We start from the raw sequence: 41,133 nt of genomic DNA on the forward strand, positions 1-41,133 counted from the left end.
GCTGCMACCCGTGGCCGTGGCGTCGCCGAMGTCCTTGGGGCGGTGCTGCGTGGACCCGCCGGAGGAGTTGGACCGGCTGTCGTTCTTGTAGAAGCCGCTGCCCTTGAACACCACGCCCACCGAACCGAACACTTTACGAAGTCGTCCGGCGCAGGCCGGGCACTCCGTCAGTGATACGTCGCTGAAGCTCTGTACGGCCTCAAGGTMACGCCCGCAGTCGGTGCAGCGGTACTGGTAGGTAGGCACGTGCTCCTCCCGGAGTTGGCACTCTGACGTGGAGACTGCCAACTTTAGCTTGTAGAGGGCCCGAGATGTTCCCCGGTGCCATCGGTTGGTTCGCACCGTAGCGTACGACTCGGCGTGATGATGATCTTCACGTTGTGATCGTGGGACTCCATGGGGATCTCATCCAGAACCTCTTGGTCGTGCAGGACGGCGATCACCGGAACGTCGGCGCCCACCCGGGCCAGCACCCGGTCATAGGAGCCCCCACCGCGCCCCAGACGCCGGCCCGTCCGGTCGACCGCGAGCGCCGGGATGATCACCACGTCGGCCTCGGCGAGAACCCCACGGGGTGCCGCCGCCGGTGGTTCGCGGGTACCCAGCGCGCCGGGCACCAGTGTTCCGACGTGCTCCCGGAAGTCCAGATCGAGATCGGCGCGTAGGGCGGGCAACAGCACCCRCACTCCGCGAGCCAGCAGTCGATCGAGCAGTTCGGCGGTGTCCGGCTCGCCGGGCAGCCCCACATACGCCGCCACGCACCGCGCGGCCTCCACCTCGGGCAGCCGCTGGATGCGGTTGGCCAGTCGGGACGCATCCGACCTGGACAGCGAGCCCCGACGCAGGGCCACGGATGCGCGGCGCTGTACCAGTAGCCGGGCCCGCAGGCGAGCCTTGGCCTCGCCTGCCTCGCTCGTCTCACCCAGCGCCGACGCGCCGCCGACTAGGGCGGGTGCGATCTGCCCGGAGCCGCCGCCGGCCTCGGGGCCGGTGCCGGGGGTTCGGTCGACACCGTCGTGGCGGGGGCGGGCACGCCCCGGGTCCGCTGGCCGACTCCCGCGTCCGGACACCGGTCCGGGATGCGGACGGATCGTCAGCTCGACGGTGAGCTCTTCGTCGAGATCACCCGGAGGCCGGTCATTCCACTGCACACCGACAGCCTCCCGCAGGTTGGCCGCCAGCGGGGGGTTGCCGCGGCATACGGCACGCGAACGTGGGCGTGATGTCGGGCGGAGGGAGCGCAGGTTACCAATTGTGGCACCCATAGTTACTGATGGTGATTTGTCGATTGTTGGTGGAGGTGTTGTCAGTTACCGGTAGGGGTGTTGTCGGTGGTGGACCGGGTGGCACGGAGTGCCGCGGGCTCGTTCTCGGACCCGCGGCGCATGTCCGGGCGGGCGGCGGGCGGGACCGGCGGCCGCCGTGAGCTGTGCATTGCCTGTGCTGGGGCCGTGGACGGTGCCCGTGTCCACGGACCCGACTAAGGTTTCGGCTATGCCAGTAACGAAGGCGGTCATTCCAGCCGCGGGTCTGGGGACCCGCTTCCTGCCGGCGACGAAGGCCGTCCCCAAGGAGATGCTGCCGGTCGTCGACAGGCCGGCTATCGAATACGTCGTCGAGGAGGCGTCCCGCGCCGGCCTGCGCGATGTCCTGCTTGTCACAAGCCGCACGAAAAAGGCGATCGAGGATCATTTCGATCGTGAGGCGGACATCGAGGCGGCCCTCGAACGGAAGGGTGACGATCTTCGTCTCCGTCGGGTCCGGGTGTCGGCGGAACTGGCCGAGGTCCACTCGGTCCGCCAGCAGTCGCCGCGTGGGCTCGGTCATGCCGTGCTCTGCGCGGCGGCGCACGTGGGAAACGAGCCGTTCGCTGTCCTCCTCGGTGACGATCTCATCGACGAGCGGGACCTGCTGCTCGAGGAGATGCTTGCCGTGCAGCGCCGCTTCGGGGGCAGCGTCATCGCCCTGATGGAGGTGCCCGAGGACCAGGTCTCCCTCTACGGCGTCGCCACGGTGGAGTCCGTCGGCACCAGTGCCGGCACCGGCAGTGCCGACGACCGGTACGGGATCGTGCGGATCCGTGACCTGGTCGAGAAGCCACCGGTCGCGCAGGCCCCGAGCAATCTGGCGATCATCGGGCGGTACATCCTCTCGCCGACGATCTTCGACGTCCTGCGGCGGACCGAGCCGGGACGGGGCGGGGAGATCCAGCTCACCGACGCCCTGCGGATCCTGGCGCTACGGGCGGTCGAACCGGCCGGTGCCGCGGGGGACGCCGGCACCGACACTGCCGCCGAGCCCGTGCACGGGGTGATCTTCACGGGTCGGCGGTACGACACCGGTGACCGGGTGGACTACCTGAAGGCCGTCATCCGGCTCGCGTGCGAGCGCGCCGACCTTGGCCCCGAGCTGTACCCGTGGATCGAGGAGTATGTCGCGTCCGGTGGTCCGAAGGCAGCATTGTCCTGATTTATCCATATTGCTTAAATTTATCCGCTTCATCGCCTGAGGGTGCCGGGATGTGCCGGCTTCTCTTCGGGTAGGCCTTGACGGCTCCGGTGACGACTCCGGTGACGACTCCGGCAAGGACCGGAACGCTCCCGGAACCGGCCAGCGCCCGGCGGTCGCGGCATGCCGTTCGGACTGGGAGGCCCGGAGCGGGAGGCCCGGAGCGGACGCCCCCCGCCCCGACCGCTGGAGCTACCTGAAGGTAACTGCGGGTAATACCTGAAGGTAACTGCGGGTAATACCTGAAGGTAACTGCGGGTAAGAGATGTCCGGGCTTCGACGGCCGTAGCCTGGGTGATGCCGGACCCGGCGTGCGACGAGTGGTGCATCGAAGGGCAGAGAATTGGACGGGCGCCCATGACTTCGGTGGATGAACACCTCGAGCGGATCCTGGCTACGGTGCGGCCGACCCGCGCTCGGCAGGCCAGGCTGGACGAGGCGCACGGATGCGTGCTCGCCGCGGACGTCCGGGCGACGGTCGCGCTTCCCGGGTTCGACAACTCGGCCATGGACGGGTACGCCGTCCGGGCCGCCGACGTGGCCGAGGCGTCGGCGGCCACTCCCGTCTCCCTACCGGTCATCGGCGACGTCCCCGCGGGTCCGGGTTCGCCGGCCGCGCTGCTCCCCGGCGCCGCGGTACGCATCATGACCGGGGCCCCGCTGCCCCCGGGAGCGGATACGGTCGTCCAGCTCGAGTGGACCGACGGTGGCCGCCGGACCGTTGCGGTCCAGYGGGCGCCGCGCCGTGGCCTGCACATCCGCCGGACGGGGGAGGACGTCGCCCCGGGCGCCCTGGTGCTCCCCGCCGGGACGATCATCGGCTCCGCGCAGATCAGCCTGCTCGCCGCGGTCAACGTGGCCTGCCCGCCGGTGCATCCCCGGCCGCGGGTGGCGGTGCTGTCCACCGGGACCGAGCTTGTCGAGGTCGGTACACCGCTGGGCGCCGGGCAGATCGTCGACTCGAACAGCCATGGCATCGCCGCCGCGGCACGGGAGGCCGGCGCGGTGGTACGCCGCCTGGCCGGGGTGCYCGACGAGCCGGACGCCTTCGCAGCAGCCCTGCACGGGGTGCTTCCCGACGTGGATGCTGTGGTGACGACCGGTGGCGTCAGCGTCGGGGCATATGACGTCGTCAAGGAGGTGCTCGCGCGGACCGGGACTGTCCGGTTCGATCGGGTCGCGATGCAGCCGGGCAAGCCGCAGGGTTTCGGCCTGGTCGACGGTGTGCCCGTCTTCACGTTGCCGGGGAACCCGGTCAGCGCCCTCATCTCGTTCGAGCTGTTCGTCCGCCCGGCCCTGCAACGTATGCGCGGTCTCGCCGGCACCGGGCTCCCGCGGATTGTCGTGACCGTCGGATCCGACCTGCGTTCCCCCCTCGGGAAGAGGTCCTTCCCGAGGGTGGGGCTGGAGCGGAGCGGGGACGGTAGGCGCCTGGAACCCGCCACCGTCGCCCATCTGGCCGGCGGGCAGGGGTCACATCAGCTCACCTCGCTGGCGGGAGCGCAGGCGCTGCTGATCATCCCCGAGGGGGTTACCGAGGTGCCGGCGGGCAGCCGGCTGCCGGCGTTGTTGCTCCCGGACGCATCGGGGGCCATTCTCTCCGGCATGGCCTGGGTGGTTGCGGACACTGCGGACGTCGATGCCCCGGATCCGGCTTCCCCGGCCGGCTTCGGCCCGCGGGCCGAAGCCGGCCGGGGGAACGCGGCCGTGCCCCGGGCCGCCGGATCGGCGGCCCGGTGACCGCCGCCCGGCTCACCCACGTCGACGATCGCGGCGCGGCCCGCATGGTCGACGTGTCGGCGAAGGACGTCACCGTCCGTACCGCGACCGCCACCGGGATGCTGCGGGTCGTTCCCGAGGTTGTGGCGCTGCTGCGCGGGCAGGGGCTACCGAAGGGCGACGCCCTCGCAGTCGCCCGGGTCGCAGGGATCATGGGGGCCAAGCGCACGCCCGATCTCGTTCCGCTCTGCCATCCCATCGCGATCTCCGGCGTCACGGTCGAGCTGGACGTACGGGACGACGGTGTGGTGATCATGGCCACCGTCCGGACGGCGGACCGGAMCGGCGTCGAGATGGAGGCGCTGACCGCCGTCGCCGTCGCCGGGCTTACGCTGCACGACATGGTCAAGGCGGTGGATCCCGCCGCGGAGCTGACCGGGGTGCGAGTGATCGCGAAGACCGGGGGGCGCTCCGGAGACTGGCATGCCGACCCCCCGCCGGACGCGGGGTCCGCGGAATGAGTGGCAGGCGCCACCTTCCCGCGGGTGCCCGGGCCCGGGTCATCACCGTCTCCGACCGGGCGTACCGAGGGATCTATGCCGACCGGTCGGGCCCGTTGCTCGTCGCCGGGCTCGTCGAGCTCGGTTTCGAGGTGGGCGCGGCGACGATCGTCCCGGACGGGCGGGATGAGATCGTCGCGGCGCTGCGGTCCGCCGTCGCCGACGGAGTGGACCTGGTGGTGAGCACCGGTGGCACCGGCCTCGGTCCCCGCGACGTCACCCCCGAGGCGACGCGCGAGGTGATTGAGCGGGCCGTGCCCGGACTCGCTGAGGCGCTGCGCGCGGCGGGTCGGGAGACCGTGCCGGCGGCGATGCTCTCCCGTGGGCTCGTCGGAACCGTCGCCGCCACCCTGGTGGTGAATCTGCCCGGCTCGACCGGTGGGGTACGCGACGGGCTGGGCGTGCTGGCCGGGGTGGTGGGTCATGCCGTCGCCCAGCTGCGCGGAGCCGACGACCACGGGCACCCGGCCGCGGGGTCCGCGGGCCCTGCCGCTGCCGTCGATGCCGCTGCCGTCGATGCCGCTGCCGTCGATGCCGCTGCCGTCGATGCCGTTGACGCCGGATAGGGCGCGACGGTGGGAGCTCCGGGTTGGCCGGCAGTCCTGACTGACGGACGGGTCCAGGTGCGGCCGCTTCGTCTGCGTGACGCCTCCACGTGGGTCGAGGTGCGGCTGCGCAACGCCGACTGGCTGGCGCCGTGGGAGGCGACCCCACCCGGAGTGATGATGGTCCGCGAGACCTGGGCGCAGCGCCAGACCCTCTCGATCTACCGTCAGATGTGGCACCGCCTGCGCCAGCAGGCCCGGCTCGGCGCCACGTTGCCGTTCGCGATCACCTTCGAGGGGCGGCTCGTCGGTCAGGTGACCGTGTCCACAATCGTGCGCGGGGCGTTCAACAGCGCTCAGGTCGGCTATTGGATCGACAGCGAGTACGCCGGTCGAGGCATCACGCCGACCGCGCTCGCGCTCGTCGTCGACCACTGTTTCGGGCCGGTCGGGCTGCACCGGGTGGAAGCGAATGTGCGCCCGGAGAACGCCGCGAGCCGGCGGGTGCTCGCGAAGCTCGGTTTCCGCGAGGAGGGGCTGCACCGGCACTTCCTTGCCATCGACGGCCGCTACCACGACCACATCGGATTCGCGCTGACGACCGAGGACGTCCCCGAGGGCCTGGTGCACCGCTGGCGGGAGACCCGGTACAGCCGGCCCTGAGCGGCCGCCGCGCCGCCCGACGGTGCCGTGCCCGGACGGTGCCGTGCCCGGACGGTGCCGTGCCCGACGGTGCCGCCGCGCCTGAGAACGATGCCTGGATCCATGGCTTGCGTGACACGTTCCACTCCGCCACCGGGACGGTGTCGGTTACCGGATGTAGTCCCTTCTAGTCACCGCCCGTCGTTCCGGATCTCAATCCGGTGACAAAGTGAAGGTCCTGACCGGATGCCGATGCTCTCTACGAGGGCTTCCATAGGCCATGCGCGGTTCTGGTGGGGTGCCACGGTGCGTTTTGACGACCACACATCCACCATCGCCCATCCGGTTGCGGATGCGACACGCGGGCTCCGGGTCGGTGACCACGTGGATTTCGCTCACTAGCGTCGACTACGAAATCGCAATCGTTGGTGTCGAGAAGAGGCTCCTCATGGTCAGAGCGCCCGCACCCGCCGCGCTCGCCGCGGATGGTGCGCATCCAGTGGGTGGTGGGTGGGACGCGTTTCCCGCGGCGTTCCCTCCCCACGATAACGGCGAACACCACGGAGACCACAGATCCCGCGAGATTGACAACGTAACCACAGGAGCGGGTGGGAGTATGGGGGCGGGCGGGATCATGGTGGTCGATGATGGGAGCGACCAGGGTCGTGCAGGTGTGATCCGATGAGCGCGTTGATCTGGGTGGCGATCGTCGCGGTCTGGGGGTTCGTGCTGATCCCGATGTGGCTGCGCCGTCACGACACGACGGCGCAGCAGCGGTCCACCGAGCGTTTCACGGTTGCGATGCGGGTGCTCTCCCGACGGCCGCCCGGCCGGGGCGGTGCCGTCGTCGATCGTTTCGGCGGCGATCATGGCGGCGTCTTCACCGTGGGAGGAACGGGAATGTCGCACGCGGAATTCTTCGATGGACCGGTCGACCTCGCGGAGCTCGGGGATTCGGTGTCCGCCGAGCCGTCCCGGGAGGCCGGAGCCCCCGGCGGGCAGCCGGTCGTCCCCGGGATGCCCATCGCGGCCGGCACGCCGATCGTCGAGGACGCTTCGACCGGTGGCGCGTTGCTATCCGGTGGCGGGTCTGCTGGCGAGGATCCGGAGGGCGGGGGCTCGGAGGACGGGTGCCCCGGCCGCCCACGGTGGTCGGGTGCGCACCCCGACGATCCGCGGGTGGATGTTCCTGCGCGCGGTCCCGAGCGTCGGGCGGACGCCGAGCGTGCCGCCCTGATGCGGGTGCGTCGGCAGCGCCTGCTCGTCCTGCTCGTCCTGCTTGCGGTGAGCATCGTGCTGGCCGCCGTCCTCGGCGGGCTGTGGATCGCCGGGCAGTTCCTCGTTGATGCCGTACTCGGCGCGTACCTCGTTCATCTTCGCCGGTCGGCGCAGACTGAGCGGCGGCTGGCCACCGCGCGTGCGGCGATGGACCGGCGGATCGAGGCCGAGCGGGCCGCCCGGCGCCGACGGCCCCCGATCGGGTCCTCCTTCGCCTACCGGCAGCGTCAGCCGGGACCGGACTCCCTGGAGGAGCGGGTTGGCCAGCAGCCGGTGGAGGAGCTCACCGACGAGGAGCTCGCGATCGCCTGCGCCGAGACGATCGACCTCGGCGCTCTGGCGGCTGGTCAGCCAGGCCTGGACGAGGGCGCGGAGGAGGACGATCTCGCCCGGTTCRCCGAGTACCCCGAGACGGGCTACGGCGAGACCGGTGTGGACGGTGTGGACGGTGTGGACGGTGTTGTCGGTGTGGACGGTGTTGTCGGTGTGGACGGTGTCGTCGGTGTGGACGTGGCCTCGGCCCGGCCGGCCATCCGGTCCGCGCCCCGCGTGGGCACGCGCTCGACCACCTCACGTCCCGGCCGGGTACAGGTGAACCCCCCGGGGACGCACGGTGGGCTGGTGGCTCCCACCGGGATCATGCCCTCGGGTACGGCGACGCCGGCCGGGCCGACGGCCGATGCGTCACCGGCGGGCGGGAACGTCGTGGGGGACACGTCCGGCGAACTCGACCCGCTGCTGCGACGGCACGCGGTGGGGAGCTGATCCGCGGGGCCGACGCTTGCGACTGCCCGGACCGGGGCACCGTCGGCTCCGGCGAGCGGAATCGGGAACAGGACGATGTGGATGGGCCGTCCGTTCGCCCGGGCGGTGAGAAGTCGATCGAGACTGGTCAGGTTCTCTACGATGACGGCACCGGCCCCACCCAGAATCCGGTGGGCCGCGAGACTGACATCCTGGCCCGGTCCGGGTGTTCGATCAACGCTGAGCGCATCGATACCGACCGTCCGGACACCCGCGTTGACGAGGGCCCGCGCGGTGTCCGGCGCGAGATAGGGATGTCGTAGGTACCCGTCGTGGCCCCAGTGGACGGACCATCCTGTGACGATGAGGACGACGACATCGTGAGGAAACGGGCGGGTAAAGGGGCCTGATAGCACCTCCGGGCCGATCGCCGCCTGTGGACCGTAGCCCCGCGCGTCCAGCAGAACCGCGGGTCCGGTGAAACGTTGAAGCGGAACCTCGTCAAGCCTGGGCAGCGAGTCGTCGATGTGGAAGGGGGCGTCGACATGCGTGCCCGTCTGTGATCCCAGGTGCAGGCGCTGCACGTTGACGCCGGACTCGGCCGTGGTCAGTGCCGGTGACACGTCGACCTCGGGATCCCCCGGGTAGACGGGCATGCCGGTCACGATGGGTACCGACAGATCGATCAGCTCGGTGCTCACGAGACGATGATCTCCATCCGGTGTCCGCCCCCGGAGCCCGGGGCGGCCGAAGGCGGGCCGAGGGGGCCAGGCATGCCCAGGATCCCAGGAGGCAACACTCCCCGAGGACGTCACTCCCCGACCCCATCCGATGCCGCCATTACGGGGTCATGGGAGAGTCTGGGAGAAATAATCAGTGCGTCTGTGTATGGGCGCTGTCAGAGCTAGGGGGAGTCGTGGCCAAAGGTGACAACGCCGGGTGGACCCACGGCTCGGTGGTGCCGGACTGGGCGCCGCCGAACGTCGACCTGAAGAGCGACGTTCCGCACTCGGCGCGGGTCTACGACTACATACTCGGCGGCAAGGAAAACTTCCCGGCGGACCGGGCTGYGGCCGCGGAGTTCACCAGGAGTATGCCCAACCTACCCACGTCCATGCGGGCCAACCGGAACTTCATGGTCAGGATGGCCCGCGTCCTGGCGGCGGAGCACGGCATCCGGCAGTTCCTGGATATCGGTACCGGGCTGCCGACCGCGCCGAACCTACATGAGGTCGCGCCGGAATCGCGGATTCTCTATGTCGACAACGATCCGTCCATCCTATGGACGCACATGCGAGTAAGGCCCCGCGACTGTCGGACCCTCAGCGCCGCGCGCTGACCTTCGCCCACGCGAGTGTTCTGTACTACCGGGCCGACAGCTTCGGTCACGGCTACTACGGAGAGCGGGATAGCGGCCCTGTCCGTGTCGCTGGGAACACGTTCGAGGCGATCGAGCATCGCGGCTGGGTGGTMCGGGAGCCGGCGGGAGACCTGAGCCTGCACGGCGGCACCGTGACCATCTTGGCATACGTCCTGACCGACGCGGGCCGGACGGTGCYCGGTGCCGAGCCTGGCGAGGCCCCCGACCGGGCGACGGCCCCAGATGAMGATGGGCCGGTCACGGTTGATGTTGCCGACGTCCGGGTCGGGATGGCTACGCCGCTGGGCTGGGTGGACTACATCTCCCGTCTGGATGAGGGCGGGGCCATCGTCTACTACAGGCCGTTTGATCGGTCTGCGCTCACGTGCCGGGCGTGGCCGCCCGGACAGCGGCTGACGCTCGTTCCCTGCCCCCACCTGCCCACCATCTTCGATCAGTCCCGCTGCGCGAAGTGCGGTCAGGAACTGGGGAGCGTGGCCGCGTGATACCCAATGTCACGCTCTGGTCGGACACTCAGGACGCCGCGTACGGTTCTGGAGTGGTTCGCATGTTGCGCACGATCGGGTATCGGCGGATCTCCGATGACCGCGAAGGGCTGGAAGCCGGGGTCACCCGCCAGGATGAGGACATCCGCGATCATGCCGCYCGGCGGGACGACATCGACCTGATCGACGTGCTGACCGACAACGATCTGTCGGCCACGAAGGACTACCGGCCGGAGTTCGAGCGCATCCTGGTCATGGCTGCCGCCGGTGAGATCGACGCGGTGATCTCGTGGACGTCGAACCGGTTCTTTCGATCGGCGAAGGACCGGGTTCGTGTCCTTGACCTGTTCGAGGCCAAGGGAATCCGGATCATCCCGGTGCGAGGTTCGGAGGCTGACCCGACCACGGCGGACGGCTATCTCATGGTCGATCTCATGGGAGCGATCGACCGGGCGGAGGCCAAGCGCACGGCGGAACGGGTATCCCGCGCGGCCAAGCAGCGGGCAGAGCAGGGCCGCCACCACGGCGGGCGTAGGGCGTTCGGCTACGGGCCGGTGGTGGCTACCGACCATCTGGGCAGGCCCGTGCGGGACTTCCACGCCGTCATTCCGGAAGAGACGGCAACGATTCGCCGGATCGCCGCTGACATCCTCGCGGGCGTGCCGTTGGGGAGCATCGCGCGCGCCCTCAACGCGGCCGGGGTCCCGACCGTGACGAAAGCCCACCGGGCGGCCTGCGTGAACAACGTCAAGGGCCGTCGGGCGTGGGTGGACTGCCCGTGCCCGTACCGGGCGTGGGATGCCACCACTCTCAAGGAGTTGATGGTCAATCCGCGTCTGATCGGGATGCGTGGCTATCAGACGAGGAGGTCCCGGCGCAGCACGGGCGCCATCGCGGTCATGGGTGAGGCGCAGTGGCCGGCGATCCTGGATGTCGAGACGTGGGAGCAGKTCCGGGCGATCCTGACCGACGCGRCGCGGCGGACCAACACCGACGCGGAGAAGGTCCGGCGGGTGCTGGCCGGGTTCGTCTACTGCGCGTCCTGCGGGCACAAGCTGACCGGGAACGGCGCGACCGGCACGCGGCTGTACTGCCAGCGCCGCGACGGCCGCTGTGCGGCCAAGGTCCGGATCGGGGAGAGCTTCCTGGTCGGCCTGGTGGGCCTGGCCGTGCGGGAGCGCCTTGACGCGCTGGTTCTCCAGCCTGCCGCGACGGCGGACCCGGTGGCCGCTGAGCTGGCGACGTTGGAGGCCCGCAAGAGCGCGCTGGCGGACCGGTGGGCGTCCGGGAAGATGGAGGACGACGCCTACGACGACGCTCACAAGGCCATCGGCCGGCAGATCCGTGAGGCGCAGACCCGGATGTACACCAGCGCGCGACGGCGCGCCACGCTGCCCGTGGACGGCGCCGCGGGCTGGGACGCGCTGGGCGAGGACATCGCGGCGAAGCGGGTGATCCTCACGCAACTGATCGACGGTGTGATCGTCGGGGGCAACGGCACCGTGGAGGGTGATGATGTTCAGCGGGTGCGGATCGTGTGGCGTGACCTGAACGATCCCCGGTAGCCCACACCACCGGCGAAGCCCCCGCAGACGACGCCGGGGGTTCGGCGTATCTGCCCGCTATGGCCACCAAGAGCCATGTTGGCGTGTGGAACCGCCTTCCCCGGCGTCTCTTTTGCGCGGGCCGAGCGTGGCAGGGGAAGAGTCATCCACGAGAGTGCCACCGTCACGGGGGCGCCGTTGCCCGCGCCGTGACGGTGGCACGCGGTGAACGGCCAGCGGCCTGGGCGGCGCGCCGGCACCGTGCCGGTAGCGCGGCCCCTCTGGACAGGATGCGACGTCACAGCGGACACGTGCAATCAGCGCCTCCGGTGTGTCCAGTGGTATCAGGGGGCTGACCTGCGACGCTGTGACCAACGCGGCCAGTGCCAGCGATCATTGGTCCACATGGGCCAGTCCATCGTGACTACACGCGCGGGGRCATCCGACCTGCACAGCGATCTTCGTCGGCCGCCATGCCCTACGGGTCAGGAACCCGGACCCAAGCACCAGCGGGACCGGCGCGGCCGGAGCTGAAGCGCGCCGCCAGGCGGACCGGCGCGGGGTCGGAGGCTGAGCGGCATGACCGGTCAGGATCGGCGGGAACCGAGGAACCGACACCACCGGCAGGACCGGCGCCACCTGCGCGTCCGGTACGGCCGGAGCTGGACGCGCGGCCAGACTGGCCGGTGGGACCAGCGGAGTCAGCGGCACCGGCACGGCCGGCGGGACAGACGAACCGAGATCGGCTCCGGCGGGACCGGCGGAGCCAGTGCGGGACCGGTGGTAGCGGTGGACGGGCCGGACCGTCGTTACGGCGGGCGGGGGTGGTGGCGTTCTGCGGATATGGGTGGAGCCTCCGAGCGGTGTGCTCGGAGGCTCCGGGGGTTGGGGTGGTGTCAGTCGGTGGTGGTGCGTCGGTGCCGGTCGTGGTGGGTGAGAGCGTCGCGGATGCTGTCGCAGCGGGCGGTGAGTTCGCGTGCTTCCGCGAGTGCGGCGTCACGGACTTTGATCACGGAGCGGCGTGATCCGTACTTTCCGCCGTAGATCTGCTGGGCGACGATGGCGAACACGCCGGTACGTCCCAGATCCTCGGCGGCGCCGGCAACGGCGATGACCCGCCGCAGGATCGGGAAGTCCCGTCCGTCTCCCCATGCTGCCGCGAACACCACGTGGCTGACTCCGGACAGGTAGGTCACGGCGGCCAGATGCTCCGCTTGCGTCTCCAGCTCTTCGGGGCTGGTGTCACGGCGCGTGGGACGGTAGCCGTTGCGCTGCGCGGCGTCCGTGACCGCCCAGCTGCGGATCGTGGCACGGTCGACAAGGAACATGTCCGCGTCGTGGGGCTGGTACTGCCACCGGTCGGCTTCGCGGGTGGTGACGTCGATGGAGGCAACKACACAGCCCCGGATGATCATCCCGAGCCTGCGTGCGTAGATCAGGACCGCGTCGTGGGCGATGTCGTCGGACACGTCATCGGTGCCGTAAGCGGCGTGGCCGTCGCGGGTGATGGTGGCGCTGCGGTCGGCCCGCTTGCGGGACCGTGAGCCGTCGACCTTCCAGCAGTACCGGTGCGCGTGGGTGACGATCGCCGCCCAGTCGGCTTCGGTGACGCGCGCCATGTCCTCGCGGGTGGCGGCTTCAGCGGGAACGGTCGACGGAATCTCGCGGGAAAAGAACGCATGCGACATGAAAGTCTCCACACGGAAAGAGGGGGGATTTGGCGTCGCGCGCCGCGCGCAACTGCCGATATCTAATAATCCCTCTCCCGGGCGGTGAAATCAATACCTCCGGCCGCTTTTTCTGGGGATTTCTTGGATCGCGTTTTCGCAGGTCAGAGACCTTTCTGTGGATTGTTGCCGGAAAAATCGAAACGAGACGACGACCCCAAGAGATAGAAAGACGGGGCAGCGAAAGGCGAAAGCAGAGGAATGCAACCCGGGGAAATGCAATGAAATACGACCAGGAAATGGAATAGTGGGGAGAAGAGTCTGTTCGCAGGTCCCCGCAGACCGCGGCACAGCACGCACGCCAGCAGCGGCCATCCGACTATCATCCAGGCTCCTGGGGAGCCAAGTCGGGCGGTGCTTGGGTCGTGCAGTATAGGCGCTGACCTGCGCCGCTGTGCTTCTGGGGGGTAGCGGCTCAAATAGGTGACCACTGTGGCTACCGGTGTCGCCAGCGGATGGGAAGGGGGTTTGCCGTTGGGGGGATTGGTGGAGGATGATCTCCGGCGCCGGCATGGGCACGGCGCGAGACGTAACGGTAGATCTCTTTGAGCACGACGTCTGACCAGCACGAACGCCTCGCTGGCTAGATCGCTGGCAACTCGCTGTCCGTACGCCGCCGCGCGGCTGGGCTGCCTGGAGGCGCTCGCGGACTGCTTACCCGCCCGAAGCGCGCCGATATGACTGCTCGTTCTTATTTAGCCGATTCCTACAACCGCGTGCCTGAAGGCCGCTGGGCATCACAGCCGGCCGGCCGGTCCAGCGGTGGGGAGGTCGATGCGTCGCCGGTCATTCTTTCACGCCCGCCAGGCGTTTCCGCTCTTTTCCCGCTCGACCGGCGTGGCTCCGAACTCCTCTTCCAGGTCTGACTGAACGCGAGGAGAAAGCCAGCGTCGCGATCGCCTTCGACGAAAGCTTCGGAGGCTGGACCAAGACGTTCACCGACCCCCGCCTCTGCGCCGCCATCGTCGACCGCCTCACCTTCTGCGGCACCATCCTCGAAACCGGCACCGACTCCTACCGCCTCGCGCAGACCCGCGCCCGCACCGCCGACACTCACTGAACGACCCGGCCCCTGAGTGCCAGGAGCAGCGTCAGCCGCAACAGACGCAGCCCGGTGCGCATCCGCACCTGGCCGGCTGCCCACCGGCCCCGGGGACGGATGACGGCGGCGGGGTGGGACARCAGACGTCGCCGCGCCACGCGTCACGGCCTTCCTTCACCGCGATCACCGCGATCACCAAAGCTGCGAGAGGGTCCGCCCAGGACCAGCCGAGGGTGGCGTTGAGGAGGAGACCCGCGAGCAGGACCGCGGACAGATAGGTACACAGCAGGGTCTGCTTCGAGTCCGCCACCGCGGAGGCGGAACCGAGTTCCCGGCCAGTCCGGCGCTGCGCGGCGGACAGGAACGGCATCACCGCCAGCGACACCGCGGCCAGGACGATCCCCGGCACCGAACCGTCCGCGTCCTGCCTGCCGGTCAGGGACCGCACCACGTTGACCGTGACATAGACCGCGAGCGCCACGAACGACACCGCGATGATCCGCAGCGCGCGGYGTTCCCGCGCCTCCCGCACAGCGTGATCGGAGGCGGAGAACTGCCAGACCACCGCCGCCGCGGAGGAAACCTCGATGACCGAGTCCAAACCGAAACCGATCAGCGCGGTGGACGACGCCGCCGCGCCGAGCGTCAACGCGACGACGGCCTCGACGACGTTATAGGCGATCGTGACCCCGACCAGAAGCCGGATCCGCCGGGCGAGCAGGTCACGCCGRCCCGGCGACGGACCCCACGGCAGCGAGACGGCCATCTCAGCAGCAGCCCTTCTCCGCCGCGTCCGGGCAGCCAGTGTCCTGCCTCAGGGCGATGACCGCCGCCCGCAACTCGTCGATCGCACGACCGAGACGGGCATCCGCGAGCTCATAGCGGGTCCGCCGACCGACCGGAACCGCGACCACCAGACCGCAGCCGCGCAAACAGGCCAGATGGTTCGACAGCCGGCTCCGGGAGATCCCCATCGCCTCCGCCAGATCAGCCGGATGCGCCGGGCTGTCTCGCAGAGCCAGCAGCAGCCGGGCCCTGATCGGATCAGCCAACGCCCGGCCGACCCGCGCCAGTACCTCAATGTCCGAAGCGATCGTCGCCACGACCCGAGAGTACAGCTCAACCTGAACTCAGAACATCATGAACTGAGAGCGGCCCACGCAGCTTCGCGAACGTCCAGCGAGTCACCGGACCACTCGTGCCCGAACTCGCCGACACCCTCCGACGCCCGCATCGGTCGCGGTCGGCACTCACCGACAAAAGGTGCCCAGAGTCGATGACATAGCCACTCGGGAGTGAGGCCGTGTCCACGCGCATGCCTTGCTGCCCGCAGCTACTGCCGCTGACCCGGTCACGGGAACGGCGGCGTGGACGCATGTCCTGGGACGTGGTCCCCAGCGGGCGGGCGGACCTGCGTTCGTCCCGGTCGGTTCTGCTGCTCATGGTCGCTGTCACATCCCGCGCCGGGTCCGGACCGGTCGTCGGCTGCCGCCGGTCCGGGTCCCGACCCGGACCGGACCGAACCCGCCGCAAGGCCCGGACTCGGACCTTGCCCGGGGCGAGCGGCGGTGCTGGTACGGCGGGCCATGGTGGGGGTCAGGGGTGGCGGGTAGGTGTGAGGCGAGGTCGGGGATGCCCGCGGTGAGCAGGCGGTGCAGCGCGGCGCCCGGGGTGCGCTGGAGAGGCCGGACGGGGCTGGTGAAGTACTCGGGATCGTCGAAGACGGGTTCACCGCCTGGGCGGCGGGTGAACGGGACGCGGCCGTAGTCGATGCCGTCGGTGTCGTCGCAGCTCATCCAGGTGATCGCTTCCTGCTCGTCCGGTTGCACGGGTGCGGTGAACAGGGGCCTGGCCTCGATGAGGTCGCCGTCCTCGTACCAGACCTGGGGGACGGCGAAGACCCACCGGTGGGTGGCGTTGCTCTGGGYGTGCGCGGCGGCGCGGATCTCGAACGCGAGCGCCGTCGCCCAACTGATCAGATAGGGCCGGTCGGTGAGGACCAGATTCTGGGTGCCGTGCAAGCCCAGGATCGCGGGGTAGTCGCCGCCGCGGACGGCGTGTTGCACACGGCTGGTGATGTCCTCGACCAGCGTCCAGGTGTCGGTGTTCACGGCCCAGGTCCTCTCGTCCGTCGGATGTGGCGAGGTCTGCGTCGGCCTCACACTCGAAATACGGGTGGGGTACGGCCCGACCGTCCGCGCGACGCGAACCTGCCTGGCACCCCGGCCGCAGGCCGGGGGCGGGTCGGACCCGCCCCTTCATCCCCCATGCGGGGCGGGTGAGACCCCGACCGTCCAGGCCGCAGACCGCGAGGTCGGGCTGCGGCCCGGACCCGATGGCCCCGGAAACGGCAACGGTCCCGCCGCGCGCCCGGTCACGGGGGGACGCGCGACGGGACCGTCGTGACAGCAGGAATCAGGCGGCGGTGTGCTGCCCGTGCAGGCCGGTCGGGGGCATGGGCTGGGGTGGGCGCAGCCGTCCCGGCTTGTCCGGGACATCGGCGTCCTCAGTCTTGGGGGCGGGGGCGGAACGGTCGGGCCAGAGCTGGTCGAGCTGGTGCAGCGCGAAACGGCCGGGACCGGCCGGGGCCGGGGTCAGGGGAAGCCAGCGGACGAGGGTGGGGTCCAGGTGGTCGTCCGGTGCGGTGAGGTCGGCCGCGGTCGTCGCGACAGGCACCAGCGCGGGCCGGTCAAGGTCACCCAGGGCGCGGGTCAGAGCCTGGCGGGCCGCGGTCTCACGGCGGCTGGTGGGAAACCAGAACAGGACCGGGGTCGTGATCCGTGTTGCGGTCGCGAGCTGCTGGTAGTCGAGGAGCTTCGCCGCGAGGCGGCGCATCGCTTCGGTGCCGTAGTCGAGTTCGAGGAACCATTCGACCTCGGCGCCGCGTTCGGTCCAGCGGCCGTAGGCGTCGGGACGGACGATGTCGCCGAAGTGCTCGGCGCAGCGTTCCTGCGACCACCAGGCGGTCAGTGTGCCGGCGGTGTCGGGTTGGCGGGCGTGGTACACGAGGCTGGTGAACACCTCGTTGACCGCGACCCGGTGGGCCAGGTGCAGGGAATGGGCGATGCCTTTCGCCCGGTCKTGCTGGTAGCCGGTCTTCTTCGGGTCCACGCCATCCTCGTAGGCGAGCACGGCCGCGCCGGCGACGTCGAGGACGTAGTGCATGGGCGCCAGGCCACTCACGGCCAGTGGCTGGAAACGGTCCAGGACGCGCCAGCGGTACAGCTCCAGCAGCCGAATGTTCGCCGCGCGGCGCGACGTCCAGCCGAGCTGGGCGATCTGGTGGGTGGTCAGGACCCGATRCTCATGGATCATGCGGGTGATCCACCGGTCCCGGGCAGTGAGGTGGCGGGCCAACCCGAGCAGGTGGTCGTATCCGGTGGCGGTGCGGGTGGCAGGTCGGGCGTAGGTACGGCGGCCGAGATGGCGTTGCTGCGGAGGATTCGTGATCACGCGGAGGCGTCTCCCAAGAGCRGGACGGGCTTGCAGACGGGCGGAGCGGACGACGGGAGCACGGCGGTACAGGCGGGGCTACCAGGAGGCGCAGGCGCCACTACGGGCCCGTCGGTGCCGGAGGTGCGCGCGCAGGCCCGTCCCCACCACGCCAGACCGCCCGACCGGGCGCGAGGGATGCCGCGACCGACGCGACGACTACCGGCCTCCGACCGCAACAGGCACGTCCGCGCCAGGCGGCTACGCCGGCCGGGACATCGGGACCCGCGGCGCCCCGCTCAGGCCGCCGCGCGAGGGCACACGTCCTCGTCGGCGGGCGAGGCCGGCAACCGCCCGGCTGACCAGGCGCTGACCGAGACCGCAATCCCGGTAGACCCGTACGACAGGAAACGCCCGATTGGACGGGCCACCCGCGGCGGCGGTGAGCCGGCGTCCCGTGAACGCTCAGCAGCAGGCGTGGCGGACACGGGACGGCACCGCGGGTACAACTGCACCAACAAGACCTCATACCGGCAGCAATCGACACGATCCCAGAAAGCTACCCCGATCGTGACCGAGACCAAACCACCAACAGGCCACCCTCCGATACCCCGCACACGACCTCGGGAGAACCCCACCCACGACGCCAATCCAGAACACCTCGGGTGGGCGTCAGACACGCTTGACCTGTACCAACGCCCAAAATCCGCGCCGCCCACCCGCATTCCCCCTGGCAGACGAGCGGGGGGTCCGACGACACACAGAACCGCAAGTCGACATTCACGGCATTCAAGACAAATAGCCCGAAGAGTTTGTGCCTGAGATCACGCTGCTTTGTGGGCGTAGTGAACGKCGGGTTCCGGGTGGGGAGCCGGCTGATCACGATCGCGGCCGAGGTCAAGCCCCGCTGGCCTACCAAGGGCTGACCTGCGACGCTGTGCCACTGGGCGGCATGCCAGCGATCAATGACCCCAACCGACTGGTCCATTGTGACTACACGCGCTGGCACRCAAATTGCACAGCGATCTTGCGCGACGACCAAGGGGTGTCTGATCGGCGCGCCGGGACGGCGAGAGTTGTCGGCTCAGTCGATCAGCCTCGGGCGAGGTTGCTCGGCGAGTCGAGGTAGGAGTCGAGCAAGGCGTCGCACTCGTCCTTGAGCACGTCGGGGATGACTTCAACGAAGTGGTTGAGACGACGGTCGCGCAYGACGTCCCAGAGGGAGCAGACCGCGCCGTTGTATTTGTCCCAGGTGCCGATGATGAGGCGTGGTATGCGGGCGAGGACGATCGCRCCGGCAGACATGGTGCCTGGTTCGAGGGTGGTTACGAGGGTGCAGTCGGTGAGGCGCCAGGTTCCGAGCGCCTGGGCTGCCTGGCGGAGCGCGAGGATCTCGGCGTAGGCGGTGGGATCCGCGGTGCGTTCGCGGTCGTGATGTGCTGCCGCGATCTCGGTMCCGTCCGGTCCGTAGATGACTGCCCCGACCGGCGGGTCGTCGGCTCCGGGGTCAGGGAGGGTCGTGGCCAGYTTGAGAGCACGACGCATCCACGGTTCGTACTGGGCGGTGGGGATCGGCACGGCACCCATTGTGCCTGTCGGCGCAGTTCCGGCCTCGGAGGGGTGCGGGTGACGTGCGGGAAATGCCTGGAAGCTGTGGGAAGTCTCGATTAGTATGACGACCATCATCATCACTGATAGTGATGGTCTGTGTCTTCTAGGTGCTGGCTTGGTGAGGAGGACGGTGGAAGCTCCCTCGGCGATCTTCTCGGCGGGAAGTCCGGCTACGTCACCCAATGAGAGCAGAGCCCGCCGCGTGCTRGCAGACGCGCTGGAGCTGGGGTTTGACTTCAAGCTCCAGCCAGAGATCTACCGCGCCCGGCTGCCTCCCACCCAGATCCGCGACCTGCTGTTGTCGGAGCTTCCGGACTACACCAGCAGCATTGAGGAGGTCCTGGCTGAGTTCACGGACACCGTGCTGCCTCTGTGCAAGAACGAGGCGAGTCCACGCTTCCTGGGCTTCGGGGATACAGGCGACGACGTTGCCGCGCTCGCGGGCGGCGTGCTCGCGCTGTTCACCCAGCAGAACCTGATCAACCAGAGCTTCGACTCGCCGAGCGCCACCTTCATCGAGATCACCGTCTTGCGGTGGCTGCGCGAGTTGCTCGGCTTCACCAACCCTCCCGTGCAGGATGTGATGACGGTGTGGGATGTCGGTGGTGTCATCGCCCATGGCGGGACGATGAGCAACACGGTCGCGATGATGCTGGCCCGAGAGCACGCGGCGCCTGGCACGATGGAATGTGGTGTGACCGACCCCGGCAGATTCGCGATCGTCGTTCCCCGTGGTATCGGTCATTACAGTGTGAAGAGCGCGCTRGCGTGGATTGGCGCTGGTAGCCAGTTGATCGAGGTCGACACTGCGGGTTTCCGCTACGACCTGGCGAAATTGGAACGGGCTCTTGCGGAGAACCAGGGCCGAGTGATGGCTGTGGTGGCCTACGCCGGCGACAGTMGCACTCAGACGATCGAGAACCTCCAAGGCGTGCACGATGTCACCCGCGCGGCCGACGAACGGATCTGGCTGCACGCAGATGCCTGCTGGGGGCTGCTCTGCGCATTCAGCGATCACCTCCGTCACAAGATTGCTGGAATTTCCGGGTTTGACAGCGTGACGGTGGACCCGCACAAGGTCATGGCCGTGCCCCATGCGCTGTCCGCGTTGCTGGTGCGCACGCCAGCAAGCCTGCGAACGATCGCCAGCTACTCGGATCTGATCATGCAGGAGGATTTCGCGTTCGGGCAGGTGACGCCGTTTGTCGGTACCAAGGGTTGGCTGTCGTTGAAGTTGTGGATGCTGATGCGCACGCACGGCAGAACAGGGCTCGCRGCGATGGCTGAGAAGCGGGTTGCGAACGCGCAGCGGTTCGCCGCGCTGGTCGATGYCTGTCCGCGGACGATTCGACTGCATGAGCCGGACCTGCTCGCGGTCGCGTTCCTCTACCTACCGGTCAGCTATGCCAACGCTACCGATCATGTCTCCGCCATCGAGCTGGTCAACCATGCCAACCGATGGATCCACGAGCGGATGCTGGCCGAAGGTATCTGGCATCTGCATCAGTTCAGCATCCGCGACGACGCGGGGATCCTACGCAAGGGCGCCACCGTCTATCCGCTGCGATTCATGGCAGCCAACCCCCATATCGAGGCCGAGCATATGACCGGTGTCCTTGACCACGCCGTCGCGCTGGGACAGGCGTGGGAAGCCAGCGAGCACGCTGAGGACCGGGCATGAACGGCGCAGCAGGCGACAGCCGGAGCATTGACGTACCGGCCACGCCGGGATTCAAAGCCGTCTACCGCACCGAAGGAATCTACGAGGCGGTACTACCCGCGCATTACTACAGCGGTCGAGACGACGGGGACATGATCGCGCAGATCATCGAGGCGCRTTTCGGTGCGCCGCGCCAAGCGCTCGACGTGCTGGAACTCGGGTGCGGCACCGGACGGTTGACCGCCCGGCTCGCCCCGTACGCACGCAGGCTCGTGGCGATCGACTCCAGCGCCGCCATGCTCGACACCTTCCGTAGTCGTTTCCCGGAAGCGGAGGCTCACGAGGCCGACATCCCGCTCGCCGTGTCACGGCTGCTCGACGACGGCCGAGCCGGCGGGTTTGACCTGGTCGGGGCGTTCTGGTCGCTGAGCTACCCGCTGGGTGAGTTCTTCGAGGAGATGACAGGGGACGGGATCCAGCCGGTGGCTGATCAAGGAGCGGCGCGCCGGGAGGCGGGCAGCCTGGTGCGCGACATGCTGTCACTTGTCGCTGATGGCGGTCATCTCCTCGTTCTGTTCTTCGATTCGCAGACCCCGGAACAGCGGCTGGTGACCTGGGCATGGGAAAGGATCGCCCCGTTCCCCGATGGCGGACGCGAGTACACCCGCCTTCTGCTGTTGGAGGAACTGCGACTGGCTGAGGACCGCGCCATCGGCCATCTCACTCACATCCGCGCGGCCGGTGTCGCCCTCGCGGACAGCCGCGATGCGGCGATGGCATGGTTCAACCGGCTGCATTTCAAGGACATGCCAGCCCTTGTCCGTGATCCTGAAGTTCAGGCCGAGGTCACTGCCTTCGTGGACGCACACACCCGCCCGTCGGGTCAGGTCGTGCTGCCCAGCGGCATCCACCTGATTGACTTTCAGGTCACCGGTGATCCCCACCATCACCTTCCGTCACAGCGGTGACTGGCATCGCGCAGGCGCTGGCGGACGCGGGCCGACTGCGCGCAGARTTCCTCGGCCCGCGCGGATACGCGATCGCCTACGGCTCCCACGCAGCCGGTTCCGCCGCGCACGACGCGGATCTCGACTTGCTGTTTGTCGGCCCGCCGCTGTCCGAGAGCGTGCGTGCCCGACTGGCAGACGCCGTGATCGCCCTCCACGCGACCCATCTGCTCCGGCTCGACACCGAGGTCGCCTATGAGGTGAAGCTGCATGCCACGGCGACGGAGGTCGATATCGCCGTGGCCCTCGGCGGCTTCATCCTGGACGCCGCCGGCAGACTGAACATCGCCCCGGTCGTTGTGGAGCCATGGTTCCTGAACTCGCAGGTGTTCAAGCTCCGCCTGATCCTCAACGCGATGACAACGCAGCACATCTTCCTCGGCGGTCAGATCGGCCCCTACCAGCGGCACTGTGCCCAAGCCGAACGTGCCATCACCCTGGCCGCCCTCTGCCTGCTCGACTCACCCGCCCCGTTCACCATCGCCAACCTGATCGACGCGCTGCTGACATCGCCCTGCGGCATAACAGGTGAGGACTTCCTCGGCTACGTCGACAACCCGGCGCTGTACTCCACGGTGCATCGTGGCCTGGTCCGTCTGACCTCCGCCCGTGTCGTGACCAGCCTCGACGGCAGGCGCTTCAGAGCGCACCCTGACCGCCGTCAGGCCCTGCTGGCTCGCCTGTGGCGTCCCGCCGCGGGAGAACAGCCCGCGCCTGGGAGGATGGACACGCGAACCAGGGAGGACTTCAGCGTGACCGCGCAGACCGTACGCTCGCTCATCAACCAGGTCGAGATCGCCGTATCCGCCGCGATCGACCGTGTGCTGCCCGAGGCGGCCGGCGCCGACCCGGTGGTGCGTCCCTCGGAACACGCGGACTTCCAGTCCAACGCCGCGTTGGCCCTGGCGAAGCGAGCCCGCACCAAGCCTGCCGACCTGGCCACCGCGGTTGCGGACGCGCTTCGTGCCGACGGCTCGACGGCCGTCGCGGACGTGACCGTTTCCGGCCCCGGCTTCCTCAACCTGGCCCTCGCCGATGCCACGGTCTGGACACAGGTCGCGGCGCGGCTAGCCGACCCACGGCTCGGTATCGACCTGCCGGAACAGAGCCGCCGCACCGTGATCRACTATTCCGGGCCGAACATCGCCAAGGAGATGCACGTCGGCCACCTGCGCACGACGATCATCGGTGACGCGCTCGCCCGGGTGCTCGGCTTCCTCGGCGCCGAGGTCATCCGACAGAACCATCTCGGTGACTGGGGCACCCAGTTCGGCATGCTCATCCAATACCTTGACGAGCATCCAGACGCCACCTGGCACAGCGACGACCTCGCGCCTGGAACGTCGACGGTCTCCGCGCTTGACAGCCTGTACCGGGCCGCGCGCAAGGAGTTCGACGCCGACCCCGGGTTCGCTGACCGTGCACGGGCCCGTGTCGTCGCGTTGCAGGCTGGCGATGAGGACACCGTCGCCCGGTGGCGGGAGATCGTGGCCGAGTCCGAGGTCGCCTTCCGGCAGATCTACGACCGGCTTGGCGTCCTCCTCGAACCATCGGACTCCGCGGGCGAGTCCTTCTACAACGACCGCCTACTCGACATCGTTGACGAGCTGACCGCGGCCGGGATCGCGCAGGACAGCGAAGGCGCGCTGGTCGTCCTCTCCCAGGAAGTCACCGGCCCCGACGGCGACCCGGCCACATTGATGGTCCGCAAGACCGACGGCGGCTACGGCTATGACACCACCGACCTGGCCACCATCCGCTACCGCATCCGCGACCTGCACGCCGACCGGCTCCTCTACGTTGTCGACGCCCGCCAAGCCCTCCATTTCCGGCTGGTGTTCGAGACCGCGCGCCGCGCCGGCTGGCTCACCGATGCAGTCGACGTCGCGCACGTCGCGTTCGGTACGGTCCTCGGCCCCGACGGCCGACCCTTCAAGACCAGGGCCGGCGACACCGTCAAACTCATGGATCTYCTCGACGCCGCGACCGGCAAGGCGCGAGCCACCGTCGCCGAGAAAGATCACGCCCTCACCGACGACGACCTCGACCACATCGCCGAGGCCGCCGGTATCGGCGCGGTCAAATACGCGGACCTGTCGACCAGCCGCACCAAGGACTWCGTCTTCGACGTCGACCGGATGGTCTCCTTCGACGGCAACACCGGCGTCTACCTCCAATACGCCCACACCCGTATCCAGTCGATTCTCCGCAAGGCCGGCGACATGACGGCCACCGTCGACGTGGCCCTGGCTCTGCACCCAGCGGAACGCGCTCTCGCACTCCAACTCGATGCCTTCGGCGGCGCCCTCACCGAAGTCGCCCGCCTGCTCGAACCCCACCGGCTGTGCAACTACCTCTACGAACTCGCCCGCGCCTTSACCGACTTCTACGAAGCCTGCCCCGTCTTGCAAGCCGACCCCTCAACCCGTGCCAACCGTCTCGCTCTGTGCCACCTCACGGCCCGGACCTTGAGGCAAGGACTCGATTTGCTGGGGATCGCGGCACCGGAACGGATGTAGTCGTTATTCACGAGCGACATCGCGCGATCCTTGATCGTTACGCGAACGATACAGGCCCACCTGAGATCGGGTGGGCCTGTATCGTCTCGCTGGTTGCATCACCATGTCGCGMCACTAATGGTTGAATTCGCCGTCTCGTACGCCGGCTAGAAACGCCGCCCATTCGTCGGGGGTGAAGACGAGAACCGGGCCCGTGGGGTCTTTGCTGTCACGGACGGCAACGACTTCATCAACCTGTGCTACCTCTACGCAGGTGGTCTGCGTCGCGCTGTAACTCGATTTGCGCCATTCAGCRTTGGTCAGATCCGTCGTGCTCACCTCCCTTGGTACTCGTCTGCGACGGATGCCAGCAGGTCCGCTGATGCGGTGGGGTCAAGAGCCTGTTGTGCCAGCGTATCCCGGGCCTGCATGAACGGGGCGACGTCGCCGGGTTCGTCGACGAACAGGCTGGAGCGTAGGTGTTCGAGGTGGACGATGGCGTGCGCCTTGAGGAACTCCAGTAGCACGAACGACCCGGCGGTGCCGAGATGCGCCCCGAGTGCGCTGAGGAGAACCTGCACGGTGATCGTGGGCCGGGATGCCGCGGTGAGGATGTGCTGTAGCTGCGCGGCCATCACGGCGGGGCCGCCGACCGGGCGGCRTAGAACGGACTCGTCAATGATCACATGCAGCTCGGGCGGGTCTGCGCGACTCAGGAGCGCTTGCCGGCCGAGTCGGGTAACCACCCGCGCTTCGATCTCGTGGGCGGGGACGTCTCCGCCGACCATGACGGCGCGGGCGTACTCCGTGGTCTGGAGCAGGCCGGGCACAAGCAGCATGCCCACCTCGGTGATCCTCTCGGCCTGCGACTCGAAGCCGATGAGCGCCGTGAGCTGGTTGGGCAGTCCCGGCAGGCCGGTCTCCCACCAGCCGGGCCTGTCGACTTCCCGCGCCAGCGCGAGGAGGCGATCTCGCTCCGGACCGGTGACCTGGTAGACGACCAGCAGCGCCGCGACGTCTTCGACCGTGATGCCGCGTAGGCCGTTCTCCAGCCGGCTAAGTGTGCTGGGAGACCACCCCAAGCCTTCGGCTACAGCGCGGCTGGTCTTCCCGAGGCCGAGACGCAGGTCGCGAAGTTCAGCGCCGAGCCCACGGGCACGCGCCGACGGTGGACGCCGAGGCATCAGCAGGCCCCTCCACTCCGGATCACAGGTGATCGTCCAGGTCGGACGCTACACGCACCACGGCAACCAAAGTTTCCCTGAGACTCTTGCATGCTGTTGCAGCAACGTGGATCGTTGCATCAAGCCATGCTAGACCGGGAGGTGCCATGGACGGACACCGCTTCGTGGTGTGGGACGCGGACGGGCAGCCGCTCGGGGCGTTCGCTGACTTCGATACCGCCCACGAGTGGGCGCACGGGCGGATGCGGCAGGCGCTTACCCGTCTTCCCCTGACCGTTGACGATCGTGTCGCGAAGGTCAGCCGCCGTCTGTCACACGCGCGCTGTKAGCTGGTGGCATGGGCTGAGTTCGCCGTCCTGCCGGGCTGCGACCTGCCGTCACTCCACAGGCCATCGACGGCGACAGCGGACAGTACACCCGCACATGAGCATCACGATCACCGGCATCCACACCCGTCGCGCGCCGTCCGCAGCCCGAGGGGCTCGGCATGACAGCGGCCGACCAGCCGGCGGTGATCCGGGTGGCGGTGGCGCATTTCCCTCCGACAGCCGCCGCTGTGCCCGAGGTGCGCGCGAGGACCACTGCCACGCTGCTGGGCTGGTCAGTGGACACCGACACTGTGGGCACCGTCGAACTCGTTGTGGGGGAGATCACGTCCAACGCGGTGAAGGTGAGCCGTCCGCAGGACGTGCTGGCCGTGCGGCTCACGGCCACRCGCGGGCAGGTCGTGGTGGAGGTGTGGGACAGCAGCAACGTCGGCCCCGAGATGAAGAGTCCGGACGTGTTCAGCGAGGACGGGCGTGGCCTGGTTCTGGTGGATGCGCTGTGCAGCTCATGGTCCTGGTACCGGGTCAAATCGGGTGGAAAGGTCGTATGGGGGGAGGTTCCGGGCGGGTTGCGGCCGGAGACAGCAGGTGCTGGCGTGGCGCTGCCGGCGCGGGCGCCGTTGGCGGTGCCGGAGCCTGCGGCCCCGGTCGTCTACCGCACCGATCCGCAGACGTTGCGGCGGGTCGCGGACGCGCTGCGTGGACTGGACCCGTGGCACTGGCCCCCGCCCAGCCAGCGCGCGCCCGAGGCCGTGACCGGCGTGGCCCGCCGCCCGGCGACGTGACCCGAGAGGGGACGATCATGCGCGCGATCAGCGTACGAGCGGAGCGTGACGCTCTGCGGGTCGCCCTGGTGGATGCGGGCAGGACACACGGGGAGATCGCCGAGGAGTTCATGGCGCGGTACGGGTACCGGCCCCGTGCGGCGTTCCGGTACGCGCACGGGTGGAGTTTGACGCAGGCCGCGGGGCACATCAACGCCCACGCCGCCGATCTCRATCTCGATCCGCTGGGCCGGGCTGCGATGACCTCTCCCCACCTCAGTGAGGTGGAGAACTGGCCGTACCCGTCCGCGCGGCGCAGGCCCACGCCGCACGCTCTGGTGCTGCTGGCCTCGGTGTACGGGACCGACGTCCACAGCCTTGTGGACGTCCACGACCGCGCACGGATGCGCCCGGCGGACCGGCTGGTGATCGACGCCATCGCGTGCGCGCACCAACCGGCCCGCTGCCCCCACTGCCGCCGGGAACCCACGGCGGTCGTGCCCCGGGTGCCGAGGGCACGACCGGACGCGCTGGCGTGGTCCGGGAGCCTCACTGTGCCGGCATAGCCCCTGCCCCGGGTAGCCGTACCGGTCCTCTCCGTTTTGAGCGGCTACCCCCGGCAGGGTGCCGCTGGCGCAGGTGTCAAGGCTTCGCGAAAACTCGATCTTTCCTGATCTTGTGATCGAAGCGAACCCTGGCGCTGTCAGGTCGCGAGGAGAACGGCTGCTGTGCCAGTCCGACGACGAGAAGGTGTCGCTGCCGAGCGCGCTTCGGCGGAGCGGTGGGCTGGTGATTGTCCCCGCTACGGTGGAAGAGATCCATAGCGGTGCGGTTCGACTTTCCAGCGCGGTCACCGCGAGGGATGGAGGTGGGGCGGGTGGCGCGGGTGAGTCTGCGGGTGGAGCAGAACGAGTTGCGTGCGCGGATGCGGGCGGCCGGGATGACGCACGAGGAAGCCGCGGTCGAGTTCGCCCGCCGCTACCGGCTCCGCCCTCGGGCGGCGTTCCGGCATGCGTTCGGATGGACGTTGCAGGAAGCCGCCAACCAGATCAACACTCATGCCACCCGTACCGGCTTCGATCCAGATGGCATACCGGTGATGACCGCTCCGCGGTTGAGCGAGGTGGAGAACTGGCCGCGCCCCRACCGGCGACGGCTAACTCCGCAGGTGCTCGCGCTACTCGCCGTTGTGTACGGCACCGATGTTCATCGCCTCCTCGATCTTGAGGATCGGGAGCGGCTGAGCCCGCAGGACCGGCTCCTCCTCCATCGCATGCAGCGGAACACGGTGGATTCCGCGCCTCGGGGGCGCAGGAGCACGCAGTCTGCCGGGACTGTGGGGGCGGTTCGGACCCGGCCGATGGCCTACGACCTTTTCCGCCACGAGCAGGGCAACCGCGGCGCGCCACAGCCCATGGCCTCCGCCGGAGAGACCGGGTTTCTCGACGGTGACGAGCAGGAGCGGCTACGCCGTGCGGTGTCGCGGCCGAGCCGTGTGGATGGTCGGGTGGTGGCGTCGTTGGCGGCGATCCTGGCCGAGCAGCGGGCGACCGAGGACCTGATCGGTTCGGCCCGGCTACTGGTCCCGGTCATGGCGCAGTTGGGTGAGGTGGAGCGGCTGATCGGCGAGGCGTCGGGGCAGGTGCGGGGGCCGCTGGTGGAGATCGGGGCGCAGTGGGCGGAGTTCGCCGGCTGGCTGCACATCTCCACCGGCCGGTGGGCGGYGGCCCGTGGCTGGCTGGACCGGGCCGCGGAGTGGGCGTTCGAGGTGGACGCGACCACCCTGCACGCGACCACAATCAGCTTCAAGGGTCATCTGGCGTTCCACCTCGGCCAGCTCGACGCCGCGGTGGGCCTGTCGCGGGCGGCGTCGCGGGACGAGCGGGTGTGGGTGGGCCAGCGGGCCTACGACGCCCACCAGGAAGCCCGCGCCCACGCGCTCGCGGGCCGCCGCCGGCCGGCGGTCGAGGCGCTGGCTCGGGGCGCCGATCTCGCTGCCGCCGCAGCGGCGGACGGCGAGGCGGCCCCGGCGTGGATCTACTACTACACGCCGGAGTTCTACGCGTTGGAACGCGGCTGGGTCTGCCGCTACCTCGGCCGCGACGACCCGGCCTCCAACGAGGAGGCGATCGCCTGCCTCACCCGCGGACTCGCCGGCCTCGGCGACGCCCGCACCTCCGGCTGGGCGGCGGAGTTCCTCTGCCACCTAGCCGCCGCCTACCTCCAGGCCGACAGCCCCGACCTCGCCGGCACAGCCGGTATCGAGGCGGCGACGATCATCGCCGCGACGGGGTCCGTCCGGCTTCTGCCACGGCTGCGGCGGTTGCACGCCGACCTGGCCGCACGCTGGCCGACAAGCCCCACCACAGCTGATCTGGGTGAGGCCCTTCGGCTCGGCCGGGACGACGGGTAGGCGCCGCCGGTCGACGGTGAAACGGGGGCCCAGAAGGCTGCCTCCCTCGGTTTCTGTGGTGTCGCCGGGCGGGCGCGGTGCCAGCATTCCCCCATTTCCCAGCGGTGAATGGTCCCGTTATGCCACATCCCGCACCCGTATGGACTAGACACGATGTGGTCATAACGGGTCATTTTGCGCTGGGTTGCCGTTCCCACTTCCGAGTTGGAACGGCCCGCTGGCGTTCCGGCGAGGTACGCATGGAGGGAAACGGTCCGCAGCACAGGGGGGACGGACCGCCGCCGGACGTTGCGAGGTGGATGCAGTGGCTCCTCGTTCGGAACTCCCCACGGGCCGCAGGCCGGCGCGGTGGGCCACGGCCGGTGTATTGCTGGCCGTCACTGTGATGGGTGCGTGCAGTTCGGATCACACCTCCGAACCGGGGCCAGCCGCGACCTCGGCCCCCTCCGTGCCGCGCGCCACCGCATCGCCCTCGGTGTCGCCGTCGCCGATCTCGCCCGCCGAGATCGCCGGGCAGCGGGCCGTGGCCGCGTACGTCGGGTTGTGGCAGGCGATGGCCGAGGCCAGCCACACCTCGAACTGGCAGTCACCCGAGCTGGTCCGCTACGCCTCCGGGTCGGCGTTGCAGGTCGCCTCCGGCATCCTGTACGCCGATCATTACAACGGGCTGGTAGCACGGGGGGCACCTGTGCTGCATCCGGAGGTCACCTCGGTCAACCCGCCGGAGGCGCCGAAGACGGTGATGGTGTTCGACTGCTCTGAAGGACCCGTCGGATCGTGGAGGCACTCACCCGGTGACCGAGTTTGAGYAGCTCGCCCTGGATCCGCTGGTAGCCCCACGTCGTGTTCTCGGTCGCGAGCCGCTCGATGAAGGTCACGATCTCCGTGCCGACCGGTGGCCGACCCATCCGCTGTGGATGGGTCCATGTCCGTACGATCAGACGGCGGTGCCACCGCAGGACGGTGCCGGGCGTGACCAGCCGGTGCGCTCGCAGCGCTCTGGGCAGGAGTCGGATCAGTGCGGCGAGCACCGCCCGGTCCGCCCAGTCCCACCGGGGCTTGGGCTGGGTACGGCGCAGCACCGCGACCTCATGCCGCAGCACCAGCAGCTCGATATCCTTTGACGCCGACGAACGACCGAGGATAACCAACCAGCCACACACCCGCACGAAGATCAGATAGAGCAGGCGTACGAACATGACTGACCATTATGCCGGCTGCCGCACCGTCGCATCACCCCAGCTCACGGGTCCAAGCCGACTTCTGGCACCCCGCAGGGTCCGGGCCCGCGGACACTTCCCGAACGAGACCGCCGCGCTGAAGTGCATCCACGTGGCGGTCGTGAGCCTCGACCCGACCGGGAGAAATGCTCTTCATCAACCGGTGTGTCGCGGCCGAGCCGCTGCCCGCCACTTCCCGGTCCGCTGTCGCGACGGACGTGGTGTTAGCATCAGAACAATGACGACATGGGAACCTGGGGCGCCGGGAGTGTTGGCACTCCCGTCGGGCCGGCTTATCCGCGGCAGGGGGCTGCGACAGCCRCTTCCGGACGGAAGTGAACCATCGTTCGGACTGTACCTCGTGGGACGTCAACCACCTGCGGTCCCCTGGGAGAGTCGGTGGATACGATGGCCCGACTTCCGGCTGCCATCCGATCGAGAGGCCGCGGCACGCAGCATTCACGAAGCCTGGACGCGTGCGGACTCGGAACGCGTCGAAATTGCGTGTTCCGGAGGAAAAGGGCGGACTGGAACGGCACTCGCCTGTATCGCCGTGCTCGACGGAATCGCCCCGGGCGAGGCAGTTGACTATATACGGACGAACTATGCTCGCCATGCGGTGGAGACGCCTTGGCAGCATCGCTACGTTCGCCGCTTCCAGTAGGCCGCAGGGCTCGGCGGCCGTAGCCGGCGAGGCCCGGTGGCGCGTATCAGCGCACGGCCGGGCTCCGCCGGTGCGAGGCGCGCCGGGATTCTCCCGCCCTTAGAAATGTCGCCACGGGCTCATCTTGGCCGCGATGAGATGGCGCCGCAACGTCACGATGTACCCAATGTCCACCAGAAATGTCACTAGATAAAGAACATTGATGAGCCTCGTCAGCGGGTAGGTGTCATGTGTGACGCTGTCAATGACGAAGGAGCCGAAGCTGTCCGGCCACGGCTCGGCCTTGTTAGTCGTGACCGTGAAGGCCGTCGCCAGCCACGCGAAGAAGGTTCCGAAGAACTTCGACACCGCGATGTACATCGACTGGCCTCGCGGSCTCTCGCGCTCCAGGAGCATCGCCACAAACAGTATCGACATCATAAAGTTGACGCCGAAGCCGGTGTACTCGCCGTCCGGATCGTGGAACTCCGAGAAGCCCAGGTAGACGACCGGGAACGCAATCGCTACCCCACCGAGAAGCATCATGTTGAAGCCACGACGGGAGAGCTTGTCMTCGAACTCCCGCGGCCCGAACCGCCAGACCTGCCAAAGGATAACGAGATCGATCACAAACCAGACGATGCTCAGGAGGTGAATCTCATCGGCAAACGGATCGATGAAAAAGGAGTAGGCAGCCTCCCAGGAGAGGTTCGCGGCGAGCGCGGCGACCGGCATGCYGAATGTCTTCTCTTGGGCGCCGCGATAGATGATACCCGCGTAGRCCACAACCCAGAACGAGACGCAGACCAGGCCGGTGATGTAGGTGATGTCGGATCTCATCCCGTCACCCGGACCCGGGCGCGACGGACTTCTCCGCCAACCGGGGCACCGGAATCACATCGATTCCAGGCCTGAATCTTCGCGTGCACAGCCGCGCCAGGTCCGCTCGGCGATCCGCCGGGAACCCGGCCAGCAGCGTCTGGAACTGCGCTTCGTAGTGATCCATCACGGCGCGAAGTTCGRCCGGCGCCGCTGCGCCGTACAGTCGGGTAAACGAATCCAGGACGTTGAAGGTCGAGCTCTCGACATCTCGCTGGTAGTGAGAAAGATCGTTCGCGATGTCGGCCAGCACCTCCACCGGCCAGAGCAATCCGACCAGCTGCTCGTCGACAGACTGCCGGGTAAGCGCGAAAATCATCAGGTGCAGAAGGCGGACATCGGTTGATCTCAGCTCGGCGAGGCGCAGCACGTCCTCCCGGCCGGTAGCCAGGCCGGAGGTCGCCTTGTTCTCCAGGCGGACGAACTCCTCGCCGAGGTCAAGCTGGGCGGCGATGGCGTCGTTGTACGCGTGCAGGCGGCGCAGCAGGGCCCGGAACCGTTCCTTGTAGGCCTCCAGAATGGCCAGCCGCCGATTGTCGGCATCGTCGAAACTCGCGTGCCGCGTTAGCTCCGCGACCGCGTCCACCCGGTAAACGAGGTACTCGACGAGCAGCAGGACGGGAGCGCACCGCAGTCGCTGCCACCGCGAAAGACCCTGCGCCGGAAAATACACCTGCGCGACAAAATCCCGATAGATTCCCACTGCTCTGACCAGGACGCCGATCTCGTTMAGCGATCGCATCCAGAAGAGCTTTCTGCTCATCGCGTGAGAACACTCTCCTCGTGGCACTCACGGCATCGCRCCGCCTGGAAGGTGGCAGTTGTTGTCTTCGTGCGGGCCAGCCACGACGAGGTTGCCAGACGTGACCGAGGGCGCTGGACGGGACGGCCTCAGCTGGCACCCGCGAGATTGAGTACTACGACGCCCCCGATAACGAGCAGCACTCCGACTGTCTTCGCCGCGGTCAACGACTCGCYGAATGCGAAGGCACCGATGAGACAGATCGCCGCGGTTCCCAGCCCGGACCAGATCGCATAGGCGGTACTCACCTCCAGCTGCTTGATCGCTTTCCCGAGCAGGATAAAAGCGGCCAGATAGCCGACGCCGACGATGACGGTGGGCGTCAGGCGGCTGAGCCCGTCGCTCATTTTGAGCGCCGAGGTGGCGATCACCTCTGATCCGATCGCTCCGAGCAGCAGGAGCCAACGCACTCTGACCTCCGGTCCGAATCTTTGCCGACAAGACCGGGCTCGCGCTCAGCTTTGGCCTTCTGGACTTGCGACCGAAAACTCGTCGTCTCGCGTCCCGACCGGCTCTCGTCGTATCCTACCAAACGGAACCCGGACGAGAAAAGGCAGCCCGATCACAAGCTGCGGAATCTGCTGCTGTAGGTGGAAGAGCAGGGCAAACGCAAGGGCCGGCTCGGGCCGTACCGGAAACAGCTCGACGGCGGAAACCGCGGCGATCTCGAAACTGCCGAACTGGCCGGGGCCGGCGGGTATCAGGTTCATGAGATCAATCAGGAACAGGACGAGCACGGACTCGGCAAGGGAGAGGTGTATGTCGAGCGCGTGTATCACCAGGATCACGGCGACGAGGTCGACCAGCTCACCTAGGACCGCGAACGAGAAGATCACAAGCATGCGCCGGGGGTTTCTCAGCACATACATACCGTCGGCCACCCGCTGGACGAAGGTGCTCTGCTGCGCATCGCGCGGATGCCGCGCGAACAGGACAAGGACGAGCAGCAGCACGCAGATGACCGCCCCGAACAGGAACGGTGCGACGATCACCCACCAGGGCAGTCCCGGTATCAGCCATGGAGTCCCGACCACCAGAACGACCATGGCGAGCGAGCCGAACAGTTTCTCCAGAACGAGGAGCGCGCCGGATGTCGAGGCGGGGACGCCACAGTCCCGCTTCAGCATCCACGCGCGGACGATCTCGCCGCCCTGCGCCGGCGAGATCGTCGACGCAGCCTGGGCCGTCAGTTCGAGACGGACCAGGCGACGCAGGGAAATCCCGTGCCGCGGCGCGAGCATCGCCCGCCAGCCGGCGGCCCGCAGGTACTGGACCAGAAGGTTGGTACCGAAGGCCAGCAGCAGGGGCACCGGCGACGCATCCTCGATGCTCTCCCGGAACGTGGTGACGTCCAGACCACGAAGGAACCAGACCAGGGCAATGGCGATGCCGGACAAGCAGACGATCTTGAAGGCGAGCTCGAGCCGGCGCAGGGCACCGGCACCGATCCTGAAGGTAACCATGTCTTCCTTCCCCGCCTAGATCGGCTCTCCGAAKGCCGGTGACACGCCGGCCCGGCTACGTGGCGAAGGGCAGGGCCGCGGAATCGGCCATCAGCTGCTCCATCTCCCATACCGTCGTCAGGTTCCGCAGGTCGATCCGCAGGTCCGATCGGAGGTCGCCGAGCGTTCGGTCTAGCTGCTGTCGCCAGCCGACGCAGTGCAGCGGACGGATTCCGGTAGCCTGCGCAAATCTGACACCGAGCTGGAAGATTGTCCGTTCGAACGGACCGAAGCGGTAGGGCCCGCGGAACAGATACCGGCTGCAGAAKAGGTAGGCGTGGTACTGCCAGGATCTGAGTTCGCCGCTGGCACCCATGGTTACCCCGATGACGAAGGCTTCGTCTCGCGGACGCATCCCCCGGCCCAACAGGATGTGGATGCAGTCGTGGCCGAACAGGTCGACGGCTCCGGCCAGAGCGATCGGGCTCGCGGGGTTCTCCAGCAGCCGAACATATCTTGGGATCGCGTCGGCCTCGTAGCCCGGCATCCGTTCATAGGCTGCCCGGAGGGTGACCGAGTTATCGAGGGGAGGCGTCCAGCTGCTGAGCGKAGAGTCTGCCGCCACGTTCAACTCCTTGCAGGAGTACGAGACCCCGATCGCCGTCAACCGTAACGACCTGGCCATCCTGGATAATGTGGGTCGCGCCGTGAACTCCCATAACCGCGGGAACTCCGTACTCACGCGCGACGATCGAGCCATGCGACAGCGCGCCGCCGGTATCTGTTACCACACCAGCCGCGATGGRAAGCAGTGGCGACCAGGCTGGCGTGAGATGAGGGGCGACTAGGATCTCGCCGGGCCGTAGCCGGCCGAAGTCGTCGGTGGAACTTATTCTGCGGGCCGGTGCTGTGGCTCGACCGGGGCTGACGGGAGAGCCTCGCAGCCCGTCATCCTCGGCCCCTCTCGGACGGGGGCCGAAAACTGCCAGGGCGGTGACGTCCCTCCTGCCGAGGAAGATCCGGGCGTCCTGCGGGACCTGTATCGGCGGGCTGAGCAGGCGTTGTTGTTCGCGGAGCCGGCGCCGCTCGTGGACGACGCTGGTGAGGTCGTCGCCGGCCACGCCGGTGTCAAGCGCGGCAAGCTGCCGTTTCACCTGGTCACCGGTGAGGTAGAAGACATCGTCGGGCTCAGTCAGGACGCCTGCCGCCACCAGCCGGCGACCGAGTTCGAGGTACGCCCGGCGCAGCACCGGCCAGCCACGGGTGAAGTGAAAAAGAACCTCGTCCCGGAGCCGGCCCTGACGGAGGTTCCACCGCAGAAGCAGGTGGAGGACGCCGCGTCTCACCGGCGCGAACCGGAGGGCCTTTCTTATCGTCCGTAGCMGGTCCTCCCGTTGCGCGGCCAGCGCGTCGATTCGTTCCTGCGGTTGCTGACGCGTTCCGCTCCGGTACGCTTCGATGGTTGCCCTGAAGACTTCGGGGTCCTCGGCGGGGGTCGGGCTGGCGAAGTCGAGGCTGTACACTTGGTGGCCCTGCCGGCCGATGAACCGCTCGAACTCGGCCGTGTACTCGGCCCCGTCGGCGTCATGGCGCGCGAGCTCCGCGAGCTCCAGTTCGACGTCGAGAGTGCGGCTCGGGTAGCCCTGCAGCAGGGGTCCGGGGCCGATCGGAAGTCCCGCGCCCGTACCAGCCCTGGCGACCCAGGGATAGACGGTTGCCAGGAGCCATTCCGATACGTTCCAGTACCAGGCCAGACCGCCGATGATCCCCCAGTAGCGTCCGCTGAGTTCTTGCACCCCGTCGATCAGCCCGAGCAGCTCGTTGTTGTCCAGGCGGGTGAGGTCCCGACGGTTGGCCGCCTCGATGCGTTCGGAGTGGCGCGGCAGGATGCCCCGCTGCCACTGCCTGCGCAGCGGGCCGAGATGGAACCGGAAGAATCGAAGCACCATGGCTGCGGCGTGTCGGGGATACCGGTTCAGGTGATAGTCGAAGCGCAGGTAGGCGAAGCCGTTGATGACGCCCGTCATCGGTGTGGGCAGCAGCCGGTTGTTGCGTTGGGCGGAGTCCGGTCCGGCCCAGTTCCGCTGCCAGTGCCGGACCAGGCACGGGAAAAGAGTCGACGCGAAAAGCGGCGAGAGCGGTTCGGGCAGCCACGAATCACAGATGCTTATCCGCGCCCACCAGGCGCCCTCGATCGGACTTGTCCAGTCGGCCGCGGGCGGCGGTGGCTCATCGGCGGCCGGCAGCCTGATGGGACGGGCCTGCAGAATCGTGAGAGTCGTTCCGGAAACGGCCCATTCGACGTCCTGAGGGGCACCGAAATGGGTTTCGATCGCGCGGCCGAGGCTGGCCAGCTCGGCAACCTGCTCCGCCGTGAGCGAAGGTGCCCGCCGTCGCTGGTCCGGAACGTCGACGAAATCGACCCCGCCCGCACCGCTGTGCGACGGATACGCGACCATCTGCCGTTTGTCGGCGACGTGCGCGTGGCGCAGCGTGGCGCCGGACCGGTCGACGTCAAAACGGTCGGGATCGACTTTCCCACTCACCAGCGCCTCACCGAAGCCCCAGGTGGCCTCGATCACCAGACGGTCGGCGGCGGCGTCCCGCGGGTCGACGGTGAAGAGCACGCCGGCGGCCTCGGCCTCGGCCATCAGCTGGACGATCACGGACATGCCGACCGCACCGTGCGGAATTCCATGCCGTTGCCGATAGCGGATGGCCGGAAGCTCCCACAGCGAGCCCCAACAACGCCGTACGGAATCGAGCACGGCCGCCGGCGGGACCCCCAGTTCGCTGCGATACTGGCCGGCGAAGCTCGTCGCGTCGGTGTCCTCCCACGTCGCTGAGGAACGGACCGACACCCGGACGTCAGCGATACGCCATGCCGCAAGGGCCTGCGCGACATCCGCAGCGAGCCCGGCGGGAACGTCCGTGRCCTCGACCGTGGCCCGCATGGCCGCCGAGATCGGTCGGATCTGGTCATCTGTCGCGTCCTCGGTAAGAGCCGCGTCGAGCTGCGCAAGCAGTGGGCAGACCTTGTCCCCGACCGTGCGGTGATACACCGCCTGGGGCAGGCAGAAACCGTCGGGAACCGGAAAGCCGGCGGATATGAGCTCGCCGAGATTGGCGGCCTTGGCGCCGACCGTGTCCCGGTCGCCGGAACGCAACTCCCGCAGCGGGCGTACGTCACGCATCGACGCTCACCCGGTCCACCCAGGACTGATAGTATTTGCGGAAGGCCCGCAGGCCGTACTCGCTCTCAAGATAGATTCCGTGCCTGTCTCCCGCTCGTATGCTGTCGAACACCGGTAGATCCTGGTTCGACGCAAAGGTGACCTCAAGCCTGTCAACCAGGTATTTTGTTATGTTCTTCCAGGCGCGTGCGGCGGGCGTGACCGCGACGGCGATATGTTGAATGGTTTCGTTGGGCCCGACCGGACTGACGGCGAGCAGGAGCTGGTACCGCAGGACGCCGTCCGAGTAGTAGGAGACGCGCTGRCCCGCTGGCCATCCGTCCACGCGGAGCAGGAAGCTGTCGGCATTGACGCCGACCGCGTGGGCGATGRCACCCGTCCTCCCGATGTACCGGGGCCAGGTCAGCTCGGCACCGAACCAGGCGTCGGCCACGATGGGCGGCCCGTTGGTCGCCGTGTCCACCGGGCTGTCGAGCAGCCGGAGGGTCATCGGGCCCGCGATCTCAAGCCCGTGGAGGTCCACCAGGTGATCGGGGTCGTAGGTGTTCTCCAGGATTCTGCGGGCCGTTGCCCTGGTCCTGTCGGCGAGGCGGAAGCCGCGATGCCAGCCCAGCCTGTCGAAGGCGGCGGGCAGTTCCGGGAGCGGATACAGGGGGTGGGGACCTCCGTACCAGGCCCACAGGTATCCGTATCGTTCGACCGTCGGGTAGGCCGGCCGCGAGGCGGCCGCGGGGATCCTGGCCTGGCCGGGGATCGATTGACAGGTGCCCAGGGCRTCGAAACGCCAGCCGTGGAAAGGGCACTGCAGCAGGCCGTCGACAATCCTGCCGTCCGCCAGGCTGGCGCCCATGTGCGGACAGTGCCGTCGCATCAGCGACGCAGCGCCGCGGGCGTCCCGCCAGGCGACGAGGGGGCGCCCGAACAGCGTGAGCGCCCGAGGGCGCGACCCGAGCTGCCGTGACGGCATGGCGACGTACCAGCCGGCGGCGAGGTTGAGGGCTTCCCGGGCGGTGGGCTCCGTCAGCTGTCGTGGGGCGCTCACGACATGCACGCGCGATCGTCCGGAAGGGCTGCATCAACCCAGCGCTGGTAATGCTTCCGAAACTTCAGGACACCGTGGTCGGCCGTGACCGGCACGGTGCCGTCGACGTCGCTCGCGTGCCGGTAGATCCTGAGGTCCTCCCTGGTTCCCCACTCGTGCTGGGCCCGATAGGCGAGGCGAATCAGGTGGTCGAGCGCCCGGTTGCCCGTCCGGCGGATGAGCGACCAGCCCTGAAGGACGGTGCGGCCGTCGGACGTGGGAGTGATGCCAAGCAACTCCTTGGCGAGAACATGGCCGTCCAGGAGGAAGGTCAGGCGCTGGCCGCCGGGCCATCCGTCGATCAGGAGAGTGAACTTCCGCGCCCGAATACCCAGCGCCCGGACCGTCGGCGGCAGATCGAGGATATCTGTCTCCATCGCCGCGGCGATCGAGGCATCACCGCCGATCGGCGGACCGTTTTCGGCCGTTGCTGACGGTTCCGTGAGAATGTTTATCTTCAGGCCACCGCCTGACCGGACCCGGTGCAGCGTGCCGAAATGAGCGCAGTCGAAAGCATTTTCCAGGACTCGTCGAGGCGAGGCGGTGGTCACGTGCGAGAACTGGTAGCCGAGGTAGGCCTCGCGGCCCTCCGCCAGCGCGGGCACGGCGGGCACCGGGTAACTCGGCTCCGGGTTCCCGTACCAGACCCAGACATAGCCGTAGCGCTCGTCGGTCGGATAGGACCGCCGCGCCACACGGCGGGGAAGCCGGTCCGTCCCCGGCACGTGTGTGCACGCGCCCGCCGCGTCGAAATGCCAGTGATGGAAAGGGCAGCGGAGCGTTCCGTCCACGACCTTGCCGAAGGCGAGACTGGCGCCGAGATGCGGGCAGTGCCGCCGCATGATCACAGGTCGCCCCGTGCCGTCGCGCCAGGCGACCAGCTCACGGCCGAACAGGGTGAGAGGCTGGCCACGGCGCTTTCCCAGCTCCTCGGAGGGAAGCGCGATGTACCAGCCCGCGGCCAGGCCTGGCTGCGGCGGCTCGGTTTCCGCGGTCACGAGATCTCCGGTCACGATGCTTCCGGTCATGACGCGCCGGCTCCCGGGATGCGGGCCATGGCCGGCTGCGGCTCCCCCTGGCCTTCTGCCACCCGGTCCACCCATGACCTGTAGTACCGGCGAAACCTGATCAGGTTGGTGTCGTAGAACATCCTGGCCGTGCCGACGTGCGCCTGAGTGTAGTCGTAGATCGGCATGTCCTGGAGAGTCCCGGCCCTGCTCTGCCCGATGAGCATCGCCACGTTCAGCCAGGTTCGCCAGCGCCGGTCGCTGCGGCGGACGCCGGTCCAGGCATGCTGGATGGTCGAGCCGTTCGCGGTCGGGGTGATTCCCATCAGGTACTTGAAGATCTCCCTGCCGCCGACATAGCCGGTGTAGCGCTGGCCACCGGGCCACCCGTCGATCAGGAGCTGGAACGCGTCCCCCGTGAAGAAGGTGGCGCCGGCCGCGACCAGCCAGTGCCGAGGCCGACGAAGGGGATGCCCCGGGGTCACGACACCTTCCATCCAGCCCCCGAGATAGGCCTCCCTGTCGATCGGGGGACCGTTGTCCGCGGCCTRCTCGGGATCGGAGAGGACCCGGAACTCCGCACGGTCCAGGGGCAGGCTGTGGAGGGTCTGAAAATGGAAGTAGTCGAACGCGTTCTCAAGGAGCTGGCGGGGGTGACCGGCGGTCCAGTCGGTGTAGCGGAACCCCAGATAGTGTTCCTGTTCCTCCTCAAGAGCCGGGAAGCCGGGAAGCTCGAAAAGTGGTGTGCGGGTCCCGTACCACACCCAGATGTAACCAAAGCGCTCGATGGTCKGGTATGAGTCGAGTCGCGCCGTCGTGGGAATGCGCTGGGAGCGGGGAACCTCGAYGCACGCGCCGGAGCTGTCGAACCGCCAGCCGTGAAAGGGGCAGCGGAGGCAGCCGTCGACCACGGCCCCCAGTGCCAGGCTGGCGCCCTGGTGCGGGCAGTACCGGCCCGCGACTGCCGGTCGCCCGCTCGCTTCGCGCCAGGCGACCACGTCTCGCCCGAACAGCTGGAACGCCTTCGGCTGCCCGCGCAGCTCGCCGGAGGCCAGCGCGACGTACCAGCTTGCTGCCAGCTCCTTCGGGACGGGGTCCGCTGGCGGCTCGAGCCGCGGCTTCTGGTTCTTGATGTGTATCTCAGGCATCGGCTCATCTCGATCGCGAATAGACGTATTCAGCGAGGGCAAGGAGCGGGGTCGCGTCGTCACCGAGCGGGGCGAGGTCCGCTCTTGCCGCGTCGATCAGTTCGGCCGCGCGTTTTCGGGAGGCGTCGAGGCCAAGGAGCTGCGGAAAGGTCGCCTTCCGCATCTTGATGTCCTTGCGGGCGGTTTTCCCGAGGTGCTCGGAGGTCGACGTGACATCCAGGATGTCATCGATGATCTGGAACGCCAGCCCGATCTTCTCCCCATAGCTGGAGAGCAGGGTGATGGCGGATTCGTCGGCGCCCGCGAGGACTGCACCGGAGACGACCGAAGCCACGATCATGGCGCCGGTCTTATGAGTGTGGATGAACTCGAGGGTCGCCAGGTTGATATCGTCGCGGCCCTCGGACTCGATGTCCACGACCTGGCCGGCGACCGCGCCGTTGACGCCCATCATGTGAAGCAGGATCTGTATGACGCGCGTAAACCTTCAGCCGGTTCGCGCGGCGTGACGATCATGGGTTTGTTGTGGCTGTCGGTGACGGTCTGCCGGGGCTGGCGGGTTGTCAGACGGATTGGGTGAGTGATGGCCCTGTCGCTGCGTGGCGTGGGGTTGCGGCCCGTTAGATCCGTGGTGTGCCCACACCGGA

37 protein-coding genes and 3 pseudogenes (1 of these 40 cut by a window edge) are annotated in these 41,133 nt (G+C 68.4%); 17 read left to right on the forward strand and 23 right to left on the reverse strand.

Annotated elements, in window-relative coordinates; genetic code table 11:
* A protein-coding gene (locus CcI156_RS27790; protein WP_076806187.1) for an FmdB family zinc ribbon protein crosses the window boundary here: on the reverse strand, positions 1 to 246 show its 5' portion. 132 nt of this gene lie to the left of the window's left edge; 246 of the gene's 378 nt are visible here — the first part of the coding sequence; the start codon lies at positions 244 to 246; the stop codon falls past the left edge of the window.
* A gap of 44 nt (positions 247 to 290) precedes the next feature.
* Positions 291 to 1,151 carry a 5-formyltetrahydrofolate cyclo-ligase gene (locus CcI156_RS14065; RefSeq protein ID WP_254847426.1) on the reverse strand — a complete coding sequence of 287 codons (861 nt, stop codon included), beginning with the start codon at positions 1,149 to 1,151 and terminating at the stop codon, positions 291 to 293.
* Between the two features lie 343 nt (positions 1,152 to 1,494).
* Between CcI156_RS14065 and CcI156_RS14070 the strand changes: the two genes are divergently transcribed.
* The 6 genes from CcI156_RS14070 (at position 1,495) to glpR (ending at position 8,017) form a co-directional block, all read left to right on the forward strand.
* The gene (locus tag CcI156_RS14070; RefSeq protein WP_023840985.1) at positions 1,495 to 2,469 is read left to right on the forward strand and encodes a UTP--glucose-1-phosphate uridylyltransferase; all 975 of its coding nucleotides are present in this window, start codon (positions 1,495 to 1,497) and stop codon (positions 2,467 to 2,469) included.
* Between the two features lie 396 nt (positions 2,470 to 2,865).
* A complete protein-coding gene (gene glp, locus CcI156_RS14075; protein ID WP_254847427.1) occupies positions 2,866 to 4,248 on the forward strand; it encodes a gephyrin-like molybdotransferase Glp in 1,383 nt (460 codons plus the stop codon).
* Positions 4,245 to 4,748, forward strand: a complete 504-nt coding sequence (gene moaC / locus CcI156_RS14080; RefSeq protein WP_076806138.1) for a cyclic pyranopterin monophosphate synthase MoaC — start codon at positions 4,245 to 4,247, stop codon at positions 4,746 to 4,748. The genes glp and moaC overlap by 4 nt, the downstream gene beginning before the upstream one ends.
* Positions 4,745 to 5,353 carry a molybdenum cofactor biosynthesis protein B gene (locus CcI156_RS14085; RefSeq protein ID WP_023840983.1) on the forward strand — a complete coding sequence of 203 codons (609 nt, stop codon included), beginning with the start codon at positions 4,745 to 4,747 and terminating at the stop codon, positions 5,351 to 5,353. Before moaC ends, CcI156_RS14085 begins: the two co-directional genes overlap by 4 nt.
* 9 nt (positions 5,354 to 5,362) lie before the next feature.
* A complete protein-coding gene (locus CcI156_RS14090; protein WP_011438406.1) occupies positions 5,363 to 5,995 on the forward strand; it encodes a GNAT family N-acetyltransferase in 633 nt (210 codons plus the stop codon).
* Between the two features lie 660 nt (positions 5,996 to 6,655).
* A complete protein-coding gene (gene glpR, locus CcI156_RS26960) occupies positions 6,656 to 8,017 on the forward strand; it encodes a gephyrin-like molybdotransferase receptor GlpR (RefSeq protein WP_076806140.1) in 1,362 nt (453 codons plus the stop codon).
* Between the two features lie 5 nt (positions 8,018 to 8,022).
* On the opposite strand, the pseudogene CcI156_RS26965 reads toward glpR, so the two are convergent.
* Positions 8,023 to 8,652 (reverse strand): annotated as a pseudogene (locus tag CcI156_RS26965) (cyclase family protein); the annotation flags it as partial.
* A gap of 260 nt (positions 8,653 to 8,912) precedes the next feature.
* Here CcI156_RS26965 and CcI156_RS14105 point away from each other — a divergent pair.
* From CcI156_RS14105 to CcI156_RS14115, 3 genes are all read left to right on the forward strand, one after another.
* Positions 8,913 to 9,335, forward strand: a complete 423-nt coding sequence (locus CcI156_RS14105; RefSeq protein ID WP_371681806.1) for an SAM-dependent methyltransferase — start codon at positions 8,913 to 8,915, stop codon at positions 9,333 to 9,335.
* Positions 9,278 to 9,862, forward strand: coding sequence for a hypothetical protein (locus tag CcI156_RS14110; protein ID WP_076806141.1), 585 nt, complete (start codon positions 9,278 to 9,280; stop codon positions 9,860 to 9,862). The genes CcI156_RS14105 and CcI156_RS14110 overlap by 58 nt, the downstream gene beginning before the upstream one ends.
* Before the next feature lie 62 nt (positions 9,863 to 9,924).
* Positions 9,925 to 11,427 carry a recombinase family protein gene (locus tag CcI156_RS14115; protein ID WP_076806143.1) on the forward strand — a complete coding sequence of 501 codons (1,503 nt, stop codon included), beginning with the start codon at positions 9,925 to 9,927 and terminating at the stop codon, positions 11,425 to 11,427.
* Positions 11,428 to 12,302: 875 nt separating this feature from the next.
* Here CcI156_RS14115 and CcI156_RS14125 read toward each other — a convergent pair.
* Positions 12,303 to 13,094 carry a hypothetical protein gene (locus tag CcI156_RS14125; protein WP_023840976.1) on the reverse strand — a complete coding sequence of 264 codons (792 nt, stop codon included), beginning with the start codon at positions 13,092 to 13,094 and terminating at the stop codon, positions 12,303 to 12,305.
* An 866-nt stretch (positions 13,095 to 13,960) separates the two neighbouring features.
* Here CcI156_RS14125 and CcI156_RS14130 point away from each other — a divergent pair.
* Positions 13,961 to 14,193, forward strand: a pseudogene (locus CcI156_RS14130) (ATP-binding protein); the annotation flags it as partial.
* Positions 14,194 to 14,224: 31 nt separating this feature from the next.
* Here the strand turns inward: CcI156_RS14130 and CcI156_RS14135 are convergent.
* From CcI156_RS14135 to CcI156_RS14160, 5 genes are all read right to left on the reverse strand, one after another.
* Positions 14,225 to 14,941 (reverse strand): cation transporter, encoded by a 717-nt coding sequence (locus tag CcI156_RS14135; protein WP_076806146.1) that lies wholly within the window; start codon positions 14,939 to 14,941, stop codon positions 14,225 to 14,227.
* Position 14,942: 1 nt separating this feature from the next.
* Complete coding sequence (locus tag CcI156_RS14140) at positions 14,943 to 15,278, reverse strand: helix-turn-helix transcriptional regulator (RefSeq protein WP_011437108.1); 336 nt, start codon at positions 15,276 to 15,278, stop codon at positions 14,943 to 14,945.
* 348 nt (positions 15,279 to 15,626) lie between these two features.
* On the reverse strand, positions 15,627 to 16,286 hold the full coding sequence (locus tag CcI156_RS14145) for a hypothetical protein (protein WP_254847428.1): 660 nt from the start codon (positions 16,284 to 16,286) through the stop codon (positions 15,627 to 15,629).
* Between the two features lie 304 nt (positions 16,287 to 16,590).
* Complete coding sequence (locus CcI156_RS14155) at positions 16,591 to 17,628, reverse strand: replication-relaxation family protein (RefSeq protein WP_076806148.1); 1,038 nt, start codon at positions 17,626 to 17,628, stop codon at positions 16,591 to 16,593.
* A gap of 1,071 nt (positions 17,629 to 18,699) precedes the next feature.
* The gene (locus CcI156_RS14160; protein WP_076806150.1) at positions 18,700 to 19,194 is read right to left on the reverse strand and encodes a nucleoside deaminase; all 495 of its coding nucleotides are present in this window, start codon (positions 19,192 to 19,194) and stop codon (positions 18,700 to 18,702) included.
* A gap of 226 nt (positions 19,195 to 19,420) precedes the next feature.
* Between CcI156_RS14160 and CcI156_RS14165 the strand changes: the two genes are divergently transcribed.
* The 3 genes from CcI156_RS14165 (at position 19,421) to argS (ending at position 24,404) form a co-directional block, all read left to right on the forward strand.
* Positions 19,421 to 20,899 (forward strand): pyridoxal-dependent decarboxylase, encoded by a 1,479-nt coding sequence (locus tag CcI156_RS14165; RefSeq protein ID WP_254847430.1) that lies wholly within the window; start codon positions 19,421 to 19,423, stop codon positions 20,897 to 20,899.
* The gene (locus CcI156_RS14170; protein WP_076806153.1) at positions 20,896 to 21,846 is read left to right on the forward strand and encodes a class I SAM-dependent methyltransferase; all 951 of its coding nucleotides are present in this window, start codon (positions 20,896 to 20,898) and stop codon (positions 21,844 to 21,846) included. Before CcI156_RS14165 ends, CcI156_RS14170 begins: the two co-directional genes overlap by 4 nt.
* Before the next feature lie 761 nt (positions 21,847 to 22,607).
* Positions 22,608 to 24,404: an arginine--tRNA ligase gene (gene argS, locus CcI156_RS14175; protein WP_076806194.1), complete on the forward strand. Its 1,797-nt coding sequence runs from the start codon at positions 22,608 to 22,610 to the stop codon at positions 24,402 to 24,404.
* 114 nt (positions 24,405 to 24,518) lie between these two features.
* Here argS and CcI156_RS14180 read toward each other — a convergent pair whose 3' ends face one another.
* Together CcI156_RS14180 and CcI156_RS14185 are read right to left on the reverse strand one after the other, a co-directional pair.
* Entirely contained in the window at positions 24,519 to 24,722 is a 204-nt protein-coding gene (locus tag CcI156_RS14180) for a DUF397 domain-containing protein (protein WP_011437099.1), read from the reverse strand.
* Entirely contained in the window at positions 24,719 to 25,567 is an 849-nt protein-coding gene (locus CcI156_RS14185) for a helix-turn-helix transcriptional regulator (RefSeq protein WP_076806155.1), read from the reverse strand. Before CcI156_RS14185 ends, CcI156_RS14180 begins: the two co-directional genes overlap by 4 nt.
* Before the next feature lie 487 nt (positions 25,568 to 26,054).
* On the opposite strand from CcI156_RS14185, the gene CcI156_RS14195 reads away from it, so the two are divergent.
* The 3 genes from CcI156_RS14195 to CcI156_RS24120 all read left to right on the forward strand — a co-directional run bounded on the left by CcI156_RS14195 (position 26,055) and on the right by CcI156_RS24120 (position 29,070).
* A complete protein-coding gene (locus CcI156_RS14195) occupies positions 26,055 to 26,678 on the forward strand; it encodes an ATP-binding protein (protein WP_011437096.1) in 624 nt (207 codons plus the stop codon).
* A gap of 17 nt (positions 26,679 to 26,695) precedes the next feature.
* Positions 26,696 to 27,223: a hypothetical protein gene (locus CcI156_RS14200; RefSeq protein WP_076806159.1), complete on the forward strand. Its 528-nt coding sequence runs from the start codon at positions 26,696 to 26,698 to the stop codon at positions 27,221 to 27,223.
* A gap of 311 nt (positions 27,224 to 27,534) precedes the next feature.
* On the forward strand, positions 27,535 to 29,070 hold the full coding sequence (locus CcI156_RS24120; protein WP_139341507.1) for a hypothetical protein: 1,536 nt from the start codon (positions 27,535 to 27,537) through the stop codon (positions 29,068 to 29,070).
* 405 nt (positions 29,071 to 29,475) lie between these two features.
* Here CcI156_RS24120 and CcI156_RS25705 read toward each other — a convergent pair whose 3' ends face one another.
* On the reverse strand, positions 29,476 to 29,643 hold the full coding sequence (locus tag CcI156_RS25705) for a hypothetical protein (RefSeq protein WP_157493398.1): 168 nt from the start codon (positions 29,641 to 29,643) through the stop codon (positions 29,476 to 29,478).
* 170 nt (positions 29,644 to 29,813) lie between these two features.
* Positions 29,814 to 30,269 (reverse strand): annotated as a pseudogene (locus tag CcI156_RS14210) (helix-turn-helix domain-containing protein); the annotation flags it as partial.
* Positions 30,270 to 30,528: 259 nt separating this feature from the next.
* Between CcI156_RS14210 and CcI156_RS14215 the strand changes: the two are divergent.
* A complete protein-coding gene (locus CcI156_RS14215) occupies positions 30,529 to 30,954 on the forward strand; it encodes a protein-tyrosine phosphatase family protein (RefSeq protein ID WP_076806164.1) in 426 nt (141 codons plus the stop codon).
* A 99-nt stretch (positions 30,955 to 31,053) separates the two neighbouring features.
* On the opposite strand, the gene CcI156_RS14220 is transcribed toward CcI156_RS14215, so the two are convergent.
* The 10 genes from CcI156_RS14220 to CcI156_RS14265 form a co-directional block, all read right to left on the reverse strand.
* Positions 31,054 to 31,773 carry a hypothetical protein gene (locus tag CcI156_RS14220; RefSeq protein ID WP_076806166.1) on the reverse strand — a complete coding sequence of 240 codons (720 nt, stop codon included), beginning with the start codon at positions 31,771 to 31,773 and terminating at the stop codon, positions 31,054 to 31,056.
* Between the two features lie 4 nt (positions 31,774 to 31,777).
* Complete coding sequence (locus CcI156_RS14225; protein WP_254847432.1) at positions 31,778 to 32,554, reverse strand: hypothetical protein; 777 nt, start codon at positions 32,552 to 32,554, stop codon at positions 31,778 to 31,780.
* A gap of 149 nt (positions 32,555 to 32,703) precedes the next feature.
* Positions 32,704 to 33,024 (reverse strand): multidrug efflux SMR transporter, encoded by a 321-nt coding sequence (locus CcI156_RS14230; protein ID WP_076806170.1) that lies wholly within the window; start codon positions 33,022 to 33,024, stop codon positions 32,704 to 32,706.
* 45 nt (positions 33,025 to 33,069) lie between these two features.
* Positions 33,070 to 34,077 (reverse strand): lysylphosphatidylglycerol synthase transmembrane domain-containing protein, encoded by a 1,008-nt coding sequence (locus tag CcI156_RS14235; RefSeq protein WP_011437087.1) that lies wholly within the window; start codon positions 34,075 to 34,077, stop codon positions 33,070 to 33,072.
* A gap of 55 nt (positions 34,078 to 34,132) precedes the next feature.
* Positions 34,133 to 34,681, reverse strand: a complete 549-nt coding sequence (locus CcI156_RS14240) for a hypothetical protein (RefSeq protein WP_076806172.1) — start codon at positions 34,679 to 34,681, stop codon at positions 34,133 to 34,135.
* Positions 34,635 to 37,250 (reverse strand): PEP/pyruvate-binding domain-containing protein, encoded by a 2,616-nt coding sequence (locus tag CcI156_RS14245; protein WP_076806174.1) that lies wholly within the window; start codon positions 37,248 to 37,250, stop codon positions 34,635 to 34,637. Before CcI156_RS14245 ends, CcI156_RS14240 begins: the two co-directional genes overlap by 47 nt.
* Positions 37,243 to 38,301 (reverse strand): aromatic ring-hydroxylating dioxygenase subunit alpha, encoded by a 1,059-nt coding sequence (locus CcI156_RS14250; RefSeq protein WP_076806176.1) that lies wholly within the window; start codon positions 38,299 to 38,301, stop codon positions 37,243 to 37,245. Before CcI156_RS14250 ends, CcI156_RS14245 begins: the two co-directional genes overlap by 8 nt.
* Positions 38,289 to 39,359 carry an aromatic ring-hydroxylating dioxygenase subunit alpha gene (locus CcI156_RS14255; RefSeq protein ID WP_011437083.1) on the reverse strand — a complete coding sequence of 357 codons (1,071 nt, stop codon included), beginning with the start codon at positions 39,357 to 39,359 and terminating at the stop codon, positions 38,289 to 38,291. The genes CcI156_RS14250 and CcI156_RS14255 overlap by 13 nt, the downstream gene beginning before the upstream one ends.
* Positions 39,356 to 40,486: a Rieske 2Fe-2S domain-containing protein gene (locus CcI156_RS14260; RefSeq protein WP_076806179.1), complete on the reverse strand. Its 1,131-nt coding sequence runs from the start codon at positions 40,484 to 40,486 to the stop codon at positions 39,356 to 39,358. Before CcI156_RS14260 ends, CcI156_RS14255 begins: the two co-directional genes overlap by 4 nt.
* Before the next feature lie 4 nt (positions 40,487 to 40,490).
* On the reverse strand, positions 40,491 to 40,958 hold the full coding sequence (locus CcI156_RS14265) for a polyprenyl synthetase family protein (protein ID WP_349256634.1): 468 nt from the start codon (positions 40,956 to 40,958) through the stop codon (positions 40,491 to 40,493).
* Positions 40,959 to 41,133 lie beyond the last annotated feature (175 nt).

This window comes from Frankia sp. CcI156, assembly GCF_001983015.1.
Taxonomy (GTDB): Bacteria; Actinomycetota; Actinomycetes; order Frankiales; family Frankiaceae; genus Frankia; species Frankia casuarinae.

What these genes read in the sequence shown, in the direction of transcription:
- CcI156_RS14070 (WP_023840985.1), top strand. Translation starts at nt 1,495, where the DNA reads ATGCCAGTAACGAAGGCGGTCATTCCAGCCGCGGGTCTGGGGACCCGC.
- CcI156_RS14085 (WP_023840983.1), top strand. Translation starts at nt 4,745, where the DNA reads ATGAGTGGCAGGCGCCACCTTCCCGCGGGTGCCCGGGCCCGGGTCATC.
- CcI156_RS14235 (WP_011437087.1), bottom strand. Translation starts at nt 34,077, where the DNA reads ATGGTTACCTTCAGGATCGGTGCCGGTGCCCTGCGCCGGCTCGAGCTC.
- CcI156_RS14255 (WP_011437083.1), bottom strand. Translation starts at nt 39,359, where the DNA reads ATGACCGGAAGCATCGTGACCGGAGATCTCGTGACCGCGGAAACCGAG.